General features: G+C 57.2%; 41 protein-coding genes and 1 pseudogene (1 of these 42 only partly in view). 30 read left to right on the top strand and 12 right to left on the bottom strand.

Annotated features, from left to right (window positions below; genetic code table 11):
- Positions 1-109: 109 nt before the first annotated feature.
- Positions 110-1,282 carry a DEAD/DEAH box helicase gene (locus NE562_RS06085; RefSeq protein ID WP_280961516.1) on the bottom strand — a complete coding sequence of 391 codons (1,173 nt, stop codon included), beginning with the start codon at positions 1,280-1,282 and terminating at the stop codon, positions 110-112.
- Between the two features lie 198 nt (positions 1,283-1,480).
- Between NE562_RS06085 and NE562_RS06080 the strand changes: the two genes are divergently transcribed.
- From NE562_RS06080 to NE562_RS06030, 11 genes are all read left to right on the top strand, one after another.
- On the top strand, positions 1,481-1,786 hold the full coding sequence (locus NE562_RS06080; protein ID WP_280961515.1) for a cell division protein ZapA: 306 nt from the start codon (positions 1,481-1,483) through the stop codon (positions 1,784-1,786).
- On the top strand, positions 1,783-3,819 hold the full coding sequence (locus NE562_RS06075) for a U32 family peptidase (RefSeq protein WP_280961514.1): 2,037 nt from the start codon (positions 1,783-1,785) through the stop codon (positions 3,817-3,819). Before NE562_RS06080 ends, NE562_RS06075 begins: the two co-directional genes overlap by 4 nt.
- A 155-nt stretch (positions 3,820-3,974) precedes the next feature.
- Complete coding sequence (locus tag NE562_RS06070; RefSeq protein WP_280961513.1) at positions 3,975-4,541, top strand: Maf family protein; 567 nt, start codon at positions 3,975-3,977, stop codon at positions 4,539-4,541.
- A gap of 59 nt (positions 4,542-4,600) precedes the next feature.
- A complete protein-coding gene (gene mreC / locus NE562_RS06065; protein WP_280961512.1) occupies positions 4,601-5,440 on the top strand; it encodes a rod shape-determining protein MreC in 840 nt (279 codons plus the stop codon).
- A gap of 6 nt (positions 5,441-5,446) precedes the next feature.
- Positions 5,447-5,956: a rod shape-determining protein MreD gene (gene mreD, locus NE562_RS06060; protein ID WP_280961511.1), complete on the top strand. Its 510-nt coding sequence runs from the start codon at positions 5,447-5,449 to the stop codon at positions 5,954-5,956.
- Between the two features lie 33 nt (positions 5,957-5,989).
- Positions 5,990-8,053 (top strand): penicillin-binding transpeptidase domain-containing protein, encoded by a 2,064-nt coding sequence (locus NE562_RS06055; RefSeq protein ID WP_280961510.1) that lies wholly within the window; start codon positions 5,990-5,992, stop codon positions 8,051-8,053.
- Positions 8,054-8,168: 115 nt separating this feature from the next.
- Complete coding sequence (locus NE562_RS06050) at positions 8,169-8,912, top strand: P-loop NTPase (RefSeq protein WP_280961509.1); 744 nt, start codon at positions 8,169-8,171, stop codon at positions 8,910-8,912.
- A 56-nt stretch (positions 8,913-8,968) separates the two neighbouring features.
- Positions 8,969-9,376, top strand: coding sequence for a methylglyoxal synthase (locus tag NE562_RS06045; protein ID WP_280961508.1), 408 nt, complete (start codon positions 8,969-8,971; stop codon positions 9,374-9,376).
- A 129-nt stretch (positions 9,377-9,505) separates the two neighbouring features.
- Positions 9,506-10,867, top strand: a complete 1,362-nt coding sequence (hisS, locus tag NE562_RS06040; RefSeq protein ID WP_280961507.1) for a histidine--tRNA ligase — start codon at positions 9,506-9,508, stop codon at positions 10,865-10,867.
- A gap of 110 nt (positions 10,868-10,977) precedes the next feature.
- Complete coding sequence (aspS, locus tag NE562_RS06035) at positions 10,978-12,789, top strand: aspartate--tRNA ligase (RefSeq protein ID WP_280961520.1); 1,812 nt, start codon at positions 10,978-10,980, stop codon at positions 12,787-12,789.
- Between the two features lie 82 nt (positions 12,790-12,871).
- Positions 12,872-14,812, top strand: a complete 1,941-nt coding sequence (locus tag NE562_RS06030; protein ID WP_280961506.1) for an LTA synthase family protein — start codon at positions 12,872-12,874, stop codon at positions 14,810-14,812.
- A gap of 55 nt (positions 14,813-14,867) precedes the next feature.
- Here the strand turns inward: NE562_RS06030 and NE562_RS06025 are convergent, their stop codons facing one another.
- Positions 14,868-15,737: a helix-turn-helix transcriptional regulator gene (locus NE562_RS06025; RefSeq protein WP_280961505.1), complete on the bottom strand. Its 870-nt coding sequence runs from the start codon at positions 15,735-15,737 to the stop codon at positions 14,868-14,870.
- A 175-nt stretch (positions 15,738-15,912) separates the two neighbouring features.
- Here NE562_RS06025 and NE562_RS06020 point away from each other — a divergent pair, with 175 nt between their 5' ends.
- From NE562_RS06020 to NE562_RS05985, 8 genes are all read left to right on the top strand, one after another.
- Complete coding sequence (locus NE562_RS06020) at positions 15,913-16,833, top strand: sugar phosphate isomerase/epimerase family protein (protein WP_280961504.1); 921 nt, start codon at positions 15,913-15,915, stop codon at positions 16,831-16,833.
- A 410-nt stretch (positions 16,834-17,243) separates the two neighbouring features.
- Positions 17,244-18,890 carry a solute:sodium symporter family transporter gene (locus NE562_RS06015; RefSeq protein ID WP_280961503.1) on the top strand — a complete coding sequence of 549 codons (1,647 nt, stop codon included), beginning with the start codon at positions 17,244-17,246 and terminating at the stop codon, positions 18,888-18,890.
- Positions 18,891-19,098: 208 nt separating this feature from the next.
- Positions 19,099-19,869: an ABC transporter ATP-binding protein gene (locus NE562_RS06010; RefSeq protein ID WP_280961502.1), complete on the top strand. Its 771-nt coding sequence runs from the start codon at positions 19,099-19,101 to the stop codon at positions 19,867-19,869.
- A 9-nt stretch (positions 19,870-19,878) separates the two neighbouring features.
- Entirely contained in the window at positions 19,879-21,501 is a 1,623-nt protein-coding gene (locus NE562_RS06005; RefSeq protein ID WP_280961501.1) for an ABC transporter permease subunit, read from the top strand.
- Between the two features lie 24 nt (positions 21,502-21,525).
- Positions 21,526-22,527, top strand: coding sequence for an extracellular solute-binding protein (locus NE562_RS06000; protein WP_280961500.1), 1,002 nt, complete (start codon positions 21,526-21,528; stop codon positions 22,525-22,527).
- An 18-nt stretch (positions 22,528-22,545) separates the two neighbouring features.
- Positions 22,546-23,658, top strand: coding sequence for a 2-aminoethylphosphonate--pyruvate transaminase (gene phnW / locus NE562_RS05995; protein WP_280961499.1), 1,113 nt, complete (start codon positions 22,546-22,548; stop codon positions 23,656-23,658).
- Positions 23,655-24,440: a phosphonoacetaldehyde hydrolase gene (gene phnX, locus NE562_RS05990; protein WP_280961498.1), complete on the top strand. Its 786-nt coding sequence runs from the start codon at positions 23,655-23,657 to the stop codon at positions 24,438-24,440. The genes phnW and phnX overlap by 4 nt, the downstream gene beginning before the upstream one ends.
- Before the next feature lie 104 nt (positions 24,441-24,544).
- Positions 24,545-24,946, top strand: coding sequence for a VOC family protein (locus tag NE562_RS05985; RefSeq protein WP_280961497.1), 402 nt, complete (start codon positions 24,545-24,547; stop codon positions 24,944-24,946).
- A gap of 56 nt (positions 24,947-25,002) precedes the next feature.
- Here the strand turns inward: NE562_RS05985 and NE562_RS05980 are convergent, their stop codons facing one another.
- Entirely contained in the window at positions 25,003-25,902 is a 900-nt protein-coding gene (locus tag NE562_RS05980; protein WP_280961496.1) for a hypothetical protein, read from the bottom strand.
- Positions 25,903-26,186: 284 nt separating this feature from the next.
- Between NE562_RS05980 and NE562_RS05975 the strand changes: the two genes are divergently transcribed.
- Both NE562_RS05975 and NE562_RS17790 read left to right on the top strand, forming a co-directional pair.
- Complete coding sequence (locus tag NE562_RS05975; protein WP_280961495.1) at positions 26,187-27,560, top strand: leucine-rich repeat domain-containing protein; 1,374 nt, start codon at positions 26,187-26,189, stop codon at positions 27,558-27,560.
- 19 nt (positions 27,561-27,579) lie between these two features.
- Positions 27,580-28,248: an S-layer homology domain-containing protein gene (locus NE562_RS17790; RefSeq protein WP_280961494.1), complete on the top strand. Its 669-nt coding sequence runs from the start codon at positions 27,580-27,582 to the stop codon at positions 28,246-28,248.
- Positions 28,249-28,334: 86 nt separating this feature from the next.
- Here the strand turns inward: NE562_RS17790 and NE562_RS05965 are convergent, their stop codons facing one another.
- From NE562_RS05965 to NE562_RS05955, 4 genes and pseudogenes are all read right to left on the bottom strand, one after another.
- The gene (locus NE562_RS05965; protein ID WP_280961493.1) at positions 28,335-31,331 is read right to left on the bottom strand and encodes a leucine-rich repeat protein; all 2,997 of its coding nucleotides are present in this window, start codon (positions 31,329-31,331) and stop codon (positions 28,335-28,337) included.
- Between the two features lie 171 nt (positions 31,332-31,502).
- A pseudogene (locus NE562_RS17870) lies at positions 31,503-32,255 on the bottom strand (leucine-rich repeat domain-containing protein); the annotation flags it as partial.
- 313 nt (positions 32,256-32,568) lie between these two features.
- A complete protein-coding gene (iolD, locus tag NE562_RS05960; RefSeq protein WP_280961519.1) occupies positions 32,569-34,533 on the bottom strand; it encodes a 3D-(3,5/4)-trihydroxycyclohexane-1,2-dione acylhydrolase (decyclizing) in 1,965 nt (654 codons plus the stop codon).
- Between the two features lie 44 nt (positions 34,534-34,577).
- Positions 34,578-35,384 carry a 5-deoxy-glucuronate isomerase gene (locus NE562_RS05955; RefSeq protein WP_280961492.1) on the bottom strand — a complete coding sequence of 269 codons (807 nt, stop codon included), beginning with the start codon at positions 35,382-35,384 and terminating at the stop codon, positions 34,578-34,580.
- A gap of 331 nt (positions 35,385-35,715) precedes the next feature.
- Between NE562_RS05955 and NE562_RS05950 the strand changes: the two genes are divergently transcribed.
- Positions 35,716-36,588: an AraC family transcriptional regulator gene (locus tag NE562_RS05950; protein WP_280961491.1), complete on the top strand. Its 873-nt coding sequence runs from the start codon at positions 35,716-35,718 to the stop codon at positions 36,586-36,588.
- A gap of 73 nt (positions 36,589-36,661) precedes the next feature.
- Here NE562_RS05950 and NE562_RS05945 read toward each other — a convergent pair whose 3' ends face one another.
- From NE562_RS05945 to NE562_RS05930, 4 genes are all read right to left on the bottom strand, one after another.
- Entirely contained in the window at positions 36,662-37,960 is a 1,299-nt protein-coding gene (locus NE562_RS05945) for an MFS transporter (protein ID WP_280961490.1), read from the bottom strand.
- Positions 37,961-38,234: 274 nt separating this feature from the next.
- Positions 38,235-39,857, bottom strand: coding sequence for a hypothetical protein (locus NE562_RS05940; RefSeq protein WP_280961489.1), 1,623 nt, complete (start codon positions 39,855-39,857; stop codon positions 38,235-38,237).
- Positions 39,850-40,563, bottom strand: coding sequence for an ATP-binding cassette domain-containing protein (locus NE562_RS05935; RefSeq protein WP_280961488.1), 714 nt, complete (start codon positions 40,561-40,563; stop codon positions 39,850-39,852). The genes NE562_RS05940 and NE562_RS05935 overlap by 8 nt, the downstream gene beginning before the upstream one ends.
- Before the next feature lie 350 nt (positions 40,564-40,913).
- Positions 40,914-41,669 (bottom strand): DeoR/GlpR family DNA-binding transcription regulator, encoded by a 756-nt coding sequence (locus NE562_RS05930; RefSeq protein WP_280961487.1) that lies wholly within the window; start codon positions 41,667-41,669, stop codon positions 40,914-40,916.
- A gap of 343 nt (positions 41,670-42,012) precedes the next feature.
- Between NE562_RS05930 and NE562_RS05925 the strand changes: the two genes are divergently transcribed.
- The 4 genes from NE562_RS05925 to NE562_RS05910 all read left to right on the top strand — a co-directional run bounded on the left by NE562_RS05925 (position 42,013) and on the right by NE562_RS05910 (position 46,662).
- Entirely contained in the window at positions 42,013-42,864 is an 852-nt protein-coding gene (locus tag NE562_RS05925; protein ID WP_280961486.1) for a transketolase, read from the top strand.
- Positions 42,865-42,878: 14 nt separating this feature from the next.
- Positions 42,879-43,844 (top strand): transketolase family protein, encoded by a 966-nt coding sequence (locus NE562_RS05920; protein ID WP_280961485.1) that lies wholly within the window; start codon positions 42,879-42,881, stop codon positions 43,842-43,844.
- Between the two features lie 194 nt (positions 43,845-44,038).
- A complete protein-coding gene (locus NE562_RS05915) occupies positions 44,039-45,454 on the top strand; it encodes an MATE family efflux transporter (protein WP_280961484.1) in 1,416 nt (471 codons plus the stop codon).
- Positions 45,455-45,489: 35 nt separating this feature from the next.
- On the top strand, positions 45,490-46,662 hold the full coding sequence (locus tag NE562_RS05910; protein WP_280961483.1) for an NAD(P)-dependent malic enzyme: 1,173 nt from the start codon (positions 45,490-45,492) through the stop codon (positions 46,660-46,662).
- Between the two features lie 43 nt (positions 46,663-46,705).
- On the opposite strand, the gene NE562_RS05905 is transcribed toward NE562_RS05910, so the two are convergent.
- Positions 46,706-47,563 (bottom strand): prepilin-type N-terminal cleavage/methylation domain-containing protein, encoded by an 858-nt coding sequence (locus NE562_RS05905; protein WP_280961482.1) that lies wholly within the window; start codon positions 47,561-47,563, stop codon positions 46,706-46,708.
- Positions 47,564-47,820: 257 nt separating this feature from the next.
- Between NE562_RS05905 and iolE the strand changes: the two genes are divergently transcribed.
- From iolE to NE562_RS05885, 4 genes are all read left to right on the top strand, one after another.
- Complete coding sequence (gene iolE / locus NE562_RS05900; protein WP_280961481.1) at positions 47,821-48,747, top strand: myo-inosose-2 dehydratase; 927 nt, start codon at positions 47,821-47,823, stop codon at positions 48,745-48,747.
- 159 nt (positions 48,748-48,906) lie between these two features.
- Positions 48,907-49,629: a UMP kinase gene (gene pyrH, locus NE562_RS05895; RefSeq protein ID WP_280961480.1), complete on the top strand. Its 723-nt coding sequence runs from the start codon at positions 48,907-48,909 to the stop codon at positions 49,627-49,629.
- 1 nt (position 49,630) lies between these two features.
- Positions 49,631-50,185, top strand: coding sequence for a ribosome recycling factor (gene frr, locus NE562_RS05890; RefSeq protein WP_280961479.1), 555 nt, complete (start codon positions 49,631-49,633; stop codon positions 50,183-50,185).
- Between the two features lie 85 nt (positions 50,186-50,270).
- A protein-coding gene (locus tag NE562_RS05885) for an isoprenyl transferase (protein WP_280961478.1) crosses the window boundary here: on the top strand, positions 50,271-50,956 show its 5' portion. 61 nt of this gene lie beyond the right edge of the window; the window shows 686 of its 747 coding nt (coding positions 1-686); the start codon lies at positions 50,271-50,273; its stop codon lies beyond the right edge, outside the window.

Here is a 50,956-nt window from a genome sequence, read left to right as displayed (position 1 = left end):
CTCAGAATGACAAAATTGGTAGCATTCTTCGCTTTGCAACAGTTTTCTATTCATTGTAAGAACTTATTTTACAGCCCCTTTTTTGCAACAGCTTATTCCTAATTAAAAGCTAGTTTTCCATCTCAAGCAGGGTGCCGTCCTCGTATTTCAGGCGGGCGACCTCGTTGCCGGTGCTGCGCTCGATATCGTCCATACGGATGCTCTCCGCGATGGAGGTGATGAGCGTGTAGGAAACGCCGTGCCGCTTGGCGCGGCCGGTGCGGCCGATGCGGTGCACGTAATATTCGTTTTCCTCGGGTACGTCGTAGTTGAACACCACGTCGACATCGTCGATATCCAATCCGCGCGCGGCCACGTCGGTGGCGACCAGCACGCGCAGCTTGCCGTCGCGGAAACGGCCCAGCGTTTTTTCGCGGTCGCGCTGGCGGATGTCGCCATGGATGCAGTCCGCCTCAATGCCCTGCAGCTTTAACAGCGCGGTCAGCCGGTCGGACATGGTCTTGGTGTTGCAGAAGATCAGGGCGCGTTCATATTCGCCCGCTTCCAAAAGCCTTGCGGTCAGTTCGGTTTTGACGTTCCAGCCAAGGTCGATGCGGTACTGCTGGATGTCCGGCTTGTTTTCATCCACGGCAGGAACGGTGATCTCCGCCGGGTCGCGCTGGTATACCCACGAGATATCCATCACCTCGCGCGAGATGGTGGCGGAGAACATGCCTAGATTGCGGCGCTGGGGCATGGCGTCCAAAATACGGGTCACATCCTGCACAAAGCCCATGTCCAGCATGCGGTCGGCCTCGTCCAGTACGACGGTTTGCACCTTGTCCAGCCGGGCGGCGCCGCGCTTCATCATATCCATCAGCCGCCCCGGGGTGGCCACGATGATCTGCGGGTGCTGATGCAGGGCCGTGATCTGGCCGGCGATCGGCGCGCCGCCGTAGAGACAAACGGTGCGCACGCCTTTTTTAAATTCATGCAGGCCGCGCAGCTCGGCCACGATCTGCAAAGCGAGTTCCCGGGTGGGGGCGAGCACGAGCGCCTGCGTTTCTTTCAGTTCAGGGTCGATGTGCTCGACCATGGGAATGCCAAAGGCAAAGGTCTTGCCCGTGCCGGTGGGCGCTTTGGCGATGACGTCCTTCCAGTCCATAAAAAACGGGATCGCGCCGCCCTGCACGGGGGTGGCGACTTGATAGCCCTTTTTATCCAGCGCGCGCATGATGGCCGGGGAAAGCCCCAGCTCGGCGTAGCTTACGGTTTCGGTAACTTCTTGTCCGTTGATTTCCATTTTGTTCGATCCTATCCTAATATTCGATTTACGGTTTAATCCAACAGTCAGTGTATCATACTCAGCCGTTTTTCGCAACTTTTCTTGTTGGCTGCTGTAAGAAGGTGGTTTTTTTTGTTTCCAAAGAGAAAAGATTGTGCTATACTATATTTTATCGAAATATGCCTTTATGACCTGATGCGAAAGGAAGAGATAAAAATGGCAAACCGTGTCACCATCCAGATCGCAGGGCAGCACTATACCATGCTGGCCGAGGAGTCCGAGGAGTATATGAACGAGGTGGCCGAACTCGCCCGGCAGACGATCACGGAATGCGGCGGTTCGGAGAGCTTTGCGACGACGCGCGCCTTCGCGCTCGCGACGATCAACCTCGCGGATGAATATATCAAAGCCAAAAAGGCCGCCGAGGCAGCCGAAGCCAAGCTTCGCGTGGCCGAAAGCGAGCTTAGCGCGCTGCGCAGCCAGCTGGATCGTCTGCGCGGCCAGAACCAGCGCCGCAAATGAGCTTTCCGGAACTGCTTTCTCCCGCTGGCGCGCCGGAAAGCGTGCGCGCCGCCGTGCAGGCGGGCGCGGGCGCGGTGTATATGGGTTACGGCTCGTTTAACGCGCGCCGCAGCGCCAAGGGATTTTCACAGGATGAAATGGCGGAAGCAATCGCCTATTGCCGCGCGCGCGGCGTAAAAACCAATATCACACTCAACATACTGACCACCGACCGCGAGCTGTCCGGCGCGCTGAACGACGCAAAATTCCTGTACGAGGCGGGCGCGGACGCGCTGATCGTGCAGGATTTGGGTCTGGCGAGCCTGCTTCGGCGGCACGCGCCGGATCTGGACCTGCATGCCTCCACGCAAATGACCGTACACACGCTGGACGGCGCGCGGGAAGCAAAGGAACTCGGTTTTTCCCGGGTTGTCCTCTCGCGCGAATGCTCGCTTGACGAAGTGAGCCTGATTACAGAAAACGCCGGTGTGGAGACCGAGGTATTCGTGCACGGCGCTTTGTGCATGTGCTATTCGGGTCAGTGTTATCTGTCCGCCGTGATCGGCCGACGTTCGGGCAACCGGGGCCTGTGCGCCCAGCCTTGCCGCCTGCCGATGAGCGGCGGCTATCCGCTGTCGCTGAAGGATTTGTCGCTGGCCGACCATGTTTGTGAACTGAAAAAGCTGGGCGTTTGCTCCCTCAAGATCGAAGGGCGTATGAAACGGCCGGAATATACCTATATTGTCACCGCGATCTACGCCGCGCTGCTGCGTGAAAACCGCGCGCCGACCGAAGCCGAGCGCGACACGCTGCGCCGTGTCTTTTCGAGGGACGGCTTTACCGACGGCTACCTGACCGGCGAAAAAGGCGACGCGATGTTCGGCACCAAAACCGAGGTGCCGCTGCATGAGGTGCAAAGCCTGTATGACGAAGCAGCGAGCCGCTTTGCGCAGGGCAGGGAAGCGCCGCTTGTTCCGGTCGCGCTGCGTTTTTCGGCGGCGGAAAGCGGAATTTCGCTTTCTGTGGAGGATGGAACGCACGGCGCCGCCGCTGTCGATTTGGACGAGGTGCCGCGGGCGATCAACCGCCCCGCGACCGTGGAGACCGTGGAAAAGGCGCTGCGCAAAACCGGCGGCACGCCTTTTTATGCTGAAAAATTGGAAATTGATCTGCCCGAAGGGCTGATGCTGTCCGCCGCGCGCCTGAACGCCCTGCGGCGTGAAGCGCTTGAAAAGCTGATGGCGCGCCGTTTGGCGCCGCCGGAACGGCGCTGGCAGGACGCGGCCGCTCCGTTATCCATGGACAAGCAACAGCCGTTCGCGGGCTTTACCGCTTCCGTTAGGACGGGGGAGCAGGCGCGGGCGCTTGCAGAGCTGGGACTTACGGCGATCTACGCGCCGCTCGCGGTCGCGGCCGAGACCGGCCTGCCCGCTATCCTGCCGCGCGTCTTTTCCGATCGCGAGCAGCCCGAGATCGAACGCCTGCTGGGCAGCGCGATGGAAAAGGGCACGGATACCGTGATGATCGGCAATCTCGGCCAGCTCGCGCTCGCGCGGCGGCTGGGCCTTACCGTTTGCGGCGATTTTGGGCTGAACGCCTTTAACAGCGAAACGCTCGCGGTGCTGGCGGCGCGCGGGGTTTCGCGCCAAACGCTTTCGTTTGAGCTGCGGCAGGCGCAGCTGCGCGATCTATGCGGTCCGCTTGAGACCGAAATGATCGTTTACGGCTTTTTGCCGCTGATGGTTTTTGAAAACTGCGCGATACGCCGCCGCCACGGCGGCAAATGCGCGTGTAAAAACGGCGTGACCGAGTTGACCGACCGCAAGGGCCAGAAATTCGCCCTGCTGCCGGAGTTTGGCTGCCGGAATACGCTGCTCAACAGCCGCGCCCTCTGCTGGGACGAGCCGCCCGCCCGCGCGGGCGTCACCTATGGGCGGCTGCTGTTTACTGTGGAATCGCCGGAGACTTGCGCGCGCATCGCGCGGTCGTTTGTCGCGGGCGAAGCGCCCGCGGGTGAATTTACGCGCGGCCTTTACCACAGGGGAGTAGAGTGACGGACAAATTAGTTAGGAATTAGGAATTGCGGTCCCGCGCGCCGCGCGGTAATTTCAATATCGGCCTATGGTCGACCTCCTTCAATTCCTACCTATCCAATTACTAACTACTAATTCCTCATTACTAATTATCACAGGGATAGCAAGGGGTATGTATGGAACTCATATTAGCATCGGCTTCGCCACGGCGGCGCGAGCTGCTCGGGCTGATCACCGAAAACTTTACCGTGGCCCCGATGGACACGGATGAAACGCTTTTGCCCGGCGCGCCGTTGGGGCAGGAGGTCGTGCGCCTGTCGCGCGGAAAAGCGGAAAAGGCGCATGAAGCGTACCCAAATGCGTATTGCATTGGCTCGGATACGCTCGTAACGATCGACGGGATCGCGCTCGGCAAGCCGGAGGGACCCGGCCGCGCCCGCGAAATGCTGCGCATGCTGCGCGGCCGCACGCACGAGGTGCTGACCGGCCTTGCCGTGCAGCCGCCCATTGGGGAAACGAGAACGCTTTTGACGCGCACGCTCGTTACCTTTCGCGCCTTTGATGAGGATGAGCTGGAAAAGTATCTGGCCACCGGCGAGCCGCTCGATAAAGCGGGCGCTTACGGGATTCAGGGCCACGGCGCGCTGCTGATCGAAGGCATCGCCGGCGATTACTACAGCGTGATGGGCCTGCCTGTCGCAGGCCTGAACCGCATCCTCCGCGATCTCGGCGTTGCCGTGTAGCAAGGGCCGCGTAAGGCGCGGCTTTTGATCGAACTTAACTCGAAGGGAGCAATCAATTCTTGCGTAGGAAGAACATAACCTCGCGCTTTGTTGTCGTGATCGCCGCGATCATAGCGATCTGCGTGCTTTCCGCGTTATATAGCGGCGTGACGGGCAATCCGTCGCCTGTGACAAAGCTGGCCGGCATGGTCGTAACGCCGATCCAAAGGCTGGGCACCGGCATTACCGGGCTATTTGGCAAGGGGCACGAATATTTTTTTGAAGTGGACGACCTGAAGGCTGAAAACGAAAGCCTGAAAAAACAGGTGCGCGAAATGGAACAGAAGGTGCGCGACGCACAGATCGCGCTGGATGAAAACGACCGCCTGCGGCAGGAACTGGGCCGCGCCGAGCGCAGCCGCGACCTGACGCAGCAGACCGCCGAGGTAATAGGCCGCAACCCGGGCGACTGGGCCATGACGCTGACGCTCGACAAGGGTACCTCCCACGGGGTCGAGGTGAACGATCTTGTCACGACAGAGGACGGCATGGTCGGCTATGTCAGTCAGGTCGCGTCCAACTATTGTACCGTTACGACCGTGGTGGATGTGGAAATGCAGTGCGGCGCGCTGGTTACGCGCACGCGCGAAGCCGCCATTGCCGAAGGCAACTACGACATGATGAGCGAGGGCAACCTGCGCCTTTCCTATTTGAAGGAGGATGCGGACATTGTCATCGGCGACACGGTGGAAACCTCGGGCCGCGGCGGCGTGTTCCCCAAGGGCGTGATGATCGGCACGGTCGAAAGCGTGCTGACCGAGGAAAACGGTATTTCCTATTACGCGGTCATCAAGCCGTTTGTCAATGTGGATACGGTGACAAGCGTGTCCATCATCACCGACTACACGATCACGGAGTAAAAAAGCATGCAGAGAGAACAGGTATCCATTCCTAAAAATTTATTATATATTCTGTTGGCGGTCGTGTATTTTGCGCTGCAAAGCAGCTGGGGCCGCTACTTCTCGGTGCGCGGCTTTCATATCGACCTGCTGCCGTGCTTCGTCGCGGCGGCCGCCCTGTTGGACGGTCCGGTCGAAGGCGTTATCATGGGCGTTGCGGTGGGCGTTTTGTACGATTTGGGCTTTGTCGGCATCGACGGGGTCTATCCCATCTTCTTTTTACTGTTCGGCTTTATCGCGGGCTCGCTCAGCAGGCTCACGCTCAGCCGCAACTATGTATCGATGATGATGCTTTCCGCCGGTGAAATGATTCTGATAGGGCTTTTGCGCTATTTTTGCTACCTGCTGCCCATGCACGGGGCTTCGTTCGGGCTGGTGATGCAGCAGGTGTTCGGCGGCGCGGTGCTCACGGCGGCGCTCAGCTTTCTGGTATACGCGCCGGTGAAGAAAATAAGCAAAAAATTCGAGTCCAGATAAGTTTTCGGAGCTGATTTGTGAGGTCTTTTTTCAATGGTGAATAAAAATCAACTGCTGCGCCGCTTGATCGCGCTTGCCTGCGTGCTTCTGGTGTGCGCCTCGCTCGCCGGATGGAAGCTGACGCAGTTGCAGCTAGTCCACGGCGAGGAAAACGTGAAAAAGGCAGCGGTGCACCTGACGACGATCACGACGGTCTCCGCCGCGCGCGGCGAAATACTGGATCGCTACGGCCGTCCTCTCGTGACCAACCGCACGGCCTTTTCCATGGTGCTGACCTATTCTAACTGGCAGACCGAGGGCCAATTCGACCGCCTGCTGGAGCTGACGCGCATGGTCGAAGCGGACGGCGGCGAAGTCAAGGACGTGATGCCGATCTCAAAAACCGCGCCCTATACCTTTACGGCGGAAAACGCGGATGAGGCAATGACAAAGCTGCGTAAGTATATGGCGGAAAGCGAAAACAAGATCCATGTCGGCAATACCGCGACCGCGCCCGAGTTTATCGAAGCCATGCGGGTGTATTTGAAATTGCCGGATACTTATTCCCAGCAGGATGTGCGTACGGTGGTCGGCCTTTATTACAGCATGCGCACGGTCGGCTTTGATATGCGGCAAAACTTTACGTTGGCGACCGATGTCACGGTCGACCTGATCGCAAAGGTAAAGGAAAACCACAAAAAGTACGCGGGCGTTGATTTTCAGACCGAGTCCGTGCGGCAATATGATACCGAATACGCCGCGCACCTGCTTGGCACCGTTCACCCGATGTGGACCGAGGACTGGTATGGCACGGATGGCAATTCAGGCTATCAAAATGTCCCGGGCTACAACTTGAACGATTCGGTAGGCGATTCCGGCATTGAAAAGGCGATGGAATCCTACCTGCACGGCACCTCCGGTTCCGCCACGGTGGAGACCACGCTCGGCGGCGATAATCTCAGTGGACAAACGAATTCCTACGCGCCCGAGCCGGGCAACAACGTGGTGCTCACCATCGATCTGGAGCTGCAAAAAGCGGCGGAGCAGTCGCTGGCGGAGAATGTGTCCGGCTACGGCCACGGCGGCGCGGCCGTCGTGCTCGACATGCACTCGGGCGAGGTGCTGGCCATGGCCTCGTATCCGACCTATAACCTCGCGACCTTTAACAAAGAGTTTGAGGAGTTGGAAAAGGATAGCCGAAAGCCCTTTACCAACCGCGCCACCAGCGGTCTGTACGCGCCGGGTTCCACCTTTAAGGTGCTTTCCGCCATCGCGGCGCTGGAGACCGGCGTGATCGATGAAAACACATCGTTTACCTGTACGGGCGTTTTTGAATACGGCGGACAGAAATTTGAGTGTAATAACCATGAGCATCCGGCTACCTATGATGTGGTCAACGCGATCAAATATTCGTGCAACACATTCTTCTACAACGTAGGCCAGCAGCTGACGGGCGCGGCGCTTGAAAAATGGTGCAAAAGTTTTGGTCTGGGTCAGGTGACCGGTATTGAGGTGGGCGAGGCGGCAGGTCAGGCCGCCGGCCCGGAAACCCGCGAAAAAATGCTGGATAACGACCCGACGCTGCGCGAGTGGCAGGGCGGCGACGACGTGCAGGCGGCCATCGGCCAGTCGGACAACTGGTTCACGCCCTTGCAGCTATGCAATTATATTGCGGCGGTCGTCAACGGCGGCACGGTCTATAAGCCGACGCTGGTCAAAAACGTGAAGAGCTACGATTACGGCGAGGTCGTCAAGACCGATGAGCCGGAGGTCCTCGGCAATGTCACCTTTTCAGACAAGACGCGCGATACCGTTATGACCGGCATGGCCGAGGTTACCGCCGAGGGCGGCACCGCCGCCACCGTGTTCGCCGATTATCCGATCAAGATCGGAGGCAAGACCGGTACGGCGGAAACCAACGACCCGGAAAAGTCCAACGGTGTGTTTGTGGCCTTTGGTCCGTTTGAGGATGCGCAGATCGCGGTGTGCGTGGTGGGCGAGGCCGCGCAGCACGGCGCGTCGGTCGCCCCGGTCGTGCGCGATATTTTCGACGCCTACTTCAAGACCGAGCCGGATTTAGTGGAAACGGTGGAGAAGGAGAACGCGCTTTTAAACTAAGCGCCCCATGCCGCGCCGCTTCGACGCAACAGGCGTAAATATTTGCTGAAACGCTTGTAAATTGTGGTTTTCTCGTGTATAATGATACACATAGATTTTTAGCTTCGGAGGCGTTATGTTGAAAGTCATATTGGTTGCATCCGGCAAGGGAGGCACGGGCAAGACCTCCTTTACCGCGGGCGCGGGCGCGGCGCTGTCGCTGCTCGGCCGCCGTGTGCTCCTGATCGACGGAGACTGTGGCCTGCGAAATCTCGACATCGCGCTCGGCATGTCCGACCGCGTGGTTTATTCCTTTGCCGATGTGGCGGGCGGCGCGGTGCCGCTTGCGGATGCGATCGCGCATCACCCCACATATGAAAGACTGAGCCTGCTGACGGCGCCGGTCGCGCTGCCCGCACTCAGCGAGCGCGGCATGGAGCAACTTGCCGTGCAAGCGGAGGAAGCAGGCTTTGAGTACCTGTTGATCGACGGCCCGGCCGGTCTTCCGGCTGAGCTTTCCTTTTCCGCTCACATTGCAACGCAGGCCATTATCGTCACCACGCCGGACAGCGCCTGTATCCGCGGCGCGGAGCGTTGCGCGCGTAAGCTGGAAGAGGAATATTGCATTGCCCGTATACGTATGATTCTCAATCGTGTTCGCCCGCAGCTGATCCGCAGCGGCAAGGCGGACAATATCGACGACGCCATGGATGGCGCCGGGCTGCCGCTGCTCGGCATCGTGCCTGAGGACGAGGATATCATCGCGTGCTCAAACCGCGGCAACAGCATCCTTTCCATCAAGCATACCGGCGCGGCGCGCGCCTTTTCCAACATCGCGCGGCGGCTCGAAGGCGAGCGCGTACCGCTAATGAAAATCTAAAGATCGGCTCCGTATCGCCGACGCTTCAGACAAGTCTGAAAGGGGATGGATCGCATATGAACGTAGCGCTGATCGCACATGACCGCAAAAAGGAACTGATGGTTCAGTTCTGTATGGCTTACTGCGGTATTCTGGCAAAGCACAATATATGCGCTACCGGCACGACCGGTAAATTCGTAGAAGAGGCAACCGGCCTTAAAATCGAAAAATGTCTTGCGGGCATGCAGGGCGGCGAGGAACAAATCTCCGCTCGTGTGGCCTACAACGAAATCGACCTTGTTCTGTTTTTCCGCGACCCCATGACCAACGCCCAGTACGAGCCCGATGTGCACGCGATCGCGCGCCTGTGCGATATGCATAACATCCCGATCGCGACCAATTCCGCCACCGCGGAAATGCTGATCCTTGGCCTTGACCGCGGCGACCTCGATTGGCGTAATATCGTCAATCCCAAAAATCGCTAACAACGTAAACTGTCCTTCCGGGTTTCTTGCGGCGGTCTCTGCCCCTGTCCCGGAACGGCACATTACGAAATTTATTCAGCGCCCTCCGAATGGGGGGCGTTTTGATGCAAAACAGGAGAACGACAGATTATGGATAAAGTAAAACCAAGAACCCTATCCGGCTTTATGGAGCTGCTGCCCGCGCCGCAGATGCAAATGGAGCGCATCATGCAGGTGCTGCGCGAAACCTACGCGCTTTACGGCTTTTATCCGCTCGATACACCGCTGATCGAATCCTCCGAGGTGCTGCTTGCCAAGGGCGGCGGCGAAACGGAGAAGCAGATCTACCGTTTCCAGAAGGGGGACAGCGATCTTTCCCTCCGCTTTGATCTGACCGTGCCGCTGGCCAAATACGTGGCCCAGCATTACGGCGAGCTGACGTTCCCGTTCCGCCGCTACCAGATCGGCAAGGTCTATCGCGGCGAGCGCGCGCAGCGCGGCCGTTTCCGCGAGTTTTATCAGGCCGATATCGACGTGATCGGCGACGGCAAGCTCGATATCGTGAACGAAGCCGAGGTGCCGAGCATTATCTACCGGACGTTTTCCACGCTCGGCTTAAAGCGCTTCAAGATCCGCATCAACAACCGCAAGGTGCTCAACGGCTTTTTCGCCATTTTGGGACTGACCGAAAAAGCGGGCGACGTGATGCGCACGGTCGATAAGCTGGAGAAGATCGGCGCGGCAAAGGTAAAAGAGATTCTGACCGAGGACTTCGGCGTATCCGCAGAAACAGCGGACGAGCTTTTGGCCTTTATCGCGACGCCCGGCGGCACCGAGGGCATTCTTGCCGCGCTGGAAGCTTATCGGGGCAGGAACGAAGTGTTTGACGCCGGCGCGGACGAGCTTAAGACCGTCGCGACCTATATGGCGGCCTTCGGCGTGCCCGCCGACCATTTTGAGATCGACCTGACCATCGCGCGCGGGCTGGATTATTACACCGGCACCGTGTACGAGACCACCATGCTCGACCATCCGGAGATCGGCTCGATCTGTTCGGGCGGCCGGTACGATAATCTGGCGGAATACTATACCGATAAGCAGCTTCCGGGCGTCGGCATTTCGATCGGCCTGACCCGGCTGTTCTATGTGCTTGGCGAGCAGGGCTATTTGAACGGCGAAAGCCTGACCGCCCCGGCCGATGTGCTCATCCTGCCCATGACGGACGACCTCGCGCCCGCGATCGCGCTGGCGACGGGGCTGCGGCAGGCGGGCGTTCGCGCGCAGCTTTACGGCGAGCAGAAAAAATTCAAGGCCAAGATCGGCTACGCGGACAAGCTGAGTATCCCGTATGTTATTTTCCTCGGCGAGGATGAGATCGCGGGTCAGGTGTACGCCGTCAAGGATATGGCGTCCGGCGAGCAGGTCTCCGTCGGCTTTGACGAAGCCGTTCAGCGCATCCAAAACGGTCTTGCCGCGAAGAACGCGGGTACGGTGATCGTCGACAAGGGATAAGCGGATGAAATCGCACGTTATTTTGCTGATAGTGGGCCAAGGAATCTACGTGGTACGCGCTTTGCACGGCAATGATGAAGAAAATTCTCAAAACAAGGAATGATATCAATATGGAAACCTCTATTTCGGGTATGAAGCGCACGCATATGTGCGGCGACCTGCGCCTTTCGGACGCGGGGCGGACCGTCACGGTCAACGGCTGGGTCGACCGTGTGCGCGATAACGGCGGCGTGCTGTTTTTGCTCGTGCGCGACCGCGCGGGCGTCATTCAGTGCACGTTCGATAAATCGGTGAACGCCGGTTTGTTCGATATCGCCTTTACCTGCCGCACCGAGTTCGTTGTGGCGGTCAGCGGCAAGCTCACCGCGCGCGATGAAGCCGCGGTCAATAAGAAAATGCCGACCGGCGAGGTCGAGCTGATCGCCGAGGAACTCCGCATCCTCTCCAAGGCGCAGACCACGCCGTTTGAGATAGACGACTCCAAGGAGGTCGGCGATCAGGTGCGCCTGAAATACCGCTACCTTGATCTGCGCCGTCCGTCCATGCAGAAAAACCTGATGCTGCGCCATCGCGTCACGCAGGTCGCGCGCAATTACTTTGATGAAAACGGCTTTCTGGAAATAGAAACCCCCATGCTGACCAAGTCCACGCCCGAAGGCGCGCGCGACTATCTGGTGCCCAGCCGCGTTCATCCGGGCAAGTTCTACGCGCTGCCGCAGTCGCCCCAGCAGTATAAGCAGCTGCTGATGCTCTCCGGCGTCGACCGTTACATGCAGATCACCCGCTGCTTCCGCGACGAGGACCTGCGCGCCGACCGCCAGCCCGAATTCACCCAGATCGATCTGGAAATGAGCTTTGTCGAGCAGGACGATGTGATCGCGGTAAACGAAGGCTTTATCAGCCGCGTGTTCCAAGAGGTGCTGGGGGTAGACATCCCGCTGCCGCTGCCGCGCTTGACATGGCGCGAAGCGATGGACCGCTTCGGCTCCGACAAGCCGGATACCCGCTTTGGCTTTGAAATAAAGGATATTTCGGATATTGCCGCGAAATGCGAATTCGGCGTGTTTAAGGGCGCGATTGAAGCGGGCGGCACCGTGCGCCTGATCAATATAAACGGCTATGCCGATAAGTTCCCGCGCAAGGAGATCGACAAGCTGGCCGATTTTGTTAAGACCTACCGCGCCAAGGGCCTCGCGTGGATGAAGCTTGCGGCGGATGGGGCCATGACCTCCTCCTTTGCCAAGTTCCTGACCGAGGAGGAGATCGCGCAGATCAAGGAACGCGCCGATATGCACGAAAACGACGTGCTGTTCGTCGTCGCGGACGCTTCGGAAGAGACCGCGCTGGTTTCGCTGGGCGCGCTGCGCTGCGAGCTGGCGAAACGCCTTGGCCTTGCCAAAAAGGACGATTACAAGCTGCTTTGGGTAACCGAGTTCCCGCAGTTTGAGTATTCCGAGGAAGAGGATCGCCTTGTTGCCAAGCACCATCCCTTTACCGCGCCCATGGATGAGGATATCGCCCTGCTGGATACCGATCCGGCTAAGGTGCGCGCCAAGGCGTACGATATCGTGCTCAACGGCTGCGAGTTGGGCGGCGGTTCGATCCGTATCCACGATTCCGAGCTGCAAACCAAAATGTTCCGCGCGCTCGGCTTTACCGAGGAGAAGGCGAAGGAGCAGTTCGGCCACCTGATTACAGCGTTTTCCTATGGCGCGCCCCCGCACGGCGGTCTGGCCTACGGTCTGGACCGGCTGTGCATGCTGCTCTCCGGGCTGGATTCCATCCGCGATGTGATCGCGTTCCCCAAGGTGCAGAACGCTTCCGACCTAATGATGAGCTGCCCCGACGTGGTGGACGACAAGCAGCTGGACGAGCTGTCGATCGCCGTGACCCGCATGGAGCAAGAAGACGCGGCTGAGTAAACCGCGAAGCTTGATAAAATAGGCTGCTGCAAAACAAAGCTTTGCAGCAGCCTTTGTTTTCCCAAGGGAGGGAACCGTACCGATGAAAGAGGAAACCGCGCGCCAAAAGAAGGTGCGCATCGCGGTGGCGGCCGGGTTGACGCTGCTGCTCGCCCTTTTGGTGCTGCCGCTGCTGTGGCGCGGCTCGCTTGCCGCTTGGCGGTTGACGGCGGGCCTTACCGGCGTTTTGGTCTTTCTGCCGCTCTTCGCCAGACCTTACCGTGACGGCGCGAAGCGCGCGTTGCTCGCCCTGCACGATGCGGCGTTGCTGATCGCTGCTTCCGCTTTGAGCCTGCTGACGACAGAGTATGTGGTCAAGGGCCTGACGGTCAACATGCAAAAATCGTTATGGCAGGGCCTGCTCTGTTATTTGGCCCTCTATGCCGCGCTTTATTTGGTTTGCGGGCGGGCGCGTCTGGCAGTTTGCATTGGTCAGGCGGTATTTCTGGTACACGCGCTGGTCGATCATTATGTCACCCTGTTTCGCGGCACGCCGGTGCTGCTGGGGGATATCCTTGCCATCGGCACGGCGGCAGATGTGGCGGAGGGGTATTCCGTGCCGGTCGAAAAATCGGTGCTGCTCGCGGCGTTGGCCGCGCTCCTGTTTTGCACGGCGGTATGGCGCATGCGCCGCGTTTGGCGCGCGCCCGCCAGAAGGCGGCTGCCGGTCGTGCTCGCGCTCGCGGTACTGGTGTGCGGCGGCCTGCGGGTGACGGGCACCGGCATCGGCTTTTGGCAGTCCAGCCGGTCGTACAGCGAAATATTCTACTTTTTGCGCTGCGCGAATGAATCCGTTGTGCGTAAGCCCGCGGGATACGGCGACGAAAACATGGCGCGGATCATGGAAAGCCATCCCGGCGAGACCGGCGAAAAAAAGCCGAACTTGATCGTGGTGATGAATGAATCCTTTGCCGATCTTGAGGATGTCGGCCCGTTTACGACCAATGAGGATTATATGCCTTACGTGCGCTCGCTCGCGGGCAAGGAAAACACGGTCACCGGCAAGCTGCTGGTGTCTACCTTTGGCGGCGGCACGGCCAATACCGAATTCGAGTTTTTGACCGGCGCCACCATGGGCTTTTTGCCCTTCGGCTGTTCGCCGTACCAAATGTATATCCGCGCGGCCATGCCCACCTTGGTCTCCAGCCTGAAAGGGCAGGAGTACGAGGCGGTATCGCTACACCCCTATCTGGCTTCGTCGTGGAGCCGCGACCGGGTGTATGAGCGCTTCGGCTTTGACCGCCAGCTTTATGAGGAGGACTTTGCCGAGGACGCGGCGCGCGTGCGCTACCGCGTGAGCGACAGCGAGGATTACCGCAAAATCTATGAGCTGTATGAAAAAAAGCCCGAAGGGCAGCCGCTGTTCGTTTTCAACGTGACGATGCAGAACCACGGCGGCTATGCTCCGGCGGATTACCCCAACTTTGACCCTAAAATATACCTGACCGGCGAATACGAGGGGCAATATCCCGATGTGGACAATTACCTGTCCCTCGTGCGGTATAGCGACGACGCGGTGCGCGAGCTGATCGCGTATTTTGAAGCCGCGGACGAGCCGACCGCTATCATTTTCTTTGGCGATCACCAGCCCAAGGTGGACGCGGCGTTTTATACCAGTCTGCTCGGCGGGGCGGGGCAGGCGGTCACGAGCGAGACCGAGCAAAAAAAGATGGTAACGCCCTTTTTTATCTGGGCCAACTACGATATCGCGGAGGCGCAGGATGTGACAATCAGCGCCAATTATCTATCCGCCTATGCGCTCGACCTACTTGGGCTAGGCGCCTCCGGCTACGACGCGTTACGCCTTGCCGCCCGGGAGGCGGTGCCCGCGATCAACAGCTTTGGCTATTACGACACGGCCGGCGCGTTCCACGAGGTACAACAAGCGGCGTCGGAAGAAAGTCTTGCGGATTACCGCATCGCCCAGTACCGCCAGCTGTTCGATACCAAAAACAGGCAGGATGCATTTTACCAGCTGCCGTAACGATTGTATGACAAAAGGAGAGACCATAGGTTCTCTCCTTTTGTCATGTGAGTGCTTAGATGGGGTACTGCCGGAAAGCAGAGGGCGTTACGCCGACCTTCTTTTTGAAGGCGCGTATAAAGTTTTCCTCGCTGTTAAAGCCGGTCTCAAAGGCGATCTGTCCCACGGTGCGCCCGCCCGCGAGCAGCAGCTCCTTGGCGCGGTCGATGCGGCGCAGGCTGATGTATTCGTAAGGAGAGTACCCCGTGCGCTTGCGGAACTGCTTGGTGAAATACGAGGCGCTCAGGCCGATGTGCGCGGCGACATCCTCCACGGACAGCGCGCCGTTATAGTGTCCGTCCATGTACCGGAGCGCGCGGTCGATCAGCGCGTCAAAATCATCGACCGGACCCGAGGCGGCGGCAAGTAGCTCGCACAAAAGGGCGTACACGGTCTCGGAAAGCGTATGCTCGGGCCCGCGGCCCGGCATTTCCCCGTAGGTGATCAGCCGCTCAAATAAAAGGCGCACCTGCGCCGGATCGCCGGAGGGAAACACGTGCCCGCCGCGAAGCGACAGGATCTCGCCGTACAGGCTATCGCTCTGTCCGCCGTTAAACAGCAGCCAGAAAAATTCCAGTTCGTCGGTCCGCGCGCGATATTCATGCGGCTTTTTGCAATCGAACAGCACAAGGTCGCCGGGGGAAGCGGAAAAACGCTCGCCCTCCAGCTCGATATCCATATGGCCGCCCACCACGAGAAACAGCATATAGTTGACGCGGTGGCCGGCTTCCATCGCAATCTCACAGTTGCAGCTGAACTGATAATTCCGGTCGCAGAAATAGTGCCCCATCCGGGTGGGATAGAAGAACAGACGCTCGGCATAGGAAGAAGGGGTGAAAAAATAGCGCACAGATCGCCGGGAAACACCGGCCTCGTTAATTTCCATAACTTTCACGCTCCTTTTTTATATAATATCACGTTTCACCTTTGGTTTACAACAGAAAAAATCGAAAATGTCAATGAGAAGAGCGGTTTTCAGCTTGGTTTGTCAAAAACGCGGTGCTACAATAGAGGCAATGAAACGGAAACCACAAACCACATAAGCAAAGGAGACGAAAAGTATGAAAATCGCATTTGACGTAGACGTATTGGCCAAGCAGATGTCGATCAACGATATGGTGCATCAGGTGGCCGACTGGGGCTACAAGTACATCGAACAGTCCCCCCATCCGCGCATCAATCCCTTTTACAAGCACCCGCTCTTCTCCGAGGAGTGCGAGCAGGAATACCGTCAGGCGCTGAAGGAGACCGGCGTTGAGATCTCGTCCTTCATCGTTGTTTACCGCTGGTCCGGACCGACCGAGGAGCAGCGTCAGTTCGCGGTGGAAAACTGGAAGAAGATCATCCAGATCGCCGTTAACATGGGCGTTCCGGTCATCAACACCGAGCTTTCCGGCGACCCCAATCAGGCCGAGATCTGCAACGGCATGTGGTTCAAATCGATGGAGGAGCTGCTGCCCCTGATTGAGAAGGAAGGCATCCGCGTTGAGATCCAGTCCCATCCGTATGACTTCTGCGAGCTGAACAACGAGACCGTTGATATGGTCAAATCCTTCCGCTCCAAGAATCTGGGCTATGTATACTCCTCGCCCCACGGCTTTTTCTACGATCAGGGCAAGGGTGACGTTCGCTCGATGCTGCGGTACTGCGGCGACGAGCTGACCCACGTTCTCTTTGCCGATACCTTTAACCAGACGCTGGATTGCCGCTACATCGCCAATCCGCCCTGGCTCAACGGCCGCGGCAAGGCTGACGTTACCATCCACCAGCATCTTGCCATGGGCGAGGGCGACGTGGACTTCCCCGGTATCTTCGAGACGCTGCGCGACATGGATTTTGCAAACAAGCAGATCGGCGCGAACGCCCCCAAGGTCGGCGGCGATAATATTGCCTGTGTTTCCATGTTCGGTTTCCCGGAGAAAATGGCAAAGCAGGCGCCCGAAGCACGCGAGCGCATCGAAAAGGAGCTTCTCGGCAAGTAAGGGTCGTATCTGAAAACTTTTTCCAAGAGTATGTGAATATTGCATAAAACAGAGGGCCTTTCATCAGCTTTGTTGATGAGGGGTCCTTCTGTTTTGCATAAAAAAGTGATATGGAATATGTGCAATCCAACAAAACAATAGATTGACATAAAGTTTCGTTTGAAATACGGCGCGAGAGATGGTAAAATTGGTAAAGAACTGGGGGAGAGCCCTTTGGGGCGCCCCGTAATCGCGTTCTCAGATCGCCGGTTTTTTTGAGAGGGGAGCCGGGCGGTCTTCTGTTTTGTTTTTTGCGTGCGCGTGCCCGCAAAAAACTTTAAGGGGAGTACGAAGCTGTTCCTTCTCCTTTGAGGGGGGAGAAGGGTGAGACGGCTTGGTATATAAATAAGAAGGAAAAAAGGGGAAAGACAATGAGTTTTCTAAATTCCATGGCGTTCACCGCGATTACTTTCTTGGCGTTTACAGCACTCGTAGCGCTTATCTCGTGGTGGAAGACCCGGGGCGACAACCTCGACACACAGGATGGCTACTATCTGGCGGGACGCGGACTGACCGGCCCGATCATCGCCGGTTCGCTGCTGATGACCAACCTGTCCGCCGAGCAGCTCGTCGGTACCAATGGACAAGCGGTGCGCGTCGGCATGGGCCCGATCGCGTGGGAAGTAACGGCGGCCATGGCGCTGATCGTTATGGCGTTCTTCCTGATGCCCAAGTACTTAAAGACCGGCCTTACCACGGTGCCGGAATTCTTCGAGCAGCGCTACGACGCGGGCACGCGCCGTCTGGTCTCGCTGATCGTGCTGCTTTCTTACATCGTCATCATGCTGCCGAACATCCTGTACGCTGGCGCGCAGGTGTTCTCCAACATCTTTGATCTGCCCGGCCTGACCGGCTGGAGCGAGTTCGCCTGCATCGCCGTCGTGTGTGTCGCGACCGCGTTTGTCGGTTCGATCTACGCGATTTTCGGCGGTCTAAAGGCCATCGCGCTGTCCGACTCGATCAACGGCCTCGGCCTGATCGTCGGCGGTCTGCTGGTGCCGATCTTCGGCCTGATCGCGCTGGGCCAGATGCACGGCGGCAACTTCATGCAGGGCGTGGACGTGTTCCTGCACTCCGAACCTGAAATGATGAACGCCATCAACCCGGCGAACGCGCCTGAGCCGTACATGCCCTGGCCGCTGCTTCTGACCGGTATGTTCATTAACAACATGTATTTCTGGGGCACCAACCAGTCGATCATCCAGCGTACCTTTGGCGCTAAGAACCTGAAGGAAGCGCAGAAGGGCGCCGTACTGGCCGGTTTCCTCAAGATTCTGACCCCTCTGATCGTCGTTATTCCGGGCATCATCGCTTTCATGCTGTACGGCTCCGCCGCGCAGGCCAACAGCGGCGACGCCGGCTACCCGATGCTGGTCGCTAACGTTATGCCCAAGCCGATTCTCGGCTTCTTCGCCGCCGTAATGTTCGGCGCGATCCTGTCCTCGTTCAACTCGGTGCTCAACTCCGCGTCCACGATCTACGCGCTTGATATCCACCGTCCGTCCTTCAACCCGACGGCTTCCGACGCCTATATGGTGAAGGTCGGCCAGCGCTTTGGCACGGTCGTGGCCATCGTATCGACGATCATGGCGCCGTTCATGCTCTACATGGGCGGTATCACCACCTTCGTAAACTCCATGTTCGCGGCGTTCAACACGCCTATTCTGGTCTGTCTGGTGTGCGGCTTCTTCTGGAAGAAAGTGCCCACCATCGCGCCCAAGATCATCATCCCGGTGCATGTGGTGCTGTACTTTACCCTTCAGTTCGGTCTGCGCAACGTGATTCCGTTCCTGAAGGATATCCACTATCTGTACTTTACCGCCGTGCTGTTTGTGGTCGACATGTTCATCATGTGGGTCATCGTCAAGAAGCGTCCGCGCGAGACCGATTTCGTCCTGAACGACGTCAAGGCGGTCGAGCTGACGCCGTGGAAGCATGGCAAGCTCTTTGCCACGATCACGCTGGCCGTTATGGTTCTGGCGTACATCCTGTTCTCCCCGCTGGTATTTGCCAAATAAAATACGGTTTTACTGTGAAGCTCCCCCGCGGATATTGCGAAAGCAATACCCGCGGGGGAGCTTTTTGTTTTCCGAAAGGTGGCCGCTTTACCAAAGCTTTACGCAAAGTTTAAGCGGGCGCGGTGGAAAGGGAGCCCCGCTCATTGGTATGATAGCAACGTACTTTGGAACAAAGAAGAAATGCTTGCTCGTGAAAGGAGCTTTTTACATGTTGGAACTGAGATCGGTCAAAAAGGCCTACGACGGCGTGCCCGTTCTGCGGGATATCTCCATCCGCGTGGACGACGGCGAGATCGTTTCCATTCTGGGGCCGTCGGGCTGCGGAAAGACCACGCTCTTGAATCTGATCCTTGGCATCGCGGCGGCGGACAGCGGCGAGATCCTGTGCGACGGCGAGGACCTGACCCATACGCCGATGGAAAAGCGGGGATTCAATATTGTGTTTCAGGATTACGCGCTGTTTCCCAATCTGAACGTTTATAAAAACATCACCTATGGATTGAAGAACAAGCCGGGCGTGTCCACGGAGCAAGAGGTAGACGAGCTGATCGATCTGCTGGGCCTGCGCGAGCATCTGGAAAAAGGGATCGACCAGCTTTCCGGCGGACAAAAGCAGCGCGTGGCGCTGGCGCGCACCATGGTGATGAAGCCGCGCATCCTGCTGCTGGACGAGCCGCTTTCCGCGCTGGACGGCGTGATCAAGGAATCCATCAAGGATCGCATCAAGACGATCGCCCGCGAATACAAGCTAACCACCATCATCGTCACGCACGATCCCGAGGAAGCGCTGACACTGTCCGACCGGGTGCTGATCATCGACGAAGGCACGATTTCCCAATACGCCCGCCCGGCGGAGATCATTCACAAGCCGGAAAACGACTTTGTCAAAAAGTTTATTTTGAATCAGCTAGAGATTAAGCGCAACAATATTTACGCGCTCTTCGGCGACCGCGCGCCGATGCCAGCCGAGGCGGTGTAACGGGGCCGTATGAATCGTAAAAACTGGGAACTAAAACTGATTTTCGCGGGTATCACGGCTTTGTTTGCCGCCTTCCTTATCATTCCCACCATACGCCTCTTTTTTAAGTCCTTTTTGGGGGAAGGGGGCGTTACCGCTTCGTATTTCCTGTCGGTCTTTTCGCAGCGCGGCTTTGGGCAAACGCTTGCAAACAGCTTTGCCGTGTCCGCCGCCTCGGCCGTGGCCGCGGTGGGGCTGGCCTTTGTCATGGCCTACGCGGTGCACTATACGGGGCTGCCCGCGTGGTGCAAACGCATCCTGCGCGCCATGGCGACGCTGCCGATGTTTCTGCCCACCATTACTTACGGCTTTGCCATCATCTATTCCTTCGGCAAGCAAGGGCTGATCACGCGGCTGCTGGGCAGGCAGCTGTTCAATATCTACGGCTTTTGGGGGCTGATGATCGGCTACGTCATCTACACCATCCCCGTGGCCTTTATGCTGATCAGCAACACGATGTGCTACGTGGACAAGAAAACGCTGATCGTTTCCAAGACCATGGGCGACCCGCATCTTTCCACCTTCTGGATCGCGGTGTTGCGTCCGCTGCTCGGCACGCTGGCCGGGGCGTTTATTCAGGCGTTTTTCCTCTGCTTTACGGATTTCGGCATTCCCGCTTCGGTCGGCGGCCGGTATGATGTGATCGCGACCGTGCTGTATAACCAAATGCTCGGCGGTATCCCGGATTTCAACCGGGGCGCGGTGGTTGCCGTGATCATGCTGCTGCCATCCGTGGCGAGCATTTTCCTGATGCGCTTTCTGGAACGGTACAACATCCGCTACAACCGCATTTCAGATGCCGACCTGCGCAAAAACCGCGTGCGCGACGTGGGCTGGGGGCTGGGCGGCACGGCGGTCTCCGTTTGCATGCTGGCGGTATTCGCGGTCATCTTCGTGGTGCCGCTCGTGCAGGATTGGCCGTACCGCACCGCCTTTTCCTTTGACCACATACGCGGGGTGCTCGCGGACGGCGATCTGCTCGCGGTCTATCAGCACTCGATCGTGATGGCGCTTTTGACCGCGCTGTTCGGCACGCTGCTCGCTTACGGCGCGGCGTTGATCACGGCGCGCAGCGCGCTGCCCGCTTGGTGCAAGCGCGTGGTGGAAAGTATCGCCATGGTGACCAACACCATTCCCGGCATGGTACTCGGTCTGGCGTTTCTCTTTGCCTTTTCGGGCACGCCGCTGCAAAATACGCTGACGCTGATGGTGGTCTGCAACATCGTCCACTATTTTTCCACGCCTTATCTGATGATGAAAAACTCCCTATCCAAAATGAACGCGGGGTGGGAAACCACCGCGATGCTCATGGGGGATAGCTGGCTGAAAACGATCCTGCGCGTGGTCACGCCAAACGCGGTGTCCAGCCTGCTCAGCGTATTCAGCTATTACTTTATCAACGCCATGGTCACAATCAGCGCGCTGGTCTTTATCGCGGGCGCGCGCACCATGGTGCTGACTACCAAGATCAAGCAGCTGCAGTATGTCAACAAATTTAACGAAGTCTTTGTACTGTCCCTGCTGATCCTGCTGACCAACTTTGTTGCAAAAGCCGTATTTTCCCGGCTTGCAAATGATAAAAAGAAGAAATGAACGTATGAAAGGAAACTGTTACCGATGAATCTGAAAAAACTCTTGGCCCTTGGCCTTTCTCTGTCGATGGCGTCCATGGCGCTTGCCGGATGCAGCTCCGCCGGCGCGGGCGACGTCGAGGCGGGTGCGAAGGTCGTGATCTACTCGAACGCGGATGATGAAGCCATCACCGCCATGACGGACGCGCTGGACGCGAACGGCTACGCGGACAAATACCTGCTCGAAACCTTCGGCACCTCCGAACTGGGCGGCAAGCTGCTGGCCGAGGGCGCCAATATCGAAGCCGATCTGGTTACCATGAGCACGTTCTACGTGCAAAGCGCGCAGGAACAGAACGATATGTTTTTGCCGCTGGATTTCGAGGTGAAAACGCTCGATACCTTTCCGGATTATTGCGCGCCCATCACCTCGCAGGAGGGCGCGATCATCGTCAACACTGAAATGCTGAAGGAATCCGGCCTTGCAATGCCCGCGAGCCTGAAGGATCTGACCGACGCGCAGTATGCGGGCCACCTTGCGGTGACCGATATCCAGTCCTCCTCCACGGCGTGGCTGCTGATCCAAGCGCTGGTCGCCGCCTATGGCGAGGACGGCGCGGGCGAAACGCTGGCAAAGATTTATCAGAACGCGGGCGACCACATCGAGTCCTCCGGGTCCGCGCCGCTCAAGCTGTGCCGCGCCGGCGAGGTGGCAATCGGCTTTGGCCTGCGCCATCAGGCGGTGGCTGACAAGCAGGACGGCCTGCCCATCGACTATGTCGATCCGTCCGAGGGCAATTTTTCGCTCACCGAGTCCGTGGCCGTGACCAACAAGGGCGATCAGACCAACCCGCTCGCCATGGAAATGGCGCAGTGCATCATCAATAACGCCCGCGCCGCGCTCATCCAGACCTATCCAAACCCGCTGTACGAGGGCGAGACCGCGGACGCCGCAAACCAGTCCGCCCACCCGATGACCTTCCCGGAGCCGCTGACCTTTGAGCTGTTCCAGCAGCATCAGGCGCTTTCCGAGAGCGCCAAGCCGTAAGGGAGGAGCCGCCGCGATATGAATACCTATAAGCTTCTCACACCCGGGCCGCTCACCACGACCGACACGGTTAAACGCGAAATGCTGGTGGACCGCTGCACCTGGGATGATGATTACAAGGCGGTCACGCAGGATATCCGCCGCCGGTTGCTCGAACTGGCGCAGGTGACGGACCGGGATTACACCGCCGTGCTGATGCAGGGCAGCGGCACCTTCGGCGTGGAGAGCGTGCTTACGAGCGTTGTGGGCGAGACGGATAAGGTGCTGATATGCTCCAACGGGGCTTACGGCGAGCGCATGACCGCGATCTGCGCGCGCGCCCGCATTCCTTTTCTGCACTATGCGCAGCGCTATGACCGCACGCCTGACGCCGCGCACGTGGCGGCGCTGCTCGAAGCGCGTCCGGAGATCACGCATGTCGCCATGGTGCACAGCGAGACCACAAGCGGCATTTTAAACGACATCGAGTCCATGGGCAAGGCTGTGCAAGCGGCTGGCCGAACCTTTATTGTGGACGCGATGTCCTCCTTCGCCGGGGTGGAGATCCCGGTGGAAACGTGGGGCGTCGACTTTTTGGTGTCCAGCGCGAACAAATGCATTCAGGGTGTGCCGGGCTTTTCCTTTATCGTGTGCCGCCGGGACAAGCTGATCGCGAGCGAGGGCAAGGCGCGTTCGCTCTCGCTCGATCTGTACGATCAGTGGAAGAGCATGGAGGCGGACGGTAAATGGCGCTTTACCTCGCCCACACACGCGGTGCTTGCCTTTGCAAGGGCGCTCAAGGAGCTGGAAGCCGAGGGCGGCGTGGCCGAACGGCACCGCCGGTATGCGGCAAACAACCGCCTGCTCATTCGTCGTATGGAGCAGCTCGGCTTTGCCACCTATGTGGACGCCGCCAGCCAAGGTCCGATCATTACCACGTTTTTCTATCCGGACGGCGTGCGCTTTGCGTTTCGTGAGTTTTACGACTATATCAAGGCGCGGGGCTATGCGATCTACCCGGGTAAGCTGACCGAGCGCGAAACCTTCCGCATTGGCAACATCGGAGAGATCTATCCGGAGGATATTGAAAAGCTCGCCGGTATCATCGCGGATTTTCTCGCGGAGCAGCAAAAGGAGGCCGCCGCCGTATGATCGAAGCTGTTATTTTGGACTGGGCGGGCACTGCCGTGGATTACGGCTGCTTCGCCCCGGTGCGCGCCTTTGTCGAGGCGTTCACGCACTTCGGCGTTGCCGTCACCATGGAGGAAACGCGCGCGCCCATGGGCATGCTCAAGCGAGACCATATCCGCGCCATGCTGGGCATGGAGCGGATCGCACAGGTATGGCGGACCGTGCACGGCCGCCCCGCGACAGAAGAGGATGTAAACGCGGTGTACGCTCAGTTCGAGCCCAAACTATTTGACATTCTGGACGGCTACGCGGCCCCTAAGCCCGATCTGCTGGATACCGTGACCGCGCTGCGGGCAAAGGGCCTAAAGATCGGCTCCACCACGGGATATACGGATGCGATGATGGCTATTGTCGTGCCGCGCGCGGCCGAACTGGGCTATGCGCCGGATCTATGGATCAGTCCGGACGGCGTGGGCGGCAAGGGGCGGCCCTATCCCTACATGATCTTTGAAAACCTGAAAGCGCTGGGCGTTACCGGCGTGCGCCGGGCCGTCAAGGTGGGCGACACGGTCTCCGATATCCGCGAGGGCGTGAACGCGGGCGTGTGGTCGGTCGGTGTGATCGAGGGCAGCTCGGAGCTCGGCCTGTCCGAAGCGGAGTTCGCTGCTTTGTCCGTGCGCGAGCGTGAAATCGCCTGCCGCCGGGTGGAGGATACCTTCCGCGCGGCCGGCGCGGATTTTGTGTTGCGCGATCTGCACCCGCTGCCCGCGCTGCTGGACACGCTGAACGCGAAAGCGGATTGAAAGCAGGGATGATTTACGCCGCCAAAGAGCGGATAAACCCTCTCGCTCTTTGGCGGCGTATGTGCTATACTAGGGTCAGTACCATAATAAGGAGGCACTCTGCCATGGCAATGAAAGAACACTATCAGGGACTCGGCCATATCGCGATCCATGTGAAGGATATGGACGAGAGCATCGCGTTTTACCAGAAGATCGGCGGCGCGCTGTTCAAGCGCGACAGTATTTCCACACCGGAAGGGGACAAGCTGCTCGCACTCGTCGATCTCGGCGGGTTCCTGCTGGAACTGATCCAGTCGCCCACGCCCGCGCCGATGAGCGAGGGCAATATCCCGCACTTTGCCGTTTACGTAGATGATTTGGACGCCGCCGGGGCCGACCTACGCGCGCTCGGCATCGAATTTACCGAGCCGGAGAAAAAAGTGCTGCCGAATACCTTCGGCGGCCTGCAAAACTGGTTCATCACTGGCCCCTCCGGCGAGCAGATCGAGCTGCTGCAAATGCTGTAATCCAAAGGGACCCAAAAAAACGGAGGAGATAAAATATCTCCTCCGCTTTTTTGCGTCTATTTTTGACCGCTGCCGCCGCATTTCCAGCATTCGCCGTGGTCGCAGTTGGGGCATACCACCCAACTGCTCAGCACAAGCGGGTTCCAGTAGCCGTGGGCGCCGTTGCAGGTCGGGCAGTCGCCGGAACCGTAACAGATATCGCAGCTCTGCGAGCCCTTTGGGGGCTGATAGCTGCCGCCGCTGGCCGAACCGCCGGAGGCCGAACCGCCCGAAACGCTTTGGTGCGCCTCCACATAGGCGCGGGCTTCCGCCATGTCCATTTGCTTGATCTCGTCGTCGGTATAGCCAAGCTGGTGCAGGATATCGCGCCGTTCCGCGTCCCAGTCGTCATACTGCTGTTCGTAGTTCGGATTGTCCATCTGACCGAAGAAGCAGTTTTTGCAGGGCTTGTTCCCGGTGTTGCCGCAGGTGATACACGGGGACCAATAAGAGGTGCCCGGAATCCTTTGCCTGCCACTGCCGCCGCAGTCGTCGCAATCCTCGTCGTAATAACCATCCCCGCCGCAATAGGTACAGTCGATCAGCATTTCAGGCTGTTCGCCCTCAAGCTTTTTGTATTGCGCCCAAAGCGAGTCCTGATCCGCCTGTGAGGGCGTACCGGCGGCCGCCTTGGCTTGCTGAACCGGCGGCTTTTGCTGCGCCGCCCCCTGTGCTTTGGCCTGTGGTTCGTCAATCAGCACGGTTTTGGGCATCTGTTCGTCCGCCCCCTCCGGCGCGTCCGGCACAACGACCTTGTACGGCGTTTGCTCGCTTGGGGGCGCGTCGGCCGTTTTCGCAATGCTCTCATCATCTGCGCGACTGTTGCCCGCGATCAGCCCGACCGCAAACGCGCCGCCCACGGCCAGCAGCAACAGAACCGCCGCAACGACGTATCCCTTTGTCGAAACCTGTTTCATAGCTCGCGCCTCCTCAACCCCTGTTTTTCAACTCAAGCCTATCACAAATTTCCTGATTTTTCAACAGGTGAACGGACGAAAATAATATGACAGGGGAGTAAAAAAGATCGCAGCAACATGCATGCAGCAGTCGCCGTGAACGCAGTTAGGGCAGTTTTGTAACTACCCGGTAAGAACGGGGAAAGCCTTTCGCTCTTTACAGCCGTATATGCTATACTAGGGATAGCCACATGATTAAAGGGGGATGTGACATGGGCATGAAGAAACACGGGGGAGGAAAAAATATGAAAAAAGGATCATGGCGGCATGTCGTAACTACTGCGCTTGCCATTTGCCTATTAACTGCCGGAGCGACGGCGATCAATAACGAGGGATTGTTTTCGGGTGCGACAATCGACAAAAACGGAACACTGACTATGGATCCGTTTTTTATCAACGATTACGGCTATCCAGCGGATATCACAATTCCGGACAAGGTCGTTACAATATCGGACAGTTGTTTTGCTTCGAGTCAGGTGCAGTCCGTTACTTTTAATGGGCATGAAAAAAAGGTGGGCGCGAGCGCATTTTCAACCAGCAGTCTACGCCAGATCGCGTTTCCGGATTCCGTCACCGAGATCGGTATGCTGGTATGCGCGGACTGCACCCAGTTGACCGATGCGGTCTGGTCAAAGGCCACGCCTACCGTATCCAAATATGCGTTTGACGGCTGTACCGCGCTGCAAAGCGTGACTCTGCCCGAGGGCGTTACGGCCATTGACAGCTGGGCTTTTAAGGGCTGTACCGCGCTGACATCCATCCGGCTGCCTGCAACGCTGCGTTCCATTGAGAACGCCGCGTTTGAGGATGCCGGGCTGAAAAGCATTGTCATACCGGACGGCGTGACCAAGCTGGGCTGGGGCGCGTTTGAGGGCTGCACCCAACTGACCGAACTGCACATCCCCGCGAGCGTGACGGAGATCGGCCTTTTGTTTGGCGCTCCGAGTGATCCCGCGGTTAATGACCCCTATACCGATCCCTCTACATGGACAAAGGGCCCGGTCATTTATGGCGTTTCCGGCTCGGAAGCCGAGCGCTACGCACGGAAAAACGGCATTCGTTTTATGACGGAAAACGGTGCGACTCAACCAACGCCTGAGCCCTCACCGGAGCCTGCCCCCGAACCGGTTCCGGAAAAGAACGTGTCGATCTCTATTGCTTATGATGAAATGATAAAGATGTATGACAATGGAATTGCTTATTTGGCAACATTTACGAACCATACGGACAAGCCGATTCATCAATATTTTGCCCTTCTGGTATATGAGCCAATGCTGCAGGCGACAAGCGAAATAATAAAGAGCGAGAATGGGTATCAGATCGTTTATGCTCGAGACGCAAACGGCGATCCGATCTATTGGTTGGATGCTGAAATCCACTTTTTTGATGTTGATCTGCCTGCGTTCGGCAGTGTAAAAAAAGGCGTGGATGCAGGTACGTTTCTCCTCTCATCAGGGACACTGCAATGGATCACCTTTGACGACAAAGCGGAAATGGATCGCGTTCAGGCATCTGTACCTTCCACACACTACGAACGTGATATAGAGCCGCATGAAAAGGGCCAGAACTGGCTCAAGGATACCTTTGGTATTGTGCTGCCGCGCGAGACGATTGACTGATTTTAGGGGGAAAGAATTTGTGAATACCAAAATACAACGGGCGACCGCGGCGCTTCTGTGCGCCGCCGTGCTGACCGGCGGCGCCGCCGCGTTTACCATGGAAGAGGTAAAGCCTGAGGACATTTTCACGCCCGAGGTAATCGAACAAGAGAGAGTTTCCAGTTGGGCTGCAGAAGAGGTCCGCGACGCCACCGATCTGGGGCTCGTCCCTGCCGAGCTTGGCCGCGGCTTCCAAAAAGAGATCAACCGCGAGCAATTTTGCGAGCTGGGCGTCAATATGGCGGAAAAGGCGCTGGGAAAAACGCTTACCGTCCCGTCGTCCCATAGCTTTACCGACACCGCAAGCGAGTGGGTGCTCAAGGCGAATGAGGCGGGCATTGTGAACGGTACCAGCGCCACCACCTTCGAGCCGAACGCATCCATTACGCGCGAGCAGATCGCGGCCATGTTCTACCGCGCCATTGTCTATATCCGGCAGCAGGAGGGCAGGGAAGCCCTTGATGCCGGCGGCGATCTGTCCGCCTATACGGACGAGGGGCAGGTTTCCGGCTGGGCGAGGGAAGCGGTCGCCGCGCTGGCGCACAGCGGAATTATGAAGGGCACCTCGGATACCCGGTTGAGCCCACAGGAAACGGCTACTGTTGAGCAAGCAATCCTTTTAGTGCTGCGGGTATATCGCATAGTTTAAGTAAATAACCGCAAAAGGGCCGCCCGATCGTTTGATCGGGCGGCCCTCAGTTATGGCTCCTTCAAGCGCCTGTGTGTATGATAGGGTTAGCCGTTGGGCTGTGACGCGTATTTGGGAAGAAGCCGCGCCAGTATTTGCGCCAGTTCCGCGCGGTTGGCGCCTGCTTTGGGCGCCAGCCTGCCGTCCGTCATGCCTTCCACGATCCCGGCGCCGCAGGCCCACTGAAACGCGGGCACGGCCCAGCCGGAAACCTGCGCCGCATCCGGATAGGAATGGAGATCGGTTTTTGAACCGGCGCTCGTATCCCAGCCCTTCCATGCCGCGTAGCGGTAGAGCAAGGTAACGAGCTGCTCGCGGGTGAGGGGATCATCCGGCCCAAAGCGTCCGTTTCCATAGCCCTTTGCCAGACCGTTCGCGGCGCACCACGTCACAGCGTCGGTGTACCAACGCCCGGCCAAAATGTCGGTGAAGAAGGCTCTGCCTTCACCGAGGATGGAGGGGGTCCCCTCCATCCTATATAAAATCGTTGCTAACATGGCGCGGCTTGAGCCGCCGTAGGGCTCGAACGTGGTTTGGCTGGTGCCATTCATCAAACCGTTGATATAAACGTACAGTACGGCGTTGTGGAACCAGTCTGACTCCCGCACATCGGTAAAGGGAAGGAGGAATTGCTCCAGATCGGCCTTCGTATAAGTGCCGTCCAAAACAGCGAAGGGAGAAAGGCTGTCGGTCTCCACCGTGATCAAGCCGTTCGCCGCTTTCGCGTCGGTCAGCGTCAGCTTGCCGTCCAAACAGTGGGCGACAGTTAAAACCTGTCCATCGTGATCTGCCACGGGCAGGGAAACGGATAGCTTGCCACGGAAGCCGTAGGAAAGGGAAACATCAAAAACTCCCAGCAGGCGCCCGGCCTTTTCGGCCGCCCGCAGCAGATCGCAACCGGCCTCTCCGGCATCGTGCAGCGTTCCGGTTGTGACAGACAAAACGGCGGATACGTGAATCTGTTCGCCCGATACCGTCAGCCCGGTGGGTTTGTCGGTCAGCGTGCGCCGGCAGTAGCTGGAACCGCCGCCACCGCCGCCACCGCCGGAGCCGCTGGGTTCGGGATCTTCCCAGACCGCGGTCAGGCTGGCCACAGAAGCGGGTACCGCCGCGCCCGCGGCATAGAGGCTGCCGTCGTTCCCGCGCCACTTGAAGTAGTCGCCGTTCTTGCCGGCTGGCCGCGCAAAGCCGTCCGCCGACGGGGCGGTGAACGAATCTCCGGCATAGACGATATCCATGTTGCCGATCTGATCCGCTCCGGCCAGCGTGCCGCCGCTTAAATGCAGCCGTATCGCCTTGAGGGTGTTTGGCGTAAGCGCTTCCAATACGGGGCGGTAGCCCAGCCGCGCGTCGATACCTGCGGAATCGGTATCGTTCCAGCCGTGGGACGCATCATAGCCGCGCAGCGCATAGCCTTGCGCGGTGGTATCCTGTCCCAGAGAATATACGTCCGTCCAATTCTTTATGTAGGTGCTGCCGCCTGCTAAAATGGAATCCCATTCATTGCTCAGCGGCAAGCCGCGCGTATGGTCGCCGGTTCCGGAAGAAAGGTTGCCGACGGAAGGCGCGCGCAGGATATAGCCGGCGCCGCCGCTTATGTAGTCTTTCCCGAACAGCAGACCGGCGCCGTTCAGTTCCCGCCAACTGACATCGCTGGAAAGGTTGTATTCCGAAATGAAAAGGCTGTGATCGTAGCGGTAGCCATAGGTACCGGCGGGGTCTGTTGTGTTCGCCGCATCGTCGGCCGCGCCGGGCTGACCGTCGGACGCGTTGTTCAGCACATAGGCGTTGACCGTGCCCGCATAGGTAAAGGGACTCCAGCGCAGGCTGCCGTCCGGTAGGGAGCCGTTTCTTGTGCCGGGGATATCCACACCGGAAAGGTCGAACCAGTAGGTGCCGCCGGGCGTGAGCGTGGCCTGCTCCTCTTCCGGGCCGCCAAGCGTGACAAGCTGCCATCCGGCGGGGAAATGGGCCGCCAGCCAAGCGGCGTCATAGCCGTCCGCTCCGTAAGGGATAAAGACCGTGCCACTGTCGGCAACGCCTGAAAAGGCGCCGGTGGCGAGCGCAGGACAGGAGACCGCGCGGAACCGTACGGAGGAAAGCACTGAACAAAATGAAAAGGCATCCTCGCCAAGCGCGTTTGTGCTGGAAGGCAAGTCTATTGCCGCAAGGAGGATGCAACCGGCAAACGCCTGATCCCCGATCGAGACCACGCTGTCCGGCAGCGTGACTTGCGTAAGCGATACGCACTCATTGAACAGGTCGTTTGGGATTGCGGTCAAATTCGTACAGCCGGAAAGATCCATAGCTTTGAGCCCCCTGCAATTCCGGAACGCCTTTTCGCCGATCGCGGAGACCGACGCGGGCAGACTGGATAAGTTCAGAGCGGGGCAATAGCCAAAGGCATCCGCGCCGATGGTCTCTAACGCGGTGGGAAGCACCGTCAACGCAAGTTTATCGCAGGTGTAAAACGCGCCGTTGCCGATGTGCTTCACGCTGTCCGGCAATTTGCCTAAATTGAGCGCGGCGCAGTTGGAAAACGCATAAGCCTCGATCGTGGTCAACCGGCTGGGCAGCTCGGTCAACTCTAATAGGCTGCAATAGGAAAACGCTCTTTCCCCAATGTGGTCCACCTCTGCGGGCAGCGCTGTCAGCGCCAGCTTTTTGCAGTTGTTGAACGCGCCGTCGCCGATCGTCGTCAGGCTATTCGGCAGATTATTCAGCTTCAAATTGAAGCAGTCGGAAAAGGCAAAGCTTTCGATCGCGGAAATTTGTTCCGGCAGCGTGGCGTTGATCAGTCTGCCCATGTTTTTGCGAAAAGAAGAGGAGTTTTCGTTCAGTCCGGCAATTTTGGTGAGCTGCGTCATGCCGGAAAGGTTAAGGTCGGTCAGGTTTTCCCATTCGCTGTTATCGTGGTAGCAGTCCCGCAGCGCGTTCCAGTCGTCGTCGCTGATCTCGGTCGCGTTGCCGGTGATTTGAATGGCGGTATACAGTTTCTTGTCGGGGTTTGCATTGGTAAGGGCGTCAGTAATTTTTGCGGTCATAGAATCGCCTGTGTTGAAGGTAACCGTAAGAATGAATCCTGCGGTTTTCGTCCAGCCCGAAGGCAGCGCGTTGATAATTTTGCTGTAGTCGGACCCGGCTGGGTAGATCAGTTCACCGACAGAGGGAAGTAACCCAAAAGCAACGCTATTCGGCGTAGGGGCTATGGAGCCATTAAAGAGCAGCTTCGAAAGATTACTGCACTGATAAAACGCATACTGTCCAATCGAAGTCAAACTTGCAGGCAACTCCAATTCGGTTAACGCAGTGCATCCATAGAAGGCATAATGATCGATGCTAGTCAATTTTTCTGGTAATTTGGTCAGGTTAAGGCTGGTACAGTTTTTAAAGGATGCGTTTCCAATCATTGTAAGCGCAGGCGGCAGTTCAGTTAGAGCAAGGTTGGTGCAGCCATCGAACGCATTGGGGCCGATGGTTTTCAGACTGTTCGGAAGTTTTTGGAGCGACAACTTTGTCAGATTAGCAAATGCACTTTGTCCGATTGTCTCAATCCTGTCTGGCAACGCAGTCATGATTAAGTTAGCGGATTGATTGAATGCCTGATTTCCAATTGTTTGAAGACTATCTGGAAGACGGACTGTAACGAGATTCTCAGCCTTAACCGGCGTGCTTAAGTTGGCGATGCTCGTTAGGTTGGATTCCGAAAGATCAATGGTAGTAAGCTTGTCCCATCCAGAACTTGAATTACAGTACTGGCGCAATAATGTCCAGTTATCTTTGCTTAATGTTGTTACAGAACCATTAATTTTGATCGTGGTTACTGTTTGCTTTTGTAAGCTTGTAGCAGTGAGAGCTTTAGTGAGTAGTCCTTCGAGCTTAGCAAAATTTCCATTCAGAGTAACAGGCAACGTTACTTCCTCTTCCGGCGCGGCAAGAGCCGCGCCGGGCAAAAGTCCCGCAACCATAGCGAGGGAGAGGGCTAGCGCGGCTAGCCGTTTTCGGGTTCTGTTTTTCATGTTTGATCTCCTTTCGTGATCCCATTTTTGTGAAAAGCAAGGGGCCGAAAAACAAAAGCACCGGCCGCCCGCGTACAGCGGGAAGCCGGTGTTTTCCAGTTCATTTACAGTATATCATAGGTTTCGACAGATTACGCGAAAATGAAGAAAATTTCATTTTCGCGGGGACATGGCCCCGGGGGAGGGGGGGATAGAAAAGACTGCTGCAAGTATCTTGCAGCAGTCTTTTGGGAAATTGTTCGATGCCCCAAACGCGAAGGAATTAATAGTGGCGGGATTCGTACAGGTGATCTTCGATCGCCTTGCGGGCGGCCTGTACTTCGGGCTTGGTGGAAACCTCGGCCACGCCGACGCGCCACCAGTTCTCGTAGCCCTTCGACATGGTCTTGGGCAGCACCTTCATATCGATCACGGTAGAAACGGTCTGCTTCTTGGAATCCTCGATGGCGGCCTTGAGCTCGTCGAGCGTCTTGACGGTGTAGGTCTTGCAGCCGTACGCGGCGCCGATGGCGGCGTAATCGATCTGAATAACCTTGCCCTTGTGGATGCCGTTGGTCACGCCCTCTTCGAGCATGTTCTTTTCGGTGCAGATGCTGGCGTTGCCCTGACCAACCTCAAGGTTGTTGATGCAGCCGTAGGAGGCGTTATCAAACAGCATGACGTTGATCTTCTTGCCGATCTGTACGGAGGTGATCAGCTCGGAGTGCAGCATATCGAACGAACCGTCGCCGCACATCGCGTAAACTTCCTGATCCGGGCAAGCCAGCTTGGCGCCCAGCGCGGAAGCGACTTCGTAACCCATGCAGGAGTAGCCGTACTCCATGTGGTAGGTGTTGGGGGTGCGGGCGCGCCACAGGCCCTGCATGTCGCCCGGCAGCGAGCCGGCGGCGGCGCAGACGATCGCGTCGTCGTCGATCATCTTGTTGATGGTGCCGAGCACGGTGGTCTGGCACAGGTCGCAGCCGGTGTCCTCCACGTACTTCTCAACGCATTCGCGGTTCGCGTCAAGGCACTCCGGAACAAAGGAATCCTTGCCGGTGTATACGCACTCGTCGAGGCGGGCCACTTCGTCGTCCCACCAGATCTTGCGAAGGTTCTTCACTTCTTCCGCATAAGCGTCGTCGGTGTGGTAGCCGATCTTGGCCAGCTCCTCGCCGATGGCGGTCAGCGCTTCGTTCGCGTCGGCCACAACCGGGGTAGCGTCCATCTTAAACGCTTGGAAATCGGACGGGTTGATGTTGACGAACTGCGCGTCCGTGCGGTACAGCCACTTGGAAGCGGTGGTAAAGTCGGTGTAGCGGGTGCCCACGCCGATGACAACGTCGGCTTCGTGCGCCAGCTTGTTGGCGGCGATGCCGCCGGTCGTGCCCAGACCGCCGAGGTTGAGCTCGTGCGTCCACTCGATGGCGCTCTTGCCCGCCTGCGTCTCGCCGAAGGCGATGCCGAAGTCCTCAGCGAACTTCTTGAATACCTTGTGGGCTTCCGCGTAGCGAACGCCGCCGCCGCAGATCAGGAGCGGCTTCTTCGCGTTCTTGATCACTTCGACAGCCTTGCTGACGGCGTACTTGGTGGCCGGGCGGCGCTCGATGCGCCACACGCGCTTGCGGAAGAAATCGACCGGGTAATCATACGCTTCGGCCTGTACGTCCTGCGGCAGCGAGATCGCGACCGCGCCGGTGTTGGCGGTATCGGTCAGCACGCGCATAGCGGCGATCATATCGGTCATGACCTGCTCCGGACGGTTGACGCGGCCCCAGTACTTGGTGACCGCTTGGAAAGAATCGTGCGCGGAAATCGTCAGGTTCTGCGGCTGCTCCATCTGCTGGAGTACCGGGTCGGGCTGGCGGGAAGCGTAAACGTCGCCCGGCAGAATCAGCACGGGGATGTTGTTCGCGGTCGCGGTAGCGGCGGCGGTGACCATGTTGCACGCGCCGGGGCCGACGGAAGAGGTGCAGGCGAAGATCTGCTTGCGGCGCGCCTGCTTGGCAAAGCCGACGGCGGCAAGGGCCATGCCCTGCTCGTTCTTGCCCTGATAGACGATCATGTCCTTCAGTTCCTGCTCGATGCCGTTTGCAAAGCCTACGACGTTGCCGTGGCCGGGCAGCATGAATACGCCCTTAACAAACTTGTGCTCCACTTCGTTGCCGTCCATATCGATGTAGCTGACATACTGGTTCTCCAGAAAACGAACCAAAGCCTGCGACGCGGTCAGACGGACAGTTTCCATATGCTTCATAGGAATCATTCCTCCTCAAAATAATGACTGTGTGATTAGTTGCCGGTCGGGCAGTGCCAAATCTTATCGTTGGCGTCCTTATCGAGCAGCCAGAGGTGCTCTTCGTCGTCGATGCGGGTCTTGTCCCACGGATCGCCCGGCAGATGGCGGATGCCCCAAGCGTAGCAGCAGGAGTAACCGGGACCCATGACCTGCGGATGCATCTTATCCGTGATGATGGCAAGGCCGTTGTGGTGGATCTCGTATAATTCGCCGTTGGCCCAGCCCGCGCCGAAGCCGATCGGCTTGTCGAAACGGTAGAAGTAAACTTCGGGCTGCGGGTGGTGGTGCGGCGGGTAGGAGGACCACTTGCCCGGCAGGTTGATAACTTCGCCCAGCACCATGTTGGAGTAGGGGGCGTTGTCAAGATCGAAGCAGGTGCGTACATCGCGCTTGATGCAGCCCATTAGTTCGCCCTTGTCGCCGCGCGCCCAGGTATCGGTATCGTCCGGCGTGTAAAGCTTGTTCGGGAAGGTCTTTTCGTTCAGGGTTTTTTGGATGTATACGTTGGAAGTGCCGTGCGCCGTGATCTTCACCTTGGTATCCTTGCAAACGTGCAGGCACCACGGGTTGTAATCAAACGGGTTGGGGCGTACCATGTCTACCTTCTGGTCGTCCCACTCCATGGTCACGTTGCCGTCGAACAGCATGCAGGCGAGCTCCTTTTCGGTCTCGTTAAAGGAGTATTCGTCGCCGTCCTCCATCACGAGCAGCGCGACGTCCATCATCGCGTCCTTGCCGATGCCTTCGTCCAGACGGATATATTCGTTGTATCCGCGCTTGACTTGCTTATCAATGTACATGCGTTTTCCCTCCGCTCTCTAATTTTTGGATGCGCCGCCATTTCGTATGCGTCCGGCGAAGGGCCGGTGCGCGCGGAAATGTGGACAAACTCTCTCCTCATATTATAACATGAGCGTTTTGCGCACACAACCGCTGGAAACAGCTTTGGCATTATCCACAAAAAACAGGTGGTATGTTCTAACAAAAGGTACAACAAAAATCAGGTTTTTTGATTTGCCGCCCTTGCGCCTTTGCCTGTTTACAGGTATAATTATAACATAAGGATGCCAAAATGCTTGTAATATCTTCGCCAATAATAACACGATATTAAGGAAAAAGGGGGCGTGACTTATGGACGCCGCACGGCGCGAAAAAAGGGAGCACGGCAGCGCGTCTTTTCCGTTTCAGATATATCCCGCGCTGGATGGAAGCGAAGCGCAGGACAGCGATTTTATTCCCTATCACTGGCACCCGGAACTGGAGATCATCACGGTGGAAGCGGGCCATGTTTCGGTCACGATCGCGGACCATAACTACGAGGGCGAACCGGGCGACGTATTCTTTGCCGCGGGGGAGGAGCTGCACGAAATCCGCGCCGCCGGGCATGAAAACGAGTTCCGCTCCTTTGTGTTCGCGGCGGATTTTTTGGAGTTCACGCGGGCCGATCAGGCGCAGAGCGAGCTGTTGCAGCCCTTGGCCGAGGGGCGGCTGCGCATGAGGACCCGCATGCGCTGCGGCGAGACGGGCCAGCGGGAGATACGCGGCCTGCTGGCGCAGATCGTCCGCGCGTGCAACGCGCGCGCGCCGGGGTACCAGCTGATGGTGAAGGCGGCGCTGCTCGGCGTGATCGCGGTCTGCGCGGAAAACGGCCGTCTGGAGCAATGGGCGCGCCCCGCGTCGGATTATAAGGCGGGCCAGCTCAAGGAGATCGTCGCCTATCTGGGCGAGCATTTCGCCGAGCCGCTGCGGCTGGCCGAGGTGGCCGCGCATTTTGGCCTGTCGCCGCAGTATTTTTGTACCTATTTTAAAGATAACTTTGGAAAAACACTGACGCAGCATATCAACTCGCTGCGCATCGAGCAGGCCGCGCGCCTGCTGCGCGAAACCGATCTGCCCGTGATGGAGATCGGCTTTCTTGTCGGCTTTGACAATTTCAGCTATTTCATCAAACGCTTTCGCGGGGTTTACGGCGCGTCGCCGTCCGGTTACCGAAAGGGGAAGTAGCCCGAACGCGGTCGGGGTCACATAAACAATAAGTGGGATGCCGCAACGATTTTGCAGCGTCCCACTTATTGTTTTATTCTTTATTATCCAGCGTCCATAGGTGCCTGTCGCGGCGAAAAACAAGGCAGATGAGCACGCCCGACACGGCCAGCAGCAGAAACAGCGCCGCCGCGCCCGTCCCGCCGCCCGCGCCAAACAGGCGCACAAGCGGGCTGTTCGCCGTCTGCGCCGCCATGAGCGGGCCGAGCGCGCGGTCGATCAGCAGCCCGCCGAGCAGATACCCCACCGGTATGGTGAAGAACTGCAAGGCATTGCGCGCCGCGTAGACCCGCCCCTGCATTTCCACCGGAATATGCGATCTGAGCAGTACGTCCATGTTCGCGTTCATGACCGGAATGCACAGCCAGCCAAGCACCGCGCCCAGACACCACACCGGGGCCGAACGGCCCAATGCGAGCAGCAGGTTTTCCGTTGCCATGGAAAAGAGAAGCGCGTTGCAGATCGCGCGCACACGGCTTTTCGGCGCGGGCGCGAGCGAGACAAGCACGCTGCCCAGCACATTGGCGGCGCCTGTACAGGCGTTGACCAGCGCGTACACGGTTTTGCTCCCGCCGGCGCGCGAAAGCAGCATGGCGGGCAGCGCGGCGTTGTACATCGAAGCCGCCAGATTGATGGCCGCGAGGAACAGGATCAGATCGAGCACGCCGCGGTGCCGCCGCAGAAAGCGCAGGCCGCTTTTGGCGGAAGCGATCACGCCCTCCGCCGCATCGCCGGTGGCGTGCGGCCGTGGTATGCGAACGCGCAGCAGCAGCGTGAGAAACGCCACGGCAAACGTCGCAAGATCGAACACCAGTACGGCCCGAATGCCCAACGCGGCGAACATGACCGAAGCAAACACCGGCGATAAAATCGTGACAAGCGAATTGGAGAGCGACCGCAGGCCGCCGACCCGCTGGTATTGCTCCTTCGGCGCGAGCAAGCTTACCGCCACGTCGGAGGCGGGCTGCTGAAAGGTATTCATCAGGCCGTTCAGCGCGTTAAGTAAGTAGAGGTGCCAAATTTGCAGCGAGCCGGTGCAGAGCAGCGCCAGCGTGACCGCCGTACCGGCCGCCGCCACCGTATCGCAAACCAGCATGGTACGCTTTTTGTCCCACCGGTCGCTCAGCGCGCCCGCGAAAATGCTGAAAACCACATAGGGGGCGTAGGAACATACGGAGAGCAGCGCGGTGACAAGCGCCGAGCCCTGCCGCTCAAACGACCAGACGATCAGCGCGAAGCTGGTCATAGCGCTGCCCAGCTCGGAAAACGCCTGCGTGCTCCACAGGATGAGAAAGGTATGAAGTCCCCGCAAGGGCTTGTTTGTATGATTCATTTCGACTTTGCTCCTTACTGTTTTGGTGCCGGGTATGGCCCGGGAAATCAACAAAACATGCAAAGCCTTTCATCGGACGGAACAAGGTGTTTCATTTCCGCTCCATGCAGCGCCGTCCGCTGATCAGACCTTGCATGGAGCTTTTTCAATGCAGAGCCGCATACCGTTCGCCGCCTCCTTTTCCAAAAGAACGTTGCTTATAGTATAGAAGGGGCGCGCGCAGAAGTCAAACCAATCGTCCGGCTGAGGGCGAATGGGCGCGCGATTAAAGCTTTTATTTTACCCGAAACGATTTCGGCGCGCGATGGTAAACCAGCACCAACGCAACGACAATATAAAGCGTGGTGAATCCAAGCGCCGACATCGTAAAAACAAAACCGCCTGTTTCAATTTGCAGGCAAAGGAAACACAGAACGTACATCAGTACATTGATAAACGAGTAAAAAGGGTTTTTTATCTGCAAACTTTCCGAATATGGTTGGAAAATATAATAGAGGCACAAATGATGCGCCGTAAACAAAATGGACAACAGAAGAATGGTCACACAGAACAGCATAAGGTCCATGCTGAATAGGGAAGTGCCGCAGAGCAGACAAAAGCCCAGCGCCGCCAGACAGATCGCACCCGCGATTACAAGGTCGTACAGGGATACGCGAAACAGCCGTATTTGAAAATTGCGCAAAACGGTCTGCGGCTGACGGTAGTAGGCATAATGCAGCATATCCTTATCGCAGTTAAAGAACATGGCGCGGGCGGCTTTGTCCGCAACCGTCATAAAATACATGATATAAACGAAGAACGGCAGCAGGGAGGTCAAATTGGTACTAAGACGGACCGCCGCCTCGCGGTTGACGATCCAAAACGCCACGGCTCCGGAAAACAGCCCGGCTGTTGCGAGCAGCCGATAATAGACCGGCTTGACCAGCTGCCTTCTATGCCGTGCAAAAAACAGAGCGTTCATATACCGGTAGCCGGTGAGTTTCCGAAACTTTTCCTTCGCTGATTCGGAACCTTTCGCATCCGTTTCCTTGATCTCGACCGCTCTAAAACCGGCGGATGCGCCGGTGGAGGACTTGAGAAGCGTTGATAATAGAAAGTTTTGATCGATGGAGCGATGAAATTTTTCTTCATACCCACGGTAGCCCACCGTAATGTACCAAAGGCTTACGATGCCAAGCGCGACGTAAACGACCACGCTGACCGGATGGAGCAGGACCGCGGCCAAACCCCCCGTCCAACCGAACGCTGCGGGCAGATAGGCTCCCGTAAGGCCAATGCCGATGACTGCCCAATTATACGCCATACTGCGCGAAATGACCTTGCCCGTCCGGTCAAAGATCAGCAGCTGAGACGCCTCTCCGATCATGCGGAAGGAAAGCAGCAAGAGCCAGAGAAAAAATCCTTGCAGAAGCGTTGCGCCCAGCAGTCGGGCGGACACGAATAGCCAAGGCAAATAGTATAGAAAAAAGGGAACGTATTTATATGCCAAAAAAGCCTTGAGATAGGTACGCGCATCCATATGCAAATACTTGATACAGGCCACCTTGTCCCTTGTGACCGTAAAAATCTGACTTTCAGCAACCGAACCGATCCCGCAATTTAAGAAAAACAGGATGTGCACCATCGCGGGGAACGCCTTGGACATCGTTTGGATATCCAGCGTAGCCAGAAGCGGCAGCCCGACAAAAGCGAGCAGATAAAGCGGCTTGCCGCAAAAATCGATAAGCTGCCGGACGATGTTTGCCACTACGGCAAGCGCCTTTTTGAGACCGTACCGGGAATAGATCGATTCCGGCATCCATTTTCCGACCAGCCATAGCCGCCGAAAATAATAGCAAAACGTGTTGACCCATAAAACGGCTTTGATATCGGTGATCTGCTTTAATGTTTTAATCATAGGCTGCCTCATCTTTCAAAAGCTCTATGATCTGTGTCTCAAAGTCCTTGCTTTGCAGCATGGTATGGTCAATCTGCTGCAAGCGACCGTCGCTGAGCACGACGATCTCGTCGCATAGATCGGTTGCCAGTTGCAGGATGTGCGTGGAAAAAATAATGATATGGTCGTGTTTGATTTCGCGTAATAGCTGTTTGATTTCCAATGCCACCACCACGTCGAAGGAAGTCAGCGGCTCGTCGAGCAGAATGACAGGAGGCCGGACGATCATAAAGCAAAGCATCTGTACTTTGTTTTTCATGCCGTGCGAATAGCCTTTGATCAGGCGGTGACGATCCTCGGCGTTGATCTTTACCATATCAAAGTAGTCGTCTATCGTCTTATGGGGGTCTATTTTTCGCTCGTTTATGTCCATAAAAAATTTGATAAACTCATATCCGGTCAGAAAATCCGGCAGAATCGGCGTGGAGAACACATATCCGACCTCGTCCGCCATAAGCGCATGGCAGTTTCCGTTCGCTTCGCAAATTTCTGCTTTTCCGCTATCGGGCGCCACCTCGTCGGTCAGGCAGTTGAAAAGCGTGGTCTTGCCCGCGCCGTTTCGACCAAGCAATCCATATATTTTACCTTTTTCAAACGTGAACGAGCAGTCCCGCAGTACCTTTTTGTTTCCAAAGGATTTTTTTATTTCAAATAGTTGCAAATTCATAAGATCGCCCTTTCTTGATTGTCACGGCTGCCTGACATGGCTGAAAACAGAAAAAGCACACCTCCGGCGCAAGAAAGCGCAAGGTGTGCTTTGGCTTTTCCATAGGGTAAGACGTACTTCGGGCAGCGTCGCTTAAGGCGTTGTCCATGGTATGTTTTCACCATCCTTTGTTTTGGGCCATTATAGCGGATATTCCATGGCAGTACAACCCGGAAAAGAATATGTTCACAAAAACTTTACCTTGAGGATTTTTCACACGAAAAGCCGCAGAAACAAGCGCCCTCATCCGCCCTTCCGGACAAACAAAGGGGAACGCGCCGCCATCGCAACGTGCTCCCCTCATATTCGTATTATTCGTAACGAATCCGCACGTTTGCCGAACGGCAAAGATCGATATAATCCATTGGCGGCTCGCGGTCTGTGATGAAGGCGGTTAGGTCCTTTAAATGACAGAAGGTGACGATCGCCTCGCGGCCGATCTTGGAGGAATCGGCCATTAAGTAAATATGGTCCGCGCGCTGAACGACGGCGCGCTTGATCTCGGCTTCTAAAAAGGTGGTGTTGGTCATGCCCGCGGTGAGCGATACGCCGGTCGCGCCCATGAACGCCTTGGTGATGCGCACGGCGGAGAGCGCTTCGATCGTGGAAAGACCGACAAAGGAATCGGTCGTGGGGCTGTAAATGCCCCCCAGCGAAATAATGGTCAGGTTTTCATACTTGGCGGCCTCGCTCAACGCGCCGAGGGAATGGGTGATGATGGTGATGCGTTTTTTTGCCACCAGATAACGCAAAAGGCACAGCGTAGTCGTGCCGGAATCGATAAAAATCGTGTCGCCGTCCTCGATCTCCTCCGCCGCGAGCCGGCCGATCAGCGATTTATCCGCCGGGTTTAGCCCGGAGCGGATGGGCGTAGGCACCGCGCCGTTTGAAACGGCGGCGGTAACGCCGCCGTATACCTTGGTGATATGTCCGCGCATTTCCAACTCGTTCAGGTCGCGGCGGATGGTGTTTTTGGATACCCCGAACACCTCGCACAGTTCGTCAATGCTGACCGTTTCCCGCGCAATGACGTATTGTTCAATGGAATTCAGCCGATTTACTTTCATGACGCTTCCCCAATCCGTATTACTATTTAATCCCTTATTTTTTTCTCTTAAAATTTTATCACAAGCAGATGCATAAATAGAACCCTATTTTTAATATTACCAGAAAACCACGAAAAAGCAACCAAGACACAACAAACAATTTTTATATTTTTGCACCAATTTTTTTGTGGATTTTTCCGGACTGGCCAAAATATAGGTTCAAAATTTTATGATGAAAATAAGAAATGCGGTTGAACTCGCGGGTCGTTGGTGTTAAACTGTATTCAAGACGGCGTGTATTTTGCGCCGCAGCCCGGACCCTGTTCCGTTTTGAGAAAAATTTTGTATTAGGCAGGTGTATGCAATGCAGAAAGCAGAAAAGATGCAGGAGCTTCGTGTATTCGCAGCGCAGATCCGTCTTGAGACCGTCAAGACGATCGGCTCGCTTGGCTTTGGCCATGTGGGCGGCTCGATGTCGATCATCGACGCTCTCGCCGTACTTTACGGCGATGTGATGAAGATCGATCCGAAGAATCCTCGCTGGGAAGACCGCGACTGGTGCGTCCTCTCCAAGGGCCACGCCGGCCCGGCAATGTACGCGACCCTCGGCCTCAAGGGCTTCTACCCCTTGGAGCAGGCGTATACGCTCAATCAGCCCCACACCAATTTCCCGTCCCACACCGACCGTCAGAAGACCCCCGGCGTTGACCTGACCACCGGCTCGCTCGGCCAAGGCATGTCTACCGCTACCGGCGCCGCTCTTGGCAACAAGATCGATAAGCGCGACAACCACGTATTCGTATTTGTCGGCGACGGCGAGTGCGATGAAGGTCAGGTTTGGGAAGCGGCTCAGTTCGCCGCGCACTACAAACTGGACAACCTCGTCTGCTTCGTAGACGATAATAAGTATCAGCTCGACGGCGCGTGCGAAGCGGTCATGAGCCACGGCAAGGGCATCGGCGCTAAGTTCGACGCTTTTGGCTGGAACGTGATCAATCTTGCCGACGGCAACGACGTTGAGCAGATCTACGACGCCGTACAGCAGGCCTATGCCACGAAGGGCAAGCCCACCTGTATCGTGCTGAACACCGTTAAGGGCAAGGGCGCTACCTTTGCTGACGGCACTGGCGCACACTCTTCGCAGCCTTCTAAGGAGCAGTGGGACGAAGCCATTGCTTACGCTGAGAAGCAGTACGCCGAGATCAAGGCACAGTAAGGGAGGGAATAGGAATGAGCTTTACTTTGATTGGCAAACACGAAAAGGATTCCCGCGCCAACCGCGACGGTTACGTCTCCGCGATGCTTGAGCTGATGGAGAAGGATCCTACCGTTGTACATGTTGACTGCGATCTGGAAAACTGCATCAATACCGGTAAGCTGGCTAAGGCTTATCCGGACCGTACCATCAACGCAGGCATTGCCGAAGCGAACGCTATGGGCGTTTCCGCAGGCCTGACCGCGACCGGCAAGAAGGTGTTCATGCACTCTTTCGGCTGCTTCGCATCCCGCCGCGCGTTCGATCAGGCGTTCATGTCCGCCGCGTATGCCGCTCTGCCGGTACACGTTGTCGGTTCCGACCCCGGCGTTTGCGCCGCGTACAACGGCGGCACCCATATGCCGTTTGAAGATTGCGCGCTGTACCTGTCCATTCCGGACGCAGTCGTGATCGACCCCGTGGACTACGCGCAGATCAACTGCCTGACCAAGAAGCTGGCCGATTCCGGCAAGTTCTCTTACATGCGCATGATCCGCAAGGGCGTAACCACCGTTTACGCCGACGGCTCTGATTTTGAGATCGGCAAGGGCGTTACCCTCACGGAAGGCAAGGATGTTGCCATCATTGCCTCCGGCATCATGGTAGACGAAGCGCTGAAGGCTGCCGAAGCACTGGCCGCTGAAGGCGTTGCCGCCAAGGTGATCGACATGTTCACCTGGAAGCCGCTCGACGAGGAACTTGTGATCGCCTCCGCTAAGGAGTGCGGCTGCGTTGTTACCGCCGAAAACCATCAGGTCGGCTGCGGTCTGGGCAGCGTTGTTGCAAACTGCCTCGCTAAGAACCAGCCGGTTCCGATGGAGATGGTCGGTATTCAGGAGCGCTTCGGTCAGGTCGGCGCAGAGGACTTCCTCCGCAAGGAGTATAACGTCACGGCTGACGATATCGCCCAAGCTGTCAAGAAGGCCGTTTCGCGCAAGTAAGCGACTAAACGAACATAAAAGGCACGCCGCATGAAACTGCGGCGTGCCTTTTTTATAAAATTGTTCTCCGAGGCTCAGAAATTTCGCTTTTCAAGAATTCCGGCAAAAAGTTTGTGGGATAGGCAGATAACTCTTTACGAAACTCGTACGAGCCGATATAATAGAAATGTTTGAAAAGTGGGAGGGGGATTACGGTGGAGCAGCAGGAGAGCATTCTCGGCACCGCGCCGGAGGGAAAGTTGGTGCTGCAACTAGCGCTGCCGGCCATGCTGGCGCAGTTCGTCAATATTTTATATAGTGTGGTCGACCGTGTGTACGTTGGCCATATCGCGGGCGTGGGCGAGTTATCGCTTGCGGGCGTGGGCGTGTGCGCGCCGGTCGTAACGATGATTACCGCGTTCGCGGCGCTGGTCGGCTTTGGCGGCGGACCGCTGATGAGCATCCGCATGGGGCGGCGCGATATGGAGGGCGCGCGGCAGATTGTGGCAAACAGCTTTTATCTGCTGCTTGCCATCAGTGTGCTGGTCACGGTGCCCGCGCTCGTGCTGAAAAAGCCCATTCTCTTCGCCTTTGGCGCGAGCGAGCAGCTTTGGCCCTATGCCAACGCCTATTTTACGACCTATGTATCGGGCACGGTATTTGCCCTGATATCCTACGGCCTGAACCAGATCGTCATGAGTCAGGGCTTTGCGGGCGTGGCCATGCGTTCAGTCATTGTGGGCGCGGCGGTCAATATCGTGCTCGATCCGGTGTTCATCTTTTTGCTGCACATGGGGGTGCGCGGCGCGGCGCTGGCCACGGTCGTGTCGCAGGCCTGTTCCGCGGTATATACGCTGCGGTTTTTGTTCGGAGGGCGCGCGGCGGTCGGCATTACCAAGTGCCCGCTGCATGCGGGGTGGATGCGCCGCATCGCGCAGGTCGGTCTATCGCCCGCGCTCATTATTGGGCTGGATAATGTGCTGCTCATTTCAGTGAACGTGATGCTGCGCCGCTTCGGCGGGGGAGAGAGCGACATGCTGATCGCCTGCGCCGCCATCATGCAGAGCTTTATGCTGATCGTCACCATGCCGCTCGGCGGTATTACGGCGGGCACGCAGGCGATTTTGGGTTACAATTATGGCGCCGGTCGGGTCGACCGTGTGGTTCGCGCGGAAAAACGAATCATGCTTTTGTGCTTCGCGTTCGTTCTCGTGATGTTCCTGCTCGCGCGCTTGGTGGCGGAGCCGTTCGCGCGTATCTTTACCACCGACCCCGTCTATATCGAGCAGGCGGCGTGGATGATCCGTACTTACACGCTGGGCATTATCGGCCTTGCGATCCAATACCCCTTTGTCGATGGATTCACCGGCATGGGGCTGGTAAAATGGGGGCTTACCTTTTCGATGCTGCGCAAGACTGTGTATTTGGTCGGCGTGGTCGTGCTGCCCGCCGCCTTTTCAGCGACCGCGCTGTTTTACGCGGAGCCGATCTCTGACATTTTGGCGGCGGTGGTGTCCGGTATCGCGTTTTTGCTGCTCTTCCCAAAGCTGATGCGCAAACGCAAGGAGAAGGACGCGGGCTCCTTTGGCGATTCTGCCCCTAGGCAGCAAGAAGATTTTGCTGTAAAATAAGAAATAGAAAAATATATGCCGATGGAGGAACAATTATGGATTTGAAGGAGCGCGCGCTGAAAGCGCACGAGCAGTGGGGCGGCAAGATCGAAGTCGTTGCGCGGTGCGAGGTAAACAGCAAGGAAGATCTTTCGATCGCCTACACGCCCGGCGTGGCCGAGCCCTGCCTGAAGATCAAGGAAAACCCGGCGGACAGCTATAAGTATACCCGCCGCCATAATCTGGTCGCCGTCATTACGGACGGCACGGCGGTTCTGGGCCTTGGCGATATCGGGCCGGAAGCCGGTATGCCTGTGATGGAGGGCAAGTGCGCGCTTTTTAAGGCGTTTGCCGATGTCGATGCGTTCCCGCTCTGCGTCCGATCCAAGGATGTGGATGAGATCGTTCGCACGATCGAATTGATCTCCGGTTCGTTTGGCGGCATCAATCTGGAGGATATCGCGGCCCCGCGCTGCTTCGAGATCGAGCGGCGGCTCAAGGAAGTGTGCGATATTCCGGTCTTTCATGACGATCAGCACGGCACCGCCGTTTGCTGCGGCGCGGCGCTGTTAAACGCCTGCCGTTTGACCGGCCGCAAGGTGGACGAGATCAAGATGGTGGTTAACGGCTGCGGCGCTGCGGCGATCGCGGTGACCAAATTTTTGATGTTCCTCGGCGTCAAGGATATCGTTATGTGCGAGCGCTTCGGCATCGTCTGTGAGGGCGACGAGCGCTTAAATCCCGCGCAGGAGCAAATGGCGCGGGTGACCAACCGCGCCCACCTGACCGGTACGCTGGCGGACGCCGTAAAGGGCGCGGACGTGTTCTTCGGTATGTCGGCCCCGCAGGTGCTGACAAGCGAGATGGTCGGCGCCATGGCGGAGCATCCGATGGTGTTCGCCATGGCCAATCCCGTGCCCGAGATCTGGCCGGAGGATGCGAAGAAGGGCGGCGCGGCGGTCGTCGGCACCGGCCGTTCGGATTACCCGAACCAGATCAACAACGTGCTGGCGTTCCCCGGTATTTTTCGCGGCGCTTTGGATGTGCGCGCGTCCGATATCAATGAGGAAATGAAGCTCGCGGCGGCCAAGGCGATCGCCTATTGCGTTTCGGACGACGAGCTGACCCCGGAATACATCATGCCGATGGCGTTTGATGAGAAGGTCATCAAAGCTGTTGCCGAAGCCGTCGCCGAGGCGGCGAGAGATTCGGGTGTGGCGAGGATATAAAAATATGAAAAAAAGCTCCGTGCCGACAGCATGGAGCTTTTTGTTATTCACAGGCGACCCAGTGCTTTTGAGAAAGAAACTCGTCAAAGCTTAGTTTTTTGTTGTTCTGTCCACCATATAATCCGGAAGTTTTATATGTATTATCGTCAGAATCGTTGGAACGATAATATTTTCCGTTATAATAAAACAAAAAACCTTTTAGTGGAGGCGTTTCGGCAGTGCTTGCAGCATCTTTTCCTGTCGCTAACACCAAAATATCGTGCGGCTCATTATCAAAAAACACACGCACTCCAGTCCAAGCAACACCGTTATCGTATTTACTGACGTTGAGTTTTGAGCCGGCAGGAAATTTTGTAAGTACATCGTCGATATCAGCGGTTTGCAGTTTGCCGCCTGTCAATTTAGAATATTCTTTAAAAAACCGGTAATCATCGTTCTGTTCACTCTGAGAAGGGAGAAAGCTTGAGGAAAGACGGGTTAGTATATCGGTTGCGGCCTGTTCGCCGATCAACCAGTCTGTACGTGTGTTTTCATCCACTGCTTTTTCATGTTCTTCACAATAAACAATAAAACCAACTTTTGCATCAGGCCGAGAAACAGTGATCTTACCTTTCGACGGGCAAATATCATCTGTAAAGGATTCTCCTTCGTCTGCCAGAGCTTCTTTCACTTCGTTCCATGTATAGGATTTTGATTCCTTAAGAAAATCTTCGTTCAGCATAGCGGTATGGGTAACCATACTTAGCAGGGAGCGCCGGTTAGACATACATACCGCCTCTCTCGCTTTCTCCAAGCTGCTTGTGAAAACAGGGATCGCGATCGCGACCAGCACGCCGATGATGGCGACGACGATGAGCAGCTCGGCGAGTGTAAAGCCGAGATTGTTTCGACGTTTATTCACAGCGCACCCCCTACCCCTGTCAGTTGTTTACCGATACCGGTAAACGGGCAAAGGGTGCGCACCCTTTGCCCTGTGATGATTTGGTTACGTATTTATTCTATCATGAGTTTTCGGAAAAAGAAAGTACCTTTTATGTATTCTATTCGGGGGCAAATAGGGTTTGACTTTTCTTGGGGCTTTGGGTACAATAAGATATAGCAATGTGTATGCGCCGGAGAAGCGCCATGCGCATCAGAGAAGAATTGGAGGAATGAAAAATGTTAGATCCGAACAAGGTAAAGTTAGGTATCTGCCCGATCGGTTGGTCCAATGATGATATGTGGGATCTTGGCGACGAGAACACATTCCAGCAGTGCATTTCCGAAATGAAGCTCGCCGGCTACGACGGCTGCGAAGTCGGCCATAAGTACCCGGAGGATAAGGAAGTCCTCAAGCACATGCTCGACGCGCGCAACATGACCATCGCGTCCAAGTGGTTCTCTTCCTTCTTGGTTGACAAGCCGTATGAAGAGACTGAGGCCGAGTTCATCAAGGAGCTTGAGTACCTGTCCTACGTTGGCGCCAGCGCCATCAACGTTTCCGAGCAGTCCGGCTCTATTCAGGGTATGGAGGACAAGCGCGTTCTGAAGGACAAGCGCATCATGAACGACGACGAGTGGGCCCGTTTCTGCGACGGCCTGAACAAGCTGGGCAAGCTCTCCATGGAGAAGTACGGCATCAAGACCTGCTTCCACCATCACATGGGCACCGTGTGCCAGACGGTTGAAGAGACCATTCGCCTGATGGAGAACACCGATCCCAAGTACGTATTCCTCTGCTTCGATACCGGCCACTTCACCTTCGCGGGCGAGGACCCGGTTGCTGTTCTGGGCAAATTCGCTTCCCGCGTCGGCCACGTTCACCTGAAGAACATGCGCATGCCGATCGTTGAGAAGGTCAAGGCCGAAGATTGGTCCTTCCTGAAGGCTGTCCGCAACGGCGCTTTCACCGTTCCGGGCGATCCGGACGGCTGCGTGGACTTCGACGCCGTATTCGACCTGCTCGATAAGGCCGGATACGAGGGCTGGATCATGGTAGAAGCCGAGCAGGACCCGGCCAAGGCCAATCCGTTCGAGTACTCCAAGATGGGCCGCGAGTATATCACCAAGCACACCGGCCTGAGCGGCGAAGTCGCCCTCAAGTAAGCAAATACATACTGGCCCCGTCCATTTTGGACGGGGCCTTTTGCACGCAAAAGACGCGCCTATGGACAAATTGTAAAAAAGGAGCAAAACCCTTTGCAATGTCGGGCCAATTAGGGTAAAATAGTGGATAGGAATATGATCAATTAAAGGAGTGTTATGATGCAGACACCCAAATACAAGCGCGTGCTCATCAAGATCAGCGGGGAAGCGCTCGCGGGCGACCGGCATTTCGGCCTGAACTTTGACGTAATCGGCCCGGTGTGCGATGTGATCAAGAAGTGCAACGCGGAAGGTACCGAAATCGGCGTGGTCGTCGGCGGCGGCAACTTCTGGCGCGGCGTTAAGGACGGCGGCGGCAAAATGGAGCGCACCCGCGCCGACCATATGGGCATGCTTGCCACAACAATCAACGCCCTTGCTTTGGCGGACGCGCTGGAACAGCGCGAGGTGCCGGTACGCGTACAGACCGCGATCGAGATGGACCGCATTGCCGAACCGTACATCCGGCAGCGCGCCGTGCGCCATCTGGAAAAGGGCCGCGTCGTTATTTTCGGCTGCGGCACCGGCAACCCCTTCTTTTCTACCGATACCGCCGCTGTGCTGCGCGCGGCCGAGATCGGCGCGGAGGTGATCCTGCTCGCCAAGAATATCGACGGCGTGTACGATTCCGATCCCGCCAAAAACCCGGATGCTAAAAAATACGACCACCTGTCGTATATGGATGTGCTGAACCAAGGCCTTGGCGTTATGGATACGACGGCGACCTCGCTTTCCATGGATAACCACATTCCGATTCTGGTGTTCGCACTGTCGGATCCCGAAAATATTCACCGCGCCGTGAACGGCGAACAAATCGGTACGATCGTACAGGAGGAGAAGTAAAATGAAAGCTGATATGAAACCTTACGAACACAAAATGCAGAAAACCCTCGATGTGCTGGCGCAGGAGCTGGCCGCGGTGCGCGCTGGCCGTGCCAACCCGGGCGTTCTGAACAAGATTACTATCGACTATTATAACACGCCCACGCCGCTGAATCAGGTGGCCGCGGTATCCACGCCCGATCCCCGCACGCTCTCTATCCAGCCGTGGGACGCTTCCACGCTGAAAATGATCGAAAAAGCGATTCAAACCTCCGATCTGGGCATTAATCCGCAGAACGACGGCAAGCAGATCCGCCTTTCTTTCCCGCCGCTGACCGAGGAGCGCCGCAAGGAGCTCATCAAGGGCGTGGCCAAGACGGGCGAGGACGCCAAGGTTGCGCTGCGCAACGTACGCCGCGAAGGCATCGACAAGTGCAAGGCGGCTCATAAAAAGAACGAAATGACCGAGGACGAAATGCACGAGAGCGAAGAGAAGCTCCAGAAGCTGACCGATAAGTACGTAAAAGAGATCGATAGTCTGGTCGCCACCAAGTCCAAGGAATTGGCAGAAGTATAAAAAGGGGATGGGCGGCGGTACGCCGCCCATTTCTATGGAATCGCCCGTGCTATAAAGGGCGTGGACCAAATATGGGGGATAAACTGTGGGCTTGTTTGAGCGAAAAAAGAAAGCTGCCGCCGATCGTCCGGCGCCGCCGCGCCATATCGCCGTAATCATGGACGGCAACGGCCGCTGGGCGAAAAAACGCGGCCTGCCGCGGAAAGCGGGGCATAAGGTCGGGGCGGAGACCTTCCGCACGGTCGCGACCTACTGCAAGGATATCGGCGTGCAGTACTTCACGGTGTACGCTTTTTCTACTGAAAATTGGAAGCGTCCGGAAGAAGAGGTCTCGGCGCTGATGGACCTGTTCCGCCGTTATCTCAAGGAAGCGGCGGAAACGATGTTCCAGCGCGGCGTGGCCGTGCGCGTGCTGGGCGACCTGTCGCCTCTGCCGGAGGATATCCTGCGGCAGATTGAAGAGACCGACCGCATTGCCGACACGCTCGGGCCGGACGCCGCGACTGCCTCGCTCTGCATCAATTACGGCGGACGGGATGAGATCAAAAACGCCGTGCGCCGCATCGCGGAGGAAGTAAAGGCTGGCACGCTCGAACCGGGCGATATAACGGAGGAAACGATCGGCGCGCGGCTTTACACCGCACACATGCCCGATCCGGATCTGATCATCCGTCCCTCGGGCGAAATCCGCACCTCCAACTTCCTGCTGTGGCAATCGGCCTATGCGGAGTATTACTTTACCGATGTCCTTTGGCCTGATTTTAAGCCGAG

It is taken from the genome of Butyricicoccus faecihominis (assembly GCF_024462775.1).
Classification (GTDB): domain Bacteria; phylum Bacillota; class Clostridia; order Oscillospirales; family Butyricicoccaceae; genus Agathobaculum; species Agathobaculum faecihominis_A.
Note: the sequence above shows the minus strand (reverse complement) of the source record. Positions and strands in the feature narration are given on the sequence as shown.

What these genes read in the sequence shown, in the direction of transcription:
- NE562_RS06085 (WP_280961516.1), bottom strand. Translation starts at nt 1,282, where the DNA reads ATGGAAATCAACGGACAAGAAGTTACCGAAACCGTAAGCTACGCCGAG.
- NE562_RS06080 (WP_280961515.1), top strand. Translation starts at nt 1,481, where the DNA reads ATGGCAAACCGTGTCACCATCCAGATCGCAGGGCAGCACTATACCATG.
- NE562_RS06075 (WP_280961514.1), top strand. Translation starts at nt 1,783, where the DNA reads ATGAGCTTTCCGGAACTGCTTTCTCCCGCTGGCGCGCCGGAAAGCGTG.
- NE562_RS06070 (WP_280961513.1), top strand. Translation starts at nt 3,975, where the DNA reads ATGGAACTCATATTAGCATCGGCTTCGCCACGGCGGCGCGAGCTGCTC.
- mreD (WP_280961511.1), top strand. Translation starts at nt 5,447, where the DNA reads ATGCAGAGAGAACAGGTATCCATTCCTAAAAATTTATTATATATTCTG.
- NE562_RS06055 (WP_280961510.1), top strand. Translation starts at nt 5,990, where the DNA reads ATGGTGAATAAAAATCAACTGCTGCGCCGCTTGATCGCGCTTGCCTGC.
- NE562_RS06050 (WP_280961509.1), top strand. Translation starts at nt 8,169, where the DNA reads ATGTTGAAAGTCATATTGGTTGCATCCGGCAAGGGAGGCACGGGCAAG.
- NE562_RS06045 (WP_280961508.1), top strand. Translation starts at nt 8,969, where the DNA reads ATGAACGTAGCGCTGATCGCACATGACCGCAAAAAGGAACTGATGGTT.
- hisS (WP_280961507.1), top strand. Translation starts at nt 9,506, where the DNA reads ATGGATAAAGTAAAACCAAGAACCCTATCCGGCTTTATGGAGCTGCTG.
- aspS (WP_280961520.1), top strand. Translation starts at nt 10,978, where the DNA reads ATGGAAACCTCTATTTCGGGTATGAAGCGCACGCATATGTGCGGCGAC.
- NE562_RS06030 (WP_280961506.1), top strand. Translation starts at nt 12,872, where the DNA reads ATGAAAGAGGAAACCGCGCGCCAAAAGAAGGTGCGCATCGCGGTGGCG.
- NE562_RS06025 (WP_280961505.1), bottom strand. Translation starts at nt 15,737, where the DNA reads ATGGAAATTAACGAGGCCGGTGTTTCCCGGCGATCTGTGCGCTATTTT.
- NE562_RS06020 (WP_280961504.1), top strand. Translation starts at nt 15,913, where the DNA reads ATGAAAATCGCATTTGACGTAGACGTATTGGCCAAGCAGATGTCGATC.
- NE562_RS06015 (WP_280961503.1), top strand. Translation starts at nt 17,244, where the DNA reads ATGAGTTTTCTAAATTCCATGGCGTTCACCGCGATTACTTTCTTGGCG.
- NE562_RS06010 (WP_280961502.1), top strand. Translation starts at nt 19,099, where the DNA reads ATGTTGGAACTGAGATCGGTCAAAAAGGCCTACGACGGCGTGCCCGTT.
- NE562_RS06005 (WP_280961501.1), top strand. Translation starts at nt 19,879, where the DNA reads ATGAATCGTAAAAACTGGGAACTAAAACTGATTTTCGCGGGTATCACG.
- NE562_RS06000 (WP_280961500.1), top strand. Translation starts at nt 21,526, where the DNA reads ATGAATCTGAAAAAACTCTTGGCCCTTGGCCTTTCTCTGTCGATGGCG.
- phnW (WP_280961499.1), top strand. Translation starts at nt 22,546, where the DNA reads ATGAATACCTATAAGCTTCTCACACCCGGGCCGCTCACCACGACCGAC.
- phnX (WP_280961498.1), top strand. Translation starts at nt 23,655, where the DNA reads ATGATCGAAGCTGTTATTTTGGACTGGGCGGGCACTGCCGTGGATTAC.
- NE562_RS05985 (WP_280961497.1), top strand. Translation starts at nt 24,545, where the DNA reads ATGGCAATGAAAGAACACTATCAGGGACTCGGCCATATCGCGATCCAT.
- NE562_RS05980 (WP_280961496.1), bottom strand. Translation starts at nt 25,902, where the DNA reads ATGAAACAGGTTTCGACAAAGGGATACGTCGTTGCGGCGGTTCTGTTG.
- NE562_RS05975 (WP_280961495.1), top strand. Translation starts at nt 26,187, where the DNA reads ATGAAAAAAGGATCATGGCGGCATGTCGTAACTACTGCGCTTGCCATT.
- NE562_RS05965 (WP_280961493.1), bottom strand. Translation starts at nt 31,331, where the DNA reads ATGACCGCAAAAATTACTGACGCCCTTACCAATGCAAACCCCGACAAG.
- iolD (WP_280961519.1), bottom strand. Translation starts at nt 34,533, where the DNA reads ATGGAAACTGTCCGTCTGACCGCGTCGCAGGCTTTGGTTCGTTTTCTG.
- NE562_RS05955 (WP_280961492.1), bottom strand. Translation starts at nt 35,384, where the DNA reads ATGTACATTGATAAGCAAGTCAAGCGCGGATACAACGAATATATCCGT.
- NE562_RS05950 (WP_280961491.1), top strand. Translation starts at nt 35,716, where the DNA reads ATGGACGCCGCACGGCGCGAAAAAAGGGAGCACGGCAGCGCGTCTTTT.
- NE562_RS05945 (WP_280961490.1), bottom strand. Translation starts at nt 37,960, where the DNA reads ATGAATCATACAAACAAGCCCTTGCGGGGACTTCATACCTTTCTCATC.
- NE562_RS05940 (WP_280961489.1), bottom strand. Translation starts at nt 39,857, where the DNA reads ATGATTAAAACATTAAAGCAGATCACCGATATCAAAGCCGTTTTATGG.
- NE562_RS05935 (WP_280961488.1), bottom strand. Translation starts at nt 40,563, where the DNA reads ATGAATTTGCAACTATTTGAAATAAAAAAATCCTTTGGAAACAAAAAG.
- NE562_RS05930 (WP_280961487.1), bottom strand. Translation starts at nt 41,669, where the DNA reads ATGAAAGTAAATCGGCTGAATTCCATTGAACAATACGTCATTGCGCGG.
- NE562_RS05925 (WP_280961486.1), top strand. Translation starts at nt 42,013, where the DNA reads ATGCAGAAAGCAGAAAAGATGCAGGAGCTTCGTGTATTCGCAGCGCAG.
- NE562_RS05920 (WP_280961485.1), top strand. Translation starts at nt 42,879, where the DNA reads ATGAGCTTTACTTTGATTGGCAAACACGAAAAGGATTCCCGCGCCAAC.
- NE562_RS05910 (WP_280961483.1), top strand. Translation starts at nt 45,490, where the DNA reads ATGGATTTGAAGGAGCGCGCGCTGAAAGCGCACGAGCAGTGGGGCGGC.
- iolE (WP_280961481.1), top strand. Translation starts at nt 47,821, where the DNA reads ATGTTAGATCCGAACAAGGTAAAGTTAGGTATCTGCCCGATCGGTTGG.
- pyrH (WP_280961480.1), top strand. Translation starts at nt 48,907, where the DNA reads ATGCAGACACCCAAATACAAGCGCGTGCTCATCAAGATCAGCGGGGAA.
- frr (WP_280961479.1), top strand. Translation starts at nt 49,631, where the DNA reads ATGAAAGCTGATATGAAACCTTACGAACACAAAATGCAGAAAACCCTC.